Genomic DNA, 57,671 nt, shown 5'->3' with positions numbered 1-57,671 from the left:
CAGCTGGTTGCCGTTGTTCCATGACCTGGGCCTGATCATGGGCATCCTGTTGCCGCTGGCCTACGGTAATCGGGCGGTGTACATGTCGCCCATGGCTTTTATGGCCGACCCGTTGCGCTGGCTGGAAGTCGCCAGCGCCGAGCGCGCCACTGCACTGCCGTGCCCGAGCTTCGCCTTGCGCCTGTGTGCCGAACAAGCGGCGCTGGCCACCCCGCAACGCCTGGCGCAGCTCGACCTTTCCAGCCTGCGCTGCGTCATGCCTGCCGCTGAACCGGTGTTGCCCAGCCAAATCCAGGCGTTCCAGGCGGCGTTTGGCGCCTACGGCCTCGCCGCCCATGCCATCAAGCCGGCGTATGGCCTGGCCGAAGCCACCTTGCTGGTCAGCGCCAGCGTTGAAGACGGGCCTGTGACCCAGATCGACGTCGAGACAAGCGCGTTGGCACACGGTGACGCCATCGTCCAACCGGCCGCATCGAGGCCCGTAGCGCCAGGCTGGCGACGCTATGTCAGCAATGGCAGCGCCTACGACGGGCAGGACGTACGCATCGTCGACCCTGACAGCCATGCCACGCTGGCCGAGCGTCATGTGGGCGAAATCTGGATCAGCGGGCCGTGCATTGCTGGCGGCTATTGGGACAAGGCCGAGTTGAACCAGCAACTGTTCAAGGCCCACACCCCCGAGGCGCCGGGCCGTGAGTTTCTGCGCACCGGCGACCTGGGCTTCCTGCACGACGGCCACCTGTATGTGACCGGACGCCTCAAGGACATGCTGCTGTTTCGCGGCCAATGCCATTACCCCAACGATATTGAAGTCACCAGCGGCACGGCCCACGCTGCCAACGTCGCCGAAAGCGGCGCGGCGTTCAGCATTGCCCTGCAAGGCGATGATGAGTGCGAGGGCCTGGTCGTCGTCCAGGAAACCCTCAAGCAGGCCGGCGACGATGCGCAGGTCTACCAGGCAATCGCCGCCCAGGTGCGCGGCGCAATTGCCCAAGAACATCAACTGGCAACCCAGGTGGTGGTGCTGATTCGCAAAGGCACCCTGCCACGTACCACCAGTGGCAAAGTGCGTCGCCGTGCGGTGCGTGAAGCCTATTTGGCCGGTGAGCTGCAAACCCTGTGGGTCGATGCGCAAGGCAATGTGCCCCAGGCCAACCCACAGCTGGCGGCGTTGCAGGCGTTGACCCCGCAAGCCCAACACGCTCACCTGGTGGCCTGGCTGGCCGAGCAAACCGCCGCCACCCTCGGCACCATCGCCGCACGCGCCATAGCACCCGATGCCAGCCTGTTCAACTATGGCCTGGACTCCTTGTCTGCCGTGCGCCTCGGTGCACTGACGGCGCAGGCGTGGGGCCTCGCGGTGGCCGAAGAGGTGTTGTTCGAACAGCCGACCCTCAACCAACTTGCCGCCTGGCTGCTCAAGCAACTGAGCCCCGAGGTTCAAGCCGAACCCACGACACTGCGTGAGCAACCACCCGCCGCTCCCCAGGCGCCGATTGCGATCATCGGCATGGCTTTCCGTTTGCCCGGTGCCAATGGCCAAGACGCCAACACCGACGAGGCCTTCTGGAACCTGCTGCACACCGCTGGCTGCGCGATCCGCCCGATGCCCTCCGAACGCTTTCGCACGCCCACGGACATTCCCGGCTTCGGCGCCTATCTCAATGCAGTCGACCAGTTTGATGCGGCGTTCTTTGGCATGTCCCCGCGAGAGTCGATGAACACCGACCCGCAGCAGCGCCTGTTGCTGGAAACCGCCTGGCATGCGCTGGAAGACGCCGGTTTGCGCCCCACCCGCTTGCGCAGCAGCGACAGCGCGGTGTTTGTGGGCATCGGCACCGGCGACTACGGGCATATCCCGTTTATCAGCGGCGAGGACAGCCACTTCGACGCCTATTGGGGCACCGGCACCTCGTTTGCCGCGGCCTGCGGGCGGTTGTCGTACACCTTCGGTTGGGAAGGCCCGTCGATGGCGGTGGACACGGCGTGCTCGGCCTCCCACAGCGCCTTGCACCTGGCGGTGCAGAGCCTGCGTGCCGGCGAGTGCGGCATGGCCTTGTCGGCCGGGGTCAAGCTGCAACTGCTTCCGGAAGTCGACCACGTGCTGCACAAGGCTGGCATGCTCGCCCTGGACGGCCGCTGCAAGACCCTCGACGCCAGCGCCGACGGTTATGTGCGCGGCGAAGGCTGCGTGGTGCTGGTGCTCAAGCGCCTCAGCGACGCCCTGGCCGACGGCGATGAAGTGCGTGCGGTGATCCGTGGCACCACGGTGCGCCAGGACGGCGCCGGCAGCAGCCTGTCGGCACCCAATGGCGATGCCCAGCGACGCCTGCTGCAACGGGCGCTGAGCAGCGCCAACCTGGTGCCCGACGACATCGACTATGTAGAACTGCACGGCACCGGCACGCGCCTGGGTGACCCGATCGAGTACCAATCGGTGGCCGATGTGTTCAAGGGCCGTGCCGAGGATGACCCGCTGTGGCTCGGCTCGGTCAAGACCAATATCGGCCACTTGGAAGCCGCCGCCGGTGCTGCCGGGATCGTCAAGACCGTGCTGGCCCTGGAGCACGGCTTGATTCCCGCAGCCGTGGCGTTGCAGCAGATCAACCCGCTGGTCAACCTCGCGACGATCCCCGCGCATGTGCCTACCACCTTGTCGCCGTGGCCGCTGCGCCAGGCCATTCGCCGCGCCGGGGTGACCTCCTACGGTTTTGCCGGGACCATCTCGCACATCATCCTCGAACAGGCACCGGCCGCCGCTCCTGCGCCAACCGCCTCAGACAGCGAAGCCCCGGCCCTGTTTGTACTGTCGGCGCGCAGCGAAAAGTCCCTGCGCCAACTGGCCACGGCCTATCACAGCGCGTTGGCGCAACCGTGCAACCTTTCGGCGTTGGCCAATGCCATGGCTCACCGCCGCGATGCCCACGAATACCGCATCGCCCTGGTCGCCAGCCACGCCTCTGAGCTGCGCGAAGCCCTGCACCGCGTGGCCAGTGCGCCGCAACTGGACGAGCCGGTAGCGCGTGCGCCGCGAGTCGGCTTCCTGTTCACCGGCCAAGGTTCGCAATACGCCGGGATGACCGCTGGTTTGTATGCGCGCCAACCGTTGTTCCGCCAGGCGCTGGAGGCGGTGGACGCTGCGCTCCAGCCCCACCTGGGTGAATCGATCATCGCGCTGATGCATGACGTCGACGCAGAAGAACGCCTGCGCCAGACCGCCATGGCCCAGCCCGCGCTGTTTGCCACCGGCTATGCCCTGGCGACGATGTGGCAAGGTTTGGGGGTGACGCCGGCGTTGATGGTCGGCCACTCCATTGGCGAGTTCGCGGCGATGGTCATCGCCGGTTCATTGACACTCGCCGACGCCGCCCGCCTGATCGTCCAGCGCGGTGCGCTGATGCAAGCGCTGCAAGAATCCGGGAGCATGCTCGCCGCCATGCTGCCCCAGGCCGAGGCAGAGGCGTGCCTGGCCAACCTGCCGCCTGCATTGGCCGAACAGGTGTCGATTGCCGCCATCAACGGCCCGCAGGATGTGGTGTTTTCCGGCAGTCGCGCCGCCATCGAACAGCTGCGCAGCGCGTTGGAAAGCCAGGGCCGGCATAGCCGCGAACTGGCGGTGTCCCACGCGTTTCACTCGCCGTTGCTGGTGCCGATGCTCGACGCGTGGCGTGAGGCGTGCAGCACAGTGCAAGGGCTGGCGCCGCAGGTTGCGGTGATTTCCACCCTCAGCGGCGAGCCCTTGCTGCAAGCGCCGGACGCGGACTACTGGGTCGCCCATGCGCGCCAGCCGGTGCGTTTTGCCCAGGCCCTGGAACGGGCAGCGGCAGATTGCGACGTGCTGTTGGAAATCGGCGCCCACGCGGTGCTGGGCGCCATGGCCCAGCGCAATCAGCAAAGCCAGCAATGGCCGCACCCCGTCAGTTGTGTCGCCAGCCTGCGGCGTGGCGGTGAAGACCTGCGCAGCGTGTTGGAAGCCTGCGCGAGCCTGTACCACAGCGGCCAGGCATTCGACCTCGATGCCCTGTGGCCCGGCGCTCAGGCATCCGCGCGCCAACTGCCGCGCTACCCATTCGATCGCCAGAGCTACTGGCTGGAATACGACGAAGACGCCCCGCGTATACCCCTGCCCCTGCAACCGCAGCCGCAACGTGCGGCGGCCCATCCGGTGGACCTGTACCGCCTGCAATGGGAGACGTTTGCCCCCCAATGTGACACAGCCACACCGGTGTGCTGGTTGGTCGCCGACGACGCCAGCCTGGGCAATCGGCTGATGGCTCAGCTGGAACACGCCGGGCACAGCGTGCACAACCTCTCGCCACAACAATGGCACGCAGAAGCGGCGCACGTGCAGGACCAGGACCTGCTGATTTACCTGTGTGGGGTTCGCGCCCAGGCCACGGACGCCGATGCCGTACTGGCTTCGCGGCACGTCTGGCACCTGACCGAATGCGTGCGCAGCCTGCAACGTGCGGGCAAGAAGCCGCGCATCGTGCTGCCGACCCTGGCCGCGCAAAGCCTCGATGGCCAGCCGTGCGACCCGTTGCAGGCAGCGCTGTCCGGTGCCTCGCGGCCGCTGTCCCTGGAGTACGCCGGGCCGCAATGGCTACAACTGGACCTGGCGGCGGCGCTTGACGACAACGCCCTGGTGGCGCAAATCGCTGCGGCCCTGCCGGTGCTGCTGAGCGTGTTCGGCAAGGAAGAAACCCTGGCCCTGCGCGACGGCCACTGGTCGCGCCCGCGACTCACGCCACAACCGGCCAGCGACCTGACCGCCAGCGCCAGCGTGCGCAATGACTGTGTGTACCTGGTTGCCGGCGCCTATGGCGCGCTGGGCCGACACACCACTGACTGGCTGGTGGCCAACGGCGCCCGCCATCTGCTGTTGCTGGCGCGGCGGGCGGCTCCCGCCGGTTGGCAGGCTCGCCTGCAACTGCTGCGCGCCCAAGGCGTGCGTATCGAGCATTTGGATTGCGATGTCGGCGACGCCGCGCAAGTGGCCAGTGCCTTTGCCCACATCGACCAAAACGGCGACACCCTGGCCGGTATCTTCCATTGCGCCGGCACCAGCCGTTTCAATGACCTGGCCAGCCTGACCGAAGAGGATTGCAGCACCGTCACCCACGCCAAAATTGCGGGCGCCTGGCACTTGCATCAGCACAGCCAACAACGTGCGCTGGACTGGTTTGTGTGCTTCACGTCGATCTCCGGGGTGTGGGGCTCGCGCCTGCAAGTGCCGTATGGCGGCGCCAATGCCTTCCAGGATGCGCTGATTCGCAACCGTCGCGCCCAGGGTTTGCCCGGCCTGGCGGTGGCCTGGGGGCCGTGGGGCGGCGGCGCCGGCATGTCAGAAGTCGATGACTCGCTGCTGCAACTGCTGCGCGCCGCCGGTATCAAGCGCCTGGCGCCGACGCGCTACCTGGCGACCCTCGGTCCGTTGCTTGCCCGCCCGCACCTGAGCGCCGATGGCACCTGGGTCGCGGTGGAAGTCGACTGGCAGCAATTTGTGCCGCTGTTTGCCCTCTACAACCCCAGCAGCACCTTTGAACGCTGCTTTGCGCAGTCAGCTAAAACGCTGTCAACCAGCGACTTGAGCACCGCCAGCTCCCTGGCGCAAATGAACCCGGCTGAGCGCCGCGAGGCGGTGCATGGGTTTGTCATTGCCGAACTGGCGCGCACCCTTCGGGTCGCCCCGGCACAGCTTGAAGACCATATTGAACTGCTCAAGCTGGGCATGGACTCGATCCTGGTGATGGACTTCTCGCGCCGCTGCGAAAGCGGCCTGGGCGTGCGTTGCGAACTCAAGGCGATTTTTGAACGCAATACCCCTGGCGGGCTGACCGACTACCTGTTGGAACAGTTGCAATCGAACGACGCCCAGGCGGCGCCGGCCACCGATGAAGTGATCGTCGCTGACCCGCTCAACGCCGCGCAGCCCTTTCGCCTCACCGAGTTGCAACACGCCTACTGGATCGGCCGCCAAGGCCATTACGCCTTGGGCGGCGTGGCCTGCCACGCCTACCTGGAAGCGGACGCCCAAGGCGGCCTTGACCTGGACCTGCTGGAGCGCTGCTGGAATACCCTGGTCAAGCGCCACGGCGCGTTGCGCATCGTCATCGGTGAAGACGGCCGCCAGCGCATCCTCAGCCAAGTGCCCGATTATCGACTGCGCATCGCCGACCTGCGCACGGCCGATGCAACCACGGTGCAGGCCCATTGCGCCGACTGGCGCGAGCACATGTCCCATCAGGTCATGGACGCCGCGAGCTGGCCGTTGTTCGACGTGCGCGTGACCCGTCTGCCGGATGCCAGCGTGCGCCTGCATATCGGCATCGACATGCTGATCAACGATGCCACCAGCGGCCAGATCATCTGGGAAGAGTTGGCCGCGCTCTACCGCGCCGGTAACGACAGCGCTGTTGCAGGCCTTGCGCCGTTCGACATCTCGTTCCGCGACTATGTGCTGGCCAAGTATGAAACCAGTCAGTCGCGACGTGCCGCGCGGGACACCGCCAAGGGGTTCTGGCTGCAAGCCATCGAAGCGCTGCCACCGGCCCCGCAATTGCCGCTGCGCACTGAAGCCCTGCACCAGGCCAGCCCGACCTTCAGCCGTCGCCAGCATCGTTTGAGCGCGCCGGTGTGGCAGCGCCTGCGTGACTTTGCGGCGAACGCTGGCTGCACGCCGGCCTCGTTGTTGATCAGCGTGTTTGGCGAGGTGTTGGCGGCGTGGAGCAGTGAGTCGCGCTTTACCCTCAACCTGACGATTTTCGACCGCCTGCCGTGGCACGCCGATGTTCCACGCCTGCTCGGTGACTTCACCGCCGTGACCCTGCTGCCGCTGGACTACAGCGCCCCGCTGGGCATGGCGCAACGTGCCGCCGAGGTCAACGGCACGGTACTCGACCACCTGCAACACCGCGCCTTTAGCGCCGTGGATGTGCTGCGCGAATGGAACCGAGGCCGCGAGCGCCAGGACAGCATCGCCATGCCGGTGGTGTTCACCAGCCAACTGGGCATGAGCGACCCCACCAAGGGCGCCGCCGAGGCCAGCGTATTGGGTACGGTCACCTATGGCATCAGCCAGACCCCGCAAGTGTGGCTCGATCACCAGGCGTGCGAGCTGGAAGGTGCATTGATCTACAACTGGGACGCCGTGGAAGCGCTGTTCCAGCCGGGGGTGCTGGATGCGATGTTCGAGGCCTACAACCACCTGCTGGAACGCCTGGCCGACGATGAACAGCTGTGGCAACAGCCCGTGGCCGCCTTGTTACCCGCAGCGCAAGTCGCCGTGCGCCAGCAGATCAACGCGACCGACGCCGAGGTCTCGCCACTGTGCCTGGACCAACTGTTCTTCACCCAGGCCGAGCGCAGCCCGCAGGCTATCGCGCTGATCACCCACAGCCAGCAATGGACCTACGCCGCGCTCGCCAGTTGGTCGCGCCGCCTGGCCCAAGGACTGTTGCAACATGGCGTGCAACGCGGTGACCGGGTGGCGGTGGTGATGCGCAAAGGCGCCGAACAGGTGGCGGCTTGCCTGGCGATTCAGGCAGCTGGCGGCGCCTATGTGCCGGTGGATGCCGACACGCCGGCAGCGCGCCTGGCGGCGATTGTGCAAGGCAGCCGCATCGCGCTGATCCTGACCCAGAGCGACTGCCTGCCGATTGTGCAAGAGATGACCGAACAACTCTCTGTGACGGTACTCGACGCCAGCCCCGAAGCCGCCCTGGCTTGGGATGACCAAACGCCGTATGTGTTCCGCGACCCGCTGGACCACGCCTATGTGATCTACACCTCGGGCTCCACCGGCACGCCCAAAGGCGTGCTGATCGATCATCGCGGCGCGGTCAACACCGTGCTCGACATCAATCGCCGCTTCGGCATCGACGCCAACGACCGCGTGCTGGGCCTCTCGGCGTTGTACTTCGACCTGTCGGTGTACGACATGTTTGGCCTGTTCGCCGTCGGCGGCGCACTGGTACTGCCACAACCGAGCGGCGTGCGCGACCCGGCGCACTGGCTCGACATGGCCCAGCGTCACGGCGTCAGTGTGTGGAACTCGGTGCCAGCCTTGCTGGAACTGTTCCTTGACGAAGCCGCCGCCAGCGGTGCTGCATTGAACAACCTCAAACAAGTAATGCTCAGCGGCGATTGGATTGCGCTGCACCTGCCGCCGCGCCTGCACGCCGCTGCCCCGCAAGCCCGCCTGGTTGCCATGGGCGGCGCCACCGAGGCCTCGATCTGGTCCAATTGGTTCAACGTCGAGGCGGTGGCTGAACACTGGTCTTCCATCCCGTACGGCTACCCGCTGACCAACCAACGTTATCGCGTGATCGACAGCCGCCTGCGCGACTGCCCGGACTACGTCACCGGCGACCTGTGCATCGCCGGTACCGGCTTGGCACTGGGCTATGAAAACGATCCGGCCAAGACCGCCGCCAGCTTTATCGAACACCCCGACGGCGAGCGCCTGTACCGCACCGGTGACCTGGCGCGTTATTGGGCCGACGGCACCCTGGAATTCCTCGGGCGCCGGGACTTCCAGGTGAAGATCGCTGGCAACCGTATCGAACTGGGGGAAATCGAAAGCGCGATGTTGCGCCACCCTGGCGTGCGCGATGCGGTGGTCGATGCAGTCGGCCCGGCGCGTGGCAACAAGCGCTTGGCCGCCTGGGTGGTGCCCCATGCCGGTGACAACCCACTGTTTGAAACCCTCGGCAGCGATGGTGAATACAACCGCCAGCGCTGGGCACACCTGACAGACGCCGCCCACAAGGTCATGGCTGGCGGCAATACCGACACGCTTGAAGCGTTCTGGGCCCTGATGGATCGCATGGGCCAACAGATGATGCGCGACACCTTGCAGGCAGCGGGCCCAAGCCTTGAGGCAGTACGGCCCAGCGCCGAGTTTGGCGCACTGGTGCAGTCCTGGGCGCAGACGCTGGCGCCGACCACGCCCGCCGACTGGGCCGAGTTGACCCCGGCCGGTGAGCGCTTCGGCCTGCCACGCAGCGTGTTGCTGCGTTTGCGCGGTGGTGCCGAGCAGCGCCTGGCGGTTTTGCGCGGTGAGTCGAGCGCGCTGGAACTGTTCTACGGCGCTGACCAGACCTTGGCGCCGGAGCAGATGACGCGCATGAACCCGTTGTCAGCCGCTACGCTGGCGGGCTTGGCCGAAGTCATCCGCACCTGTGGCGAACACTTGGGCCGTGCGGTACGCATCCTCGAAATCGGCGCCCGCAGTGGTGTCGCCGCCCGCGAGTTGCTTAACCAACTGCCCCTGACTGCGCTGGACTACACCCTGACTGACCCCGCCGCGCTGCTGGTGGATCAGGCCCGCAGCGAATTCGACAACGCCAGTTGGCAGGCCTGCCACAGCCTCAGCTGCCGGGTGTTCGATGCCGAACAGGCGGCCGCCAGCCAAGGCATGGCCGAACATGAGTTCGACCTGGTCATCGCCTTCAACGCCCTGCACCGCACCGACGATGTACCGGCGCTGCTGGCGCGCATCTCCAGCCTGTTGGCGCCTGGCGGTGTGCTCGTCGCACCGGAAATCACGCGTAACAGCGATTTCCAACTGGCCACCGTGGCCCTGCTGGAAGGCGGCTATACGCGCTTTGCCGACCAGCGCCGTGAAACCGGCTTGGCGTTGCTGGATGCCGAACAATGGTGCGCAGCCTTTGCTGCCGCCGGCTTTGCCCAAAGCGCAGCCCTGAGCGTGGACGCCGCCAACCCCGGCATGCACTTGCTGTTGGCGCGTCAGGTTGATCAGGTGTCGCGCTTTGCCCCGCGCCGCCTGATCGAGCACCTGGCGACCTTGCTGCCCGCCTATATGGTGCCGCAGAGCCTGATGCAACTGGACCGCCTGCCGCTGTCGGCCACCGGCAAAGTCATGCGCCAGCAACTGCCCCGCGCCGAAGCCGGCAGCCGCCGCCAAGGCAGCCGACGTCACACGCAACAGCGCTCAACCGGCCAAGTACCCGCTGCCCTTGTGGCGATCTGGGAAAAACTGTTGGGCATCGAAGGCCTGGACGCCAGCGATGAGTTCTTCGACCTGGGTGGCGACAGCCTGATCGCGGTGCGCCTGATCGAGCGGGTGCGCCATGAACTCAATGCCCACGTGTCACTGCCCGACCTGTTTGATCACCCGCAATTGGCGGCCTTCGCCGAGCGCGTGGCCCAGGCACCGGCCTATGAAGACGCCTTGCCGGCACTGGTGCCTGACCCGCAGAACCGGTATGCGCCGTTCCCGCTCACCGATGTACAGCAAGCCTATTGGATCGGGCGCGATGAGAGTTTCGAACTGGGCGGGGTCACCACCCACCTGTACGCCGAAATCGAGGTCGATGACGTGCCGTTCCAGTCCCTGGAAAGCGCTTGGCAACAGGTGGTGACGCGCCACGACATGCTGCGCGCGGTGATCGACGAGCACGGCATGCAACGGGTGCTCGAAGAAGTGCCGCCGTACGCCATCGCCTTCACAGACTTGCGCCAGGCTTCGTCGGGCAGCGTCAGTGACTGGCTGGGCGTGCTGCGCCTGGAGCTGTCTCATGAAGTTCCGGACACCACCACGTGGCCGCTGTTCACGGTGCGTGCGGCGCAGATGAGCGACACCCGCGTGCGCTTGTTTATCAGCCTCGACAACCTGGTCTGCGACGGGCGCTCCATGCGCACGTTGCTGGCCGAATGGTCGGCCCTCGCCCGTCGCCCCACTGAAACCCTGGCGCCGCTGAGCGCGAGCTTTCGTGACTACGTGCTGTTGGCCGAACAGCTTGAATTGCGCCCGTCCTACCAGCGCTCCCTGGAGTACTGGCAAGCCAAGCTGGCAAGCCTGCCCGCCGGCCCGGCCTTGCCGCAGGTCAGTGGCGCAGCGATCGCACCGCCGCATTTCACCCGCCGTGAAGCGCGTCTGGACGCCACCCAGTGGCAAGCCCTGCAGGCCCAGGCGAGTGCGCGTAACGTCACCGCCAACGCCTTGTTGCTGACGGCCTACGGTGAAGTGCTGAGCAACTGGTGCCGCGACCGGCGCTTTACCCTCAACCTGACGCTGTTCAATCGCCCCGCCGTGCACGCGGACATCGACAACCTGATCGGCGATTTCACCTCGCTGGTGCTGCTGGCGTTTGACGGCAATACCGAGCGGGCCTTTGAAGAGCAGGCGCTGACCCTGCAACGGCAGATCTGGGCCGACCTTGAGCACATGCAAGTCTCGGCAGTGCGCGTGCTGCGTGAAGCGGCACGCCGCAACCGACGCCTGGAAGCGGTGGCGATGCCGGTGGTGTTCACCAGCGGCCTGGGCGTGGCGAATCAGGGTGACGATGGCGAAAGTTGGCTCGGGCAATTCGTCTACGGCATCAGCCAGACCCCGCAGGTGTGGATCGACCAGCAAGTGGTCGAGCGCGATGGCGAGCTGGTGTTCAACTGGGACAGCGTGGATGCGCTGTTCCCCGACGGCTTGCTGGATGCGATGTTCGCCAGCTACCACGACCTGCTGCTGCGCCTGGCGAGCGATGAAAATGTTTGGCGCCAACCGGTACAAGGCAGCTTGCCGGCCAATCGCTGGGCGCACCAGGCGCGACCGCAACGGGCCAGCACGACAGCAACAGCAACGGTGGAACTGGCGGCGGACGATGCCTTGTTGCAACGCCTGAGCCAGATGCTCGGCGCACTGCTGGGCCGCGATGAATTACCGGTGCACACCAACTTCTTCGAACTGGGCGCTTCGTCCATGGACCTGATCCGCCTGCGTCGGCAGTTGATGGACCAGTTGCAGTTGGCGGTATCGGTCACTGACGTGTTCGACCACACCAGCCTCGCGGCCTTGGCGGCGCACTTGGGTTCACTGCAATCGGCCAACGGGCCGGCAACCGTCGAGTCACTGGACGTTGAACAGCGTCGCCGCACCCGCCTGGACAACGACCGCCGCCGCAAACGCGACCAGAAATCCGAACTTTGACCGATGGCCCGGCGCGGCGACCACGCCGCGCCCTGCCCCGCGCATTTTGACTCGACTTGACCACAGGCGATGCCATGACGCTTTCAACCCGCTTCAACCTGCAAGACCACTACGGCGACACCCTGCCCATCGCAGTGATCGCGGCCAGCTGCCGTATGCCCCGGGCCAACGACATCTTTGACTATTGGCGCCTGCTCGCCGACGGCGAAGAACAGATCGAGCGCTTCGACGCCGAGCGCCTTTCCAGCGTGGGTGTGGACCCGGCGCTGCTGCAACGCCCCGATTACGTCGCGGCCGCCGCCGTGGTGGCGGATGCCGACCGCTTTGACTGGTCGTTTTTCGGCTACTCCAAGCAAGAGGCGCAATTGATCGACCCGCAACAGCGGCTGTTCCTGATGTGCGCCTGGGAAGCATTGGAAATGGCCGGTTATCCGCCGGCAGTGCTGGAGCAACTGAGCGCACCGTTGAAAGTCGGGGTGATCGGCTCGTGCAAACTCAGCACCTACAGCGCTGCGCATTTTGACAAAGTGCAGGACATCGCTTCGCCGCTGACCTTTACGCGGCTGGTGGGCAATGACAAGGATTACCTGGCCACCCGCGTCTCCTACAAACTCGGCCTGACCGGTTCCAGTTTTACCGTGCAGACCGCGTGTTCCAGTTCGTTGGTGGGCATTCACCTGGCCTGCGAACAACTGGCCAGCGGCGAGTCCGATATGGTCCTGGCGGGCGGCGCGGGCATTGGCTTTGCCCAGGAATCGGGGTACTTCCACCGTGAGGGCATGATCTTTTCCGCCGATGGCCATTGCCGTCCGTTCGACGCCCAAGCCGGTGGCACCGCGATTGGCAATGGGGTTGGCGTGGTCTTGCTCAAGCGCCTGGACCAGGCCCTGGCCGATGGCGACTCGGTATTGGCGATTGTGCGCGGCTCGGCGGTGAACAACGACGGCAGCGGCAAGGCCGGCTACACCGCGCCGTCACCGGAAGGCCAGGCGCGGGTGATTGCCGAGGCGCTGTCGCTGGCCGAAGTCGACCCCGCCAGTATCCATCTGGTGGAAGCCCATGGCACCGCCACCGCCCTTGGCGACCCGATTGAAGTGCAGGCGCTGACCCGCGCCTGGCGTCGGCATACCCAGGCCAATCAGTACTGCGCGTTGGGGTCGGTGAAGAGCAACCTGGGTCACCTGGACACGGCGGCTGGGGTTGCGAGCTTCCTCAAGACTGCCCTCGCCCTGCACCACGGGCAGATTCCACCGAGCCTGCACTACACGCAGCCCAACCCGGCCATCGACTTCGACAGCAGCCCGTTCTACGTACCGCAGATGCTGCTGCCTTGGCCGGAAGTCAGCGGGCCGCGCCGTGCGGCGGTGAGCGCCTTTGCCATTGGCGGCACCAACTGCCACGCCGTGCTGGAACAAGCGCCCGAAACCGAGCCGCAGGCAGATGGCGACGAACCGTGCCTGCTGGTGCTCAGCGCCCGCAGTGAAAGTGCCTTGCGTGAATTGGCGCGCCGCCATGCCTGGTGCCTCGGGGAGTCGCAACAGAGCCTGGGGGATTACTGCGCCACCAGCGTGCATCACCGCAGCCTCTACCCGCACCGCCTGATCTGGGTCGGCAACCAACGCGGCGAGCTGATGGGCTTGCTGCACGGGTTTGCCGAAGGCCAGAACCAAGGCTTTATGCCGCAATCGGCCGAGACTGTGCGCCTGTGGGCCAGCCTGGATACCGATCAGCCCTTGCAACAGCTGGCGAGCGCCGTGCAACCGGACTGGCACGCGCACCCGCTGGGTCGCCGCGCACCGCAGCGCCGCGTGGTGCTGCCCACCTGCCCGTTTGAAGGCGAACGCTGCTGGTATGAACCACCACAGCGCACGCCGCTGCCGGCCACGCAGGATTCACCTTGGCAGGCCATGACCGCAGCAGCAGCCGATACCGCCGCGCGCCTGTCGGCACGCCTGGACCTGTCGGCATTGCCCCGCGAAGCCCAAGGCGTGGACGCGTTGCATGCCACCTACGTGGGCAATGCCTTCGATGCCCTGGGCCTGTTCCGAGATGAGCAGGATTGGCTGGATGTAGACGCCTGCTTGCAGCGGGCCAATGCACCGCGCGCCTTGCGCGGCTTGTTTGCGCGGTTGCTGCGTGACCTGGTGTCCAGCGGCGTGCTGTCGGTGCGCGACCAACGCTATGGCAGCCTGCAACGCCAGGCCTTCGCCGACCCGGCGCCGTGGCTGGTGACCATGCGTGACATGGGCTACGGGCAATTGGCCGATCTGGTGGAGCGCGCCGGGCCACGCCTGGGCGACATGCTGTGCGGGCGCGCCGATCCGGTCAGCGTGGTGTTCCCAGGCGCGGCCACCGATGACGTCGAGCATATGTACCAGGACCAGCCGTACTCGGTGTACCTCAACCAAGTCGCGGCGGCCGCCGTCGCGGGCCTGGCGCGCCAGCAGCAACCGCTGCGCATCCTGGAAGTCGGCGGCGGCACCGGCGGCACCACCCGCGATGTGCTTGCGCAGTTGCCGCCGCAGGCCTGCGCACGCTACACCTTTACCGATATCGGGCCGTTGTTCCTCAAGCGCGCAAAAGCCAAGTTCAGTGCTTACCCGTTTATGGAGTACCGCCCGTTCGACATGAACGCGCCGGTCGCTGACCAAGGCCTGGAAGCGGCTGGCTATGACCTGATCATCGCGGCCAACGTGCTGCATAACGCGCCGGACCTGACCCAGGTTTTGGGCAGCCTGGCCACCCTGCTCGCACCGGGCGGCGTGCTGCTGATGCGCGAAATCACCGAGCCGAAAAAGCTGTTCGATTTCGTCTTCGGCCCCATGGTCCCGCCGCTGCTGGACAGCGATGGACGCCACGGCGAATTGTTCGCAAGCCTGGGCGTCTGGCAAGCGGCGGCACGGGCTGCCGGGTTTGTGCGCTGCGAAGGCTTCCCCGGCGCGCAATTGCCGACCCATGCGCTGGGTGAGCAAATTATCCTGGCGCAACGGCCAGAGGTGGCCATTGCAGCCTCGGTGGACAGCCTGATCGAACAGCTCTTCAATGCCGTCGGCAATGGCCGCGACACCCTGACCTTGCACCGTAACCCACAGGGCTTTCGCATCGAGAATGCGGATGTACACGCGCAGGATACCGGCCTCTACCAATGGCGCTGGCAGCCGCTGGCCACGTCAACCCGTGCGGCGAACCTGCGCCGCGTGGTCTGGATCAGCGACAGCCAGGCTGATGACCTGCACGCGCTGTCGGATGGGTTTGATCGCCACGATATCCGCTGCGTATTCCGCAGTATCGAGGCACTCAGTGCAGGCCCTGAAGCGTTCCAAGCCTGGCTGGCAGAACGGGGCAACGTCGATGCTGTGTGCTTGCAGCTGACGGCCACTGCTGACGTCCCCGTCCCCGCGTTGCTCAACCTGCTACAGGCCGTGGCCGGCACCACCAATGCGCCGCGCCTGACGGTGCTGACCGAGCAGGGCTTCAATGTGAGCGGCAACGAGGCGACCCCGCACTGGCAAGCGCCGGGCGTCGCTGCGCTGCTGGGCGTTGCCCGCCAGGAATACCCGGCGCTGTCGCTGTTGCTATTGGACCGTGGCGAGGTATCGCCGCCGCACCTCACCGAAAGGCTGTTGCAGCTCTGGTCGGGTGAGCAAGACGGCTTGCGGGTGTGCGCCGTACGCGCGAGCGGCCTGTTCGAACAGATCCTGGTGCCGACCGCCATTCCCGCCGCCAAGCCGTTGCCGACGGGCCGCCATGTGCTGATTGGCGGCCTGTGTGATCTGGGCTTGAACGTCGCACGCTGGCTGGTGCAGCAAGGCGCACGGGATTTGGTCCTATTGACCCGCCGTCCGGCTTCGCAGGCCGGGGCGCAAGTACTGGATGCATTGCGTGCGCAAGGCGTGAACATCAGCGTGGATGCCGACGCCGATGCCGCTGACCCGAAGGCGTTCGACGCCGCCCTGGAGCGCCTGGCCGCAGGCCCGGCATTGGGTGTGGTCATGCACTTGGCCGGGGTCGTTGACGATGCACCGTTGGCGCGTTATTCGGCGCTCAGCTGGACCCGTACGCTGGCGACCAAGCTTACTCCAGCCCTGGCCTTGCAGCGTTTTGAAAGCCGCCTGAACCCGGCGCTGACCGTGTATTTCTCGTCTGCCGCCAGTGTGTTCGCCCCGGCAGGCCAAGGCGCCCATGCGTTCGCCAACGGCCAGCTGGAAGGGTTGGCGCAGCATCGCAGCCAGCAAGGGCATAAAACCGTGGCGCTGGCTTGGGGCTTCTGGGGTGAGATCGACCGTGAACGACGCCAGGGTCTCAAGGCCCAACTCGCCCAGCGCGGCATGCTTGGGCTGAGCACCGAACAAGGGCTGGCATTGCTGGGCGCGACCTTGGGCGGCAACGGCGCGATGTACATGCCGTGCCAGGTCGATTGGACGCGCGTGGTGCCCTCCGGCACCGGGCGGTTTGCCGCGTGCTTGCCTGCCGACTATCAGCCACCTGTAGCCGTGAGCATCGAAGCCACGCCGCCGCTGGCGCTGAGCGTGCGCGAACACATCGCCCAAGTACTCGGTTGTGCGCTGACGCAAATCCAGGGCGACACACGCCTGGTGCACCTGGGGCTAGATTCGCTGTTGATGCTGGATTTGGTCGAGCGCCTGAACAAAACCTTTGCGGTCAGCCTGTCGGCCCAGGACCTGTTCCAGGCCGACACCGCTGACGCGCTGTGTGCGGCGGTGCAGGCACACCTGGGTGGCGCACCAACGCCACCACCGTTGGACGTCACCGCCGCCCTGCTCGCCGCCAGCGCCAACCAAGCACGGCCCTTGGCCCAGGCGTACCTGCGTTCGCGCCTGGTGACCTTGCTGCACTGTGACGATGCCAGCCTCGACAACGAAGCCAACCTGGTACGCCTGGGCCTGGATTCGCTGTTGCTGCTGGACCTGTGCGAAACCCTCAAGCAGGAATTGCAGGTGCAGTTGTCTGCGCAAGCGGCGTTTGAGCTGAACACCTTCGGGCGTTTTGTCGACACCCTGGTGCAATCGCTGCACCCGGTTGAACAACCTGCGGTGAAATCCAACTGGTCCGGCTTGCGGGAGGCGTTGAATGAATTGCATCAACGCGACGGCCAGTGGCTCGCCGCCAATGGCGATGCGCTGCCCCGTGCTGGCGAAACCCAGGTCAGCGGCCTGCGCGCACGCCGTCGGCGCCTGGCCGTCAATGATCTGGGGCATCAGATGTATGTCGAATACGACAAACCGGCAGGCTTCGATGTGGCCGCGTTCGAACACGCCTGGAACCTCTTGATTGCCCGCCATCCGATGGCACGTGCCAGCCTCGACGAGCACGCCGAGCTGCAATGGCTGGCGCAGGGCACGCGCACCCACATCCCGGTGTACGACTGGCGCAATCAGCCGATCAGCGAACGCGACGCGGCCTTGGCCGAGTTGCGCGAACGTCTGTCCTACCCCGCTCAACCCGCTGCGCTGCCGTTCGAATGGCACGCAAGCCGCCTCGACGAACACACCCTGCGCCTGCACCTGCGCCTGGACACCACGCTGATCGACATCGAAAGCGTGCGCATCATCCTGCGTGAGATCAACCTGTGGATGAGCGACCCGCAACGGCGCTTCACCGCGCTGCAATTCAGCGCACAGGACTACTACAGCGTCGAGTCGGCCATTGCCGACACCCAGGCCCAAGCCGCGCAGTACCAAGCCTATGCCGCCGTGAGCGCGCAGTGGCCGACGGCGTTGGCGCTGCCGATCAAGGCCGCTACAGCACCAGCACGCTACCGGGTGTGGCGTGAAGCCTTGCCACGGGCGCAGTGGCTGGCGCTCAAGGAACACGGCCTGGGCGCCGGGCTGAGTGCCACGGCGGTATTGGCGGCGGTGTATGCGGTGGCGCTGATGCCGTGCACCGAGCGCGAGGCGTTCAGCCTGCGTCTGGACTACCCGGAGCGCAAACCCCTGCATGCCCAGGTCATGAATGTGGTGCTCGAGGCCAGCGACACGGCCTTGCTGCCCTTCCAGCGCCACAGCGCGAGTTTCATGGCCTTGGCCCGCGATGCAGGCGCCGCCCTGGAGCGGCGCCTGGAGGCCGAACTGCTGGACGGCGCAAGCTTGCTGTCAGCCCACGGTTACGACGACCTGCCGCGCATTGCCATGACCAGCCTGCTGGGGGTGCGCACCACCTATGCAATCCCGGAGACCTCTGACCCGCTGCTGGGCATGCCGTCCTATGAACTGGCCTCGCAACCCTCGACCGACCTGCACTTGCAGGTGCTGGAAGAAGAAAGCGCGTTGCTCTACAACCTCGATCTGCGCGTGGACCGGCTGGAGGAAGCCCAAGGCCTGCAAGTGATCCAGCGCTTCCAACGGTTGCTGGAGCGTTTGGCTGCCTCGCCCCAGGCGTGGGACTTAGGATTGGCCGAACTGCTCCAGGGAGACGGCCACCATGCATAAGCCGCTGAATGTCATCGTCTGCGGCACGCGCTTTGGCGAGCATTACCTCGCGGCACTCACGCAAGACGCGGGTAGCCGCTACCGCCTGGCCGGGATATTGGCCAGGGGCAGTGCGCGCTCCCGTGGCTTGGCCGAACGCCTGCACGTGCCGCTGTACCACAGCGTCGACCAATTGCCGGACAGCATCGATATCGCCTGCGTAGTGGTGCGCAGCGCGATTGTCGGTGGCGATGGTTCGAACCTGGCCAAGGCCTTGCTGGAACGTGGCATGCATGTGTTGCAGGAACACCCCGCGCACCCCACCGACATTGCGCGCCTGCAAGGCATCGCCGCGCTGCACGGCCGGCGTTATCACGTCAACAGCTTCTACCCGCACTTGCCGGCAGGACAGCGCTTTATTGATTACGCCCGACAAAGCGCGGCGCAACGTCGGCCGGCGTTTGTGGAGATCACCACCAGCCTGCAATTGCTGTATTCGAGCCTGGACATCGTGTTGCGCGCCCTCGGTGGGCCGGGCACTCAAGGGGCATTCAGTTGTTCTGCGCCCTTGCCGCTGCCTGAGCCTGAGGGGCAAGAGCCGTGGCCGTTTCGTTCGCTGCAAGGACGCATTGCCGGCGTGCCGTTTGTGCTGCACCTGCAAACCTACCTGGACCCGGCCGACCCGGACCATCACAGCCTGGTCATGCATCGCCTGTCGATGGGTGGCGCCGAAGGCCAGGTCACGCTGGTCAACAGCTATGGCCCGGTGGTGTGGAGCCATCCGATCTACGCGCCGGATTACGCCAAGGACGGCATTGAAGCCTCGTACCTGCTAAACCCCGAGGCCCATCAGGCCAGCCGCTTCAACCGCCAGCCCACCGCACTGACCTTTGGCCCGGCGCATGCGCCGAGCCTCGCCCAGGCCGTGACCCAGGACTTTACCCAGGCGATCCACGCCGCCCTCGACGAGTTGATGGACCCGCACGCCGCCGCCCACCAACCACAATGGTGGGAAGCCCATGGCCAGGCTTGGCTGGGCATCATGCGCGCGGTCGGCCAGCCATTGCTGGTCAGCCGCCCAGCACCGTCGGCGCCGTGTCCAGACCCCTTGACCTTTATGCAGGAGCAGATGCCATGAACGCGGTTTTTTCCCAAGCCGACGCGCCCCTACTCGAACGCAACCGCAGTGCCTATGCAGGCCTGGCCGATGTGCTGGAAGCGGCCGGGATGGCCGAACATGCGCTGTACCTCAATTGGGGCTATGTGCCGGTGGCGGGCGAAGCGGATTGGAGCGCCGACGGCCTCGGTAGCGCTGAAACTGGCGGCGCACACGCGCGGCTAATCCTGGAAACCCTCGCCGGGTTGCCCCTCGACGGCAAACAGGTGGTGGATATCGGCTGTGGTCGCGGCGGTGCGCTGGCGTTGATGGGGCGCTATTTCAGCCCTACGAGTTTGCTGGGTGTGGACCTGAGCGCGGCGAATATCGGCTACTGCCGCCAACGCCATGTGCACCCGCGCCTGCGTTTTCAAATCGCCGACGCCTGCCGTTTACCCCAGGCCAGCCAGAGTGCCGACCTGGTGTTCAACCTGGAATCCTCCGGCGCCTACTGGGACTTGCCGGCGTTCTTCGCCCATGTGTGGCGCCTGCTCAAGCCCGGTGGTTATTTCTGCTATGCCGATGTGTTCGATGGCCAGAGTGTCAGTTTGATCAAGCAGGCCCTGCTGCAATCGGGCTTTGTGCTGGAGCGCGAGCGTTCGATCAGCCGCCAGGTGCGGGCGGCACGGCGGGCGGCACCGGCCAGCGTGTGGCAACGGCTGGATGCGGCCTTGAAGACACTGGGCAAGCCTGAACTGCGCGAAGACTTGGAACGTTACCTGGCGACGCCGGACTCTTCGCTGTTCGATGCCTTGGAAAACGGTGCCGCTGACTACCGCATTTATCAGTGGCGCAAAGGCCCGATACAGGGCTTGGTCGAGCCGGCGGTGGCGCGCGGTTTGGTCGAGCGCTCCAAGCGTCTGGATGCGGCATTTACCAGCCAAGCGCCCGACCGCGAACGCTGGTTCCCGCTGGAGCAACCCGACGCCGCACGCGGCTATCAGGTATTCGCCCTGCCCTACGCCGGTGGCGGCGCTTCGGTGTATCGCCAATGGCAACTGCCTGGGCCGTGGCAGCTGTGCCCGGTGCAGTTGCCGGGGCGCGAAAGCCGCATCGCCGAACCGAGCATTCAGGACATGACGCAACTGGTGCACCAGCTCGTCGACGCGATCCGGCCCTACACTGACAAACCCTGGGCATTGCTGGGTTGCAGCCTGGGTTGCAAGGTCGCCTTCGAAGTAGCGCGGGCCTTGGCCCGCGAGGGCCGTCACGCGCAGTTGCTGTTCCTGATGGCATGCCCGGCGCCGAGTTTGCCGATCCAGCGCAAGGTGTCGGACTACAGCGAGGAGGATTTCGCCGCCGAAGTCCGGCACCTGGGCGGCACGCCGGAACAGATCCTCGCCGATGAACAGATGATGCGCACCCTCACCCCCATCCTGCGTAACGACAGTGCGTTGTCGGAAGGCTACTGCGTAGCCGCCGATACGACCCTGGCGGTGCCGATGGTGATGATTGCCGCCAGCGATGATCACCTGGTCACGGTGGAAGCCGCACGCCGCTGGAAACGGCATGCTGCGGCCGGTTTCGACTGGCGCCTGGTGGACGGCGGGCACTTTTTCCTGCGCCAGCAACGCACGCAGCTATTGGGCTGGCTGTCTGAAGCCCTGCAACACCCGCCGCGCTGAATAAGCCTTTAATTACCTGGATCGAGATTAGCCATGCCGTTGGATACTCACCGTTTTACCGTTCACGACATCAGCCACTTTCCGCTCTGCGTCATCCGCAACGACGTGGTCGTACCGGGCTACGGCGCACAGTGGCAAGCCGAAATCGAGGCCATCATGGCCCATGGCATACCCTTCGTGCTGATGTACCTGGAACCTGGGGACGACGAAGCCCACGCCGACCGCAAGCTGCGCAGCCTGTGGTTGAAGACGCACAAGGAGGCCTTTGGGCGTTTGTGTATCAGCTTGATCAGCGTGCTTGCCGATGAGGCGCGCCGTGGGCATTTCGATGCCATGGGCAAGATGGGCGAACAAGCCTTTGGCATTCGTTATGAAACCGCGGCGACGCAGGCTGAGGGTGAGGCGCTGGCACAGCGGCGCATTGCGCAGTACGGCGCGGGCCAGGCGGACAACTGACGAGCTATAGCGAGGCTGCGAAGCCGGTGGAATTGGCAAGTCGGGCCTGGGCCACCGCCATCGCATTCAGTTGCGGCGCAACCCCGCCACGTTCTGATCGATACGGGCTTGAATAGTGCGCAAGGTCTCTGGAGTAATAGCGTCTGGATAGAGGCTCACGGCGATGGTTGCAAACCGGCTCGCCACCTCACAACAGCCGTCAATCACTCGGCCAGCAACCTCCAAGGGCACCTCGGCCTCCTCGGCAAGCCGAAGCATTTGTGCGCGGGAAATCGCCAGGGCCTCACCCATCACATCCATCTGGTGATACCCGCCTGGTCCCTCACAGAAGGTCACGTCATAGGCGGGTGCCAGTTGCCACTGACCGTCCTGCGACATGATGTAGGCGAAATTTTTCGGATGATCGTCTCGGTTGTTGAACGCGACATTGAAGACGGCCCGTTCGAAAGCCAACGCCATTTCCCGTACGTCGTTGGTGCACATCTGCGTAGCCCGCAAGAAGTTGACGTAATCCAGTACCCCTGGCGATCGGTAGTTGGCTCCCGTAAAGGCTGCAAGACTTTGCATAGGTATGCGCAGCCCTCCCCGGCGGTCAAATCGCTTGCTGGCAAAAGCCGCCAGCCCATTGGGCAAACTGAAGTACTGCGTGTCAGGCGTGTGGATACCACACTTGCGCAGGCATTCGGCGTAGACCATTTCGATAGCACACACCTCAGGATGCTCTTCTCTCGCCGGGAACTTGACCAACCAAGGCTCAAAGCCTGGTGTGGCGACAGTGGTAAACGCGCTGGTTTCGGGATCGCGATAAACCAGCGCCTTAGGCCGCGCGCCTTGAGGCGAACCGCCCACCAGCAGCAACGTCTGCAGGAACTCGCCACCGTTCCCATGGAGCACTTCCTGCACTTCGAGGGCAAGCAGCTCCAGCGGGACATGGACTTCAGATGCCTGCCCTTCGGGTGCTACGGGTTCAAATGTCAGGGCTCCCATCGCATTGTTACCGATGTAGGCCAGCCGCTCCAATGCGCCGATGCGCGCGATGGAGAGACCGCGGCGCCTGAACAGACGGTCCATCAACAACATACCCCAGCCGTCCGGCAGCGCGTCATAGACCGGTCCCGGCAAGTACAGTTGGTGGTCTGGAAAATCTCGGCGCAGCTTTGCACCCTCCAGCGGCAACCTGTAGGAGGACAGTTCGAGACCTCTTTGCCTGGCCTCATTGCTGTACTCGAACACAATCAGCGGGCGACCCGTTAGGGCGGTGGTAGATACCAGCGTGCCCCACTGCCATCGCTCACCCCAGCCGTCGTAGAAGACGTTCACCTGCTCAAGCATTGTCGGGTTTCTTCTTTATGCGCAGGCGATTGGCACTGTGTTCGTAGCGACGAATATCCTCGATACTTTCCAGCTTCGGCAGAAAAAGCCCTTCGAGTTCCTTGGATCGGCCAAGGGCAATCGCCACCCGGACAACGCTCTCGAACCCGACATTGCGCCCGGCTTCAAGGTTGGACACGGTATTGGTGCCAATACCGGCACGTCCGGCCAAATCGGCCTGTGTCATGCCCAGCGCCAAACGCTCTGTGCGCAGGCGACCACAGAGGCGCTTGACGATCTCGCCCGGCTTGCTAAAGCTTAAATCCAACATAGCGTACGCCTAGCCCGTTTTTTACTAGTCAAGTCACAAAATTATAGAATTACGCGCCTATTTCATCAAGCAATGTAATTCTTTTATATTGTGGCTTATATCTGAAAAACGCACTGTAATTACTTTTTAGTGTGGCTTATCTTCCATAAACCCGTTTTCCACGGATTAATCAGGCCCGGCAAATGACCGGGCGCATCCAACCATCGCGGTTTCTGGTGCGCAACCACAGGTGCACCTGCGCGTGATCAGCGTGTTGTGGCTCGGCATCAACGGCAATCAGGCAGTTTCCGGCATCAATCGATTTGCCCATCAAAATATCGCGCTTGATCAGGACCGTGTCGCCATCGCCTGGTAGTTCGTAGCAACCGTCAAGGGTCGACACGAACCACTGGCGCTGGAACCGGGTGATGCCCAGAGGCTCAGCGGGTACTTGTGCGATGGTGCGGGTCACGTCACCCGCGACGCTGACCACCGAACCGCCCGCCGCAATGGCCCACAACTCCCCTCGCGGACCTTCGACACCGGCAATCATATTGATGAACGCTCCCGCCTCCCTCGGCCATGGTCCATCCATTCGCTGCCAGGTCCCGTCCACCGACCGACGCAGGATCAGGCCCGCATACCCTAGCGCGTATATCGCGTCTTGGGTCTGGACAATGTTGTTGATACCACCCAGCGTGCCGAGGATGTGATCATCGTGTTCAAGGCGAGCAACATCGCCCGATGTCCAACGATACAACCGGCGGCTGAACGTACCGATTAACAAGCCATCGCTCGCCCAACACAGGCATTCAGCAAGCTCGACTTTCTGGCCATCCGGGGCCAGATAACCGAGCGTGCGGGAGTACCACCCATCGCGCGCGTTGAGCTGTGGATGGGGCGCAACCTGCCGCCATCCAGCTACCTGCCCAAGGTCGGTGTTGGTGATCAGCTCATCTTCACTGGTGATCGCCCAGACTTGGCCGTCGCCATCACTGACGATGGCCTGGATGGCATCCGGTACCCAAACCTGTGGTTGCAGGCGTAAGTGCGCACCGTCCAGTTCCCCCCTGATAATCCAGGACGCTGTATGACCGCTTTCGTCCGACACGTGCACGGCAAACCAGGGAACTCCGGCGGCCATTGTCAGGTCGGCGAGCTGGTAGCGCCGGGCGCCATGGGCGAGCGTTAATTCGTTTAAGTTGTCGCTCATGTCACAGGCACCGGTTGTTGGGTCACTGTAGAAGGTACGTCGTAGAACAAAGGCAACTCCCTGTCCATGGTCCAGCCGGCCGCCGTGTAGAACTCACGCGCCTCAATCAGGAGCACCATGGCGACAGCGCGGCCGACGCTTTTGCGTTCATTCCACGTCATAAATCCTGCCTGCGCCAAGGCAAAGCCTTTAACGTTGAAACGTTTGAATTCATCCGAGTTGGCAAGGCCACTGTTCCTGACGGCCACGTCTACGCCCAGGTCGGCCGTGGTATAGACGTGGGTCATCCACTCAAGCACATGCTCCAGATACTCGCCGGTCGTTGGGTTTTTTGCAGGTAGGGTCGGGTCACCGCGTAGTAGTTTTCGTGTGTTTTTTTGAGCATCCGTCACAAACTTGTGCTGCGATCCTCGGTTCTGTGAATCCTGCATGAACGTCGCGTAGCTCTGGTCAAGGCTGAAAGACTGTCCCCTGTGCAGTGACCCTCGCAGTGCCTTGTCGGGGATCAAGTGATCGGCATCGTAGCCACGGTAGATATTCAATACGTGGGCGTTGGCCGCGGACTTGACCTGGGAAATGATTTTGTAGCCGCCCGCCAAGGTGGGCATGCGCAGCATTTCGCGCATCGCTTGCTTGGTGCTGGCATCGAGCGCGTCGGTGCGCCAGTCGAGCGCATTGATTTTATTGGCCAGCGCGACCGTGGCTTCGATTTCCGCACGCAGCACATCCGCCTGTAGTGGGTAAGCCGCTTCAATAACGCTGGGCCGCAGGTCCGATACGCTGTACGCCGGGTTGGACAGGATTCTGGAAATCACCTCGCGCGCTTCACGCTCACTCAATGTGTGCCCGTCAGTACGCGGGTAGGTAATGCCCGCGACGTCGAATGAGTCAACGAACGTGTGCTGTTGCGCTAGGTGCGCAGCGACGAACGCCGCCTGGGCAACCGCGTCGGTGGGGTCGCGCAATGCGGCCTCATAGGCGTTTCGCATCAAGGTCATGGCGGCAAAACTGCTATTCATCGGCACTGCCCTCCGCGCGCGGGGACGACGCATTGCCCCGTACCAGATCATCGATGTGCTTGCCGAATGTCGATGGCCGCCCGTGTCCACGCGCTTGCATCCACGCCAATAAATGATCGACGGTTGGCTCAAGCAGCGAGCGGGTGCGTATGCCGTGGTCTTGCACCAACACTTGCAAGCGAGGGCTTTGCGCATCGAGTACTGCCTCCATTTCTGCCGGTGCCCAATTGCGCGTGTGCGGGGCCAGGCCATCGGGGTCCAGCGCAAACCAACCGGGGTAGCTGCCCGGCTTTCCAGTTATCACCTCGACACCAATTTCAACCTGCCGGACAGCCGGTTTACCCGGCCACGTCAGGGGGTAAATCCGGCGCACAGTCTGAAACTGCCCATCGCGCAGGGAGGAGGCCAGCATCAGTTTGGACATCAGGTCGTAGAGTTGCTGCTGCCTCGGGGTGAGCGCGGCCATCTTGGGGCTGTCGGCCGCCAGGCCGATGTCCAGAGGCACCAGTGCGCCGTGGGCACCACTGCGGCCGCCGTCCGACACTGGATGGGCTTGCGCGCCAGGCGCAGGATCATCTTCGTGCTGCTCGACCTCAGCCGGTGAGGCTGAACCGGCAGGTGCCCCCCACGTATTCAGCTCGACGGCGGGCTGCTGGGAAAACAGCGCGACCTCAGCGCCTTGCGCATCGACCGTTGGTGCATGGGGGCCCGCAATCGGCTGCGCGCCGCACTGATCATCAAACTGCGCTGCCCAGGTGTGCACGAACGCAAGGTAGTCCGCCTCCCCGGCATCCGGCAATTGGGACAGGTAAGTCAGTGCATCGTCGAAGGCCATCAACAACGCATTGGCGCTGATTGTGTTCAGCCACGGGTTGTTCAGCACCTTATCTGCCTGGCGCCGTCCGATCTCGGTCAGGAACAGGCGCCCCTGAGCATCCAACGCAGCCCAACCCTTGTCGTTCGTTGCGGGCTCTGGCTCGTCCTGCCCCTCGCGCATCTCATACAATTTTTGCAACGTGCTCATGGTGCTCGACGGCATCCAGCCAAATCGCCTGAACGCCTCTTGCAGGACCAGGTTAGTGCCCAGATTCTGAGCAGGTGCCAGCAGCAAGTCCTCATGCTCAAGCAGGCAAGGTGTCGGCGAAACCTCCGCGTCGCTCAGTTGCTCGATCAAGGTGTGAACGCTCTCTTTGCGGTCACTGCCCCACGCGCGCCAGGCATCGCTGCCGCGCCGCACCATCAAGCGAGCCGGCACAAGGGTTTCGTTCACCTTCAGGTTTATCGCGACGCCCAGCCGTTTACCGGGTAATCCCGGGGAGTCACCATGGCCCGCCAGTACCCTGAGCAAGGGCCCCTTGACCCGTCCGCCCCCGACAATACCGTGACGCATGTAGACCGAGCCGATGAGGTTATCCAGCACCCGCTGGGCAATAGCCCCATACGCCAAGCCCATATTCAAGGCTTGGCAAGCGCTGGCGGCTCGTTCGTCGGCAGTGGCACCCACGACCTGCACACACCGGCCCTCCTCAAATGATCGGACCATTTCGGGTACGGTCAATGCATGAAACCTCACCCTACGCACCCGCTGGATATGCATGAACCACGGTGCGTCCTTGAGTACCTGGATCATGTGCCAGGCAATCGCCTCCCCTTGGGCATCATCGTCAGTCCCCAACACCAGCTCCGTGCATTGCAGTAAACGGCTGCCGGTATTGCGTAGGGACGCCGCCAGGTCACTGCCCTCGCGCTCGCTTAATTGCCAGTGCGGTTTGAGCCCATCACGCCAACTGATCGCACCAGGGCCTGGGAGGTCACGAATATGCCCGCCGCAGCCGAAGACCTGAGTACCATCGGGTACCAGTTCTTGAATGATTTTCGCCTTGTGCAAGGATTCGACAACCATCAGCGTGGCGGGACCGAGCTTGCACGCTGGCACACGCGGGGCGCAGGTAAGCCGCTCATGCTCTGGCTCACGCACACCGGCCAGGCATCGCCCCACCACCGCTGAAGGCAAATCGTTGTTCGGGTCCATCGCCTGCTGGGAAAAAAACAGGTCCGAATGGCCAAACAAAATGAAGCTTTTCTGCGCACGACTGATCGCCACGTTGAGCAGGCGCCCATCGTCACGGTCGATAAACACCCGCTCACGATGATTGGTGTCGGTTCGACGGCTGGCGCGGCTTTCCCGATTCACGGCACTGAACAGCACCACAGGTTTCTCCGCTCCTTGAAGGGTATGAACCGTACCGATGGTCAAGCGCTCACTCAGGTCAGCGTCACCAGGGTCGAGTTCTTCGCGCACCCGACGCTTTATCGCTTCGACCTGCCCTCGAAACGGTGTGACCACCGCGACAAGCTTTTCCAACCCTATCGGCTGCTCCGGATGGCCTTCGACCCTGGCGGCCCACTTCGCCAGGCGCGGTCCGTACTCTTTAAGCCAGTCCACGATGGCCTTGGCTTCTCCAGGGTTGGACCATGAGTCGCCTTTGCTGGGCTCATCGTTTGGGCCACCGGTCTGATAAAACCCAAGCGGCGGTAGCGGGAACGTTGCCTTCATGCGTTTGCGCACCTGCATTTCAGCGTCGCCCTCGAGCACGGGCAACTCGGCATCCGCGAACAGCCCTGCCTGCGGGTTGGGCACTTTGGGTTCCAACTCTTTGCTGAGCAACCCACCTTCGGCATCTCGGTCGTGATCGTGGTACAGCAAATCGATACACACGTTGATGATCGACTCTGCACAACGGTAGTGCTCCCGCAAGAGCAAGCCGTCCCGTAGCCGTCCATCCGGCATGGCCTCGGCAAAGGATGCCCCGGTTGAGGCCAGCCTCATGATTGAACCCGTGGCGGAGTCCGCGCCACGCACGCGCAAGGCGCCCAAAACCGACGGATCGGTCCAACGGTCCTGCACCTGGCGCGCATCGACCTCGGGTGTTACCGAAGACACGGGTGAGAGCTGCTTCATATCGCCGACCACCACGGCTTTTTTAGCCAGGCTAAGCACCGGCACACCCAGCTCCGGCGCAGCTTGCCCCGCCTCATCGATAATCAGCAAATCCAGGAACGCGAACAGCGGCCTGCGGCCCTCTCCCAGTAACCGCGGGGCGCTATGCAAGGTGGCGACAATGCACGGGAACAGCATGGCTGCGCGCCTGAGTGCGTTCTTGCGGCTGCCAGGCTCGGGGGTTGCGATCACACTGGCCAGCCAACGCGTCTCCCAGTAACGCGCGGCCAACTGGAAAATAATCGGCCGCCACACCACGTCCAGCAATTTCTGCTGCTGCGCCTGGCGCGCCTCGGGGGTGGAGGCAACACGCAACTGCGCAAGGATGTCGACGGCCCAGGAAGATGCCCATGCCTCACTGGGAAAGCGCGCAGCCAGTTCACCGGGCTCGATCAACGCGTCGATGTCAGCCTGGCGCTCGATTGCCGAGGCCAACCCACTGCGCAATACCTGGGTCAGCGTGTTCAAGTGCTCGCAGAGGGTCGACGCTGTAGGCATTGTCGTAGCACTCTTCTGCACGAGACGGATACAACGCGTGGTATCACTGACTTGGTGTTTTTGCTCAATGGTGAACAACGCATTGAACAGCTCTGGCAGCTGGCGGAAGGCATCTTCAAAGTGCCGCGCCAACGCAAGGGCTGCCGCAACACCATCTTCGTAGGATTGCTTGAGACTGGAGGACCCGACACCCAAGGTGCGCAACTGCTTTTGCCGGATCTCAAGCGTGGTGAACTTGCTGCGATGGGTTTTCCCCTTGGCCTTGGACGGTGCGCTGGCGGTGAAGCCCAATAACGGCTTGCCCGTAGGGTCCAACCAACGACGTGCCAGGGCATGCTTCCTGCCTACGGCACCGTTGAACGTGCCCATCACATTCTCGACACTCTGGTTGGTCGCCCCGCAGACAAACGTGACGGGGCAATCTTCGCGGTTATCGTAAGCCGCCAACACCCATTGGTTGGCGATCATCGCACGCAGCATGGCCGTCTTCCCGGTGCCCGGCGGTCCACTGACCGCTACCACCCCGGCCCGCTCACCCAACCGGCCGAGGGCGTGCAATGCGCGGCGTTGCGATTCGTTCAAGGGGTCTGCGCCACGATTGACGTCTGGGTTGTCGAGGTGTGTGGCCTTATCGACCATGGCTACGTGCCGGATCGTCACCTGCCGCGCTGCCATGCCACCTGCCTGGACAGCCGAACGGTGTCGTCCCGCGCCTACGAGCTGCTCCAATGCGCCGATGGACGGCGCATTGGGGATCGCTTCATACACGTTAGCGAGCGCACGTGTTGCATAGCCAGGCTGTCGCGGCACCGCAACCCATTGCCCCGTGATCGGCGCCATTCCCGTCTCGCCCCCATCCGCTTGAACGCGGGCGAACAAGGTAAAACAGGCCTCGACATAACTGCTCAGATTGGCGCTTTGGCTCAACGTCGCAAGAAATAGCTTGAGCTCGTCGCGATAGCAATCGAAGTGGCCAATGGCCGGCGGCAGGTCGTTGGCCGCCATCAGTGGCTGCGGTTCAAGCCATTGGCGGACCACACGCGGCCGGCAATCGTTGGGGTCGCGTGGCAGGCATATTTGGTTTTTGTCGTTCAGGTCGAAAGGAAACCAGAACGCGATATTCAGCCGCTCGGGCTTGAGGCGGTTTTTTTTCGCCCCCTGCGCAGGCTTTTTATCCGGGTCGGGCCACGTGACCTGGACCTCATCGCTTGATGATGTGGTTTGATGGAACACCAGCGCCATGGGAATGCGCGGATCGTCATCCGGTTCGTCCGCCTCCTGCGCACCCTCTACGTCGTCCTCTGACGCTTCAAGCGCCTGCGCGTGCTGTTTGCGCCGGGCCTCTGCGGCACGCTCGGTGAGAATGCCCAGCGCCAGCGCCGGGCGCGTGCCGAAACCAAGATTGAAGTCGGGCCAGGCCAGTCTCGCGTAATTTTTCAACGGAATGCGAACATCGGTGGCTTGCATGCCACCCAAGTCATCGGCAATCAGCGCTTTGTGCCAGTAGTCCAGCACATTCGCGGGCAAACTCGCGACGGGGCCTGTTTGAGGATCCACCGCCATCGGGCGCAGAACCTGTTCCTTGGAAACCGGTACAGCAGCAAAATCCTTGCGTAACCGCTTGCTCAAGTCCATGAGACGCCTAAACATTTCTTACACCCTATAAATCCGAACGGCATACGAAAAATGGCTCGTAGCGGCCAACGATGATGGCCTATTGCCTTGATCACTGCAATTCAAGCCGGATACGTATAGTTAACGAGTGACCAGTTCAATGCTATACAGCTCGTGTTTAGGTCAAACGCACCGTCAACCACCCGAGACTTTACCCGCCCATGCACGGACGCCCCCTCCTCATCGCCCTACTCCTCACCAGCACGGCCATGGCCGCAGAACCCTCCCGCTACACCTACGACGAAGCCCCCACCGATGGCTTCATGTACGCCGTGCGCTATCAACAAGCCAAATTGGCCTGTGGTTCGCTGCCCGAAGATCTCGAGGCGGACTATGCTAAAGCGATGCAGCTAACCGGCGAGGCCAGCCCCGCGTTTCAAGCCAGCTATGCACAGCGCTTGGCGACCCCACCAAAGTGGCACAAACCGGCGTCGCCAGAAGAGCAGGCACTTGAGTGCGAACAAAGCCAGCACACCTTGCGCGTAACGGTGCAGCTCGCCCGGCAATGGTTTCCCGGTGGCTGGTAGCTACGTGTTTTAACCCAGTGATAAAGCTCTGGCTCTGCTCTGCTCTGGCTTTTGATTTGGCTTTTGATCTTGATCTCAGGCGCCCCGTTAACCACGCTGGCCGAACGCAGGCTTGAATCCGTGGGTAACCCGGCAGGACGCCGGGTTAGCCGCGCTGGGCCAAGGATGGCCCATCGCGGCGGCCCACGGATTCAAGCCGGAGTGAGGGCACACCGAGCCTAGGCGAGGTGCCGAGTGGTGGGGCAAGAGCCCTTTGGTTACTTTGGGGCTCTTTTCCAAAGTGACCCGCCGTAAGGGCGGAACCCATATCAGCCGTTACCCAAATAACGGATATGTACACCGAAAGACCGCTATCGCAGGCAAGCCAGCTCCCACATTTTGGCGGTGTACACCCGATAAAACTCGGTCGTTTGATAGGCCCTCTTCGCGAGCAAGCCCGCTCCCACATGAGAGCGATGTACACCCAATAAAACTTAGTCGCACCGCCGCTCCCACAAGTCCGGCGCACCACTCAAAGTTGTCTAGACACCTACCCACAGACCGGAGGTCCAAGATGAACCCACACAGCACCGCCCTTGTCCTGATCGAGTTCCAAAACGACTTCACCACACCCGGTGGAGTGTTTCATGACGCGGTCAAAGACGTCATGCATACCGGCGACATCCTGGCCAACACCGCAACCACGGTGCAGCAGGCACGCAAGCTGGGCGTGAAGATCATCCATTTGCCGATCCAGTTCGCTGAGGGTTACCCGGAACTGACCACGCGCGACTATGGAATATTGAAGGGTGTGGCCGATGGCAGTGCTTTTCGCACCGGCAGTTGGGGGGCCGAGATCACCGAGGCTGTGGGCCGCGAGGCCGGCGATATCCTGGTAGAGGGCAAGCGTGGGCTGGATGGTTTTGCGACGACAGGCCTGGACCTGGTGCTGCGCAACAACGGCATCCAGAACCTGGTGGTGGCGGGTTTTCTGACCAATTGCTGCGTCGAAGGCACAGTGCGTTCAGGCTATGAGAAGGGCTACAACGTGGTGACCTTGTCCGACTGCACGGCAACCTTCACCAGCGAACAGCAGCAGGCCGCCGAGCAATTCACGCTGCCGATGTTTTCCCAGGTGCTGCAACACACACAGTTTCTGGAAAACCTCAGCCGTTAAGGGTGATTCCCGAATAGACCGGCGCAGGCACCTTGTGCCGGCGCGGTTGCTGTTGCCAGGCAAGCTGCGCTTGCACCCGGGCGACAGCTTCCAGGACTTTTTGCGCCCATTGCTCATCATCCGGACGCACGACAACCACGCGGAAACCGTGGTCGTAACCCTCGAGTTGCACGCCTTCGGAGTCGTCCACGTGCAGATCGATATCAAAGGCCGTCGGCAGCTTCGAAGGTGCGTTCGACAACCCGCGCGCCGCCAGTGCATGGCCATGGCGCACACTGTTGACCACGCCGTCGACGTGGATGCCGTACAGCAACAACCAACGGCGGATGTAGGCCGGTGTACGCCCGGAAGAGGTATACACCCAGATACTGCAATTTTGCCGACGCAGCTCGCGGATCAGGGCGCGGGTGCCATTGCGCAACGGCTCGCCCAGCCAGCGGTGCACGCATTCCGGCAGCTTGCTGTCTTCAGCGGCGCTGTGGTGCGGCTGGCAGGCCAGGGTGTCGTCGATATCAAACGAAATACGCACGCGCTGTGGGTTGAGCACGTTCTTTACGGTGTCGAGCACTGGATTGCTTCCCATCAGTGGCCACCCTGGTACACGGGCGCCGGTGTGTCCCTGAGGAAAAATTGCTCCGGGTCAGGCGCGTTATCTTCCAGGAACGCTGCGTATTTTTTCTTGATCTTGGGCAATTCGTACAAAGCCTTCACACCATGCTTGGCGGAGTTGCGAATAACCGAGGACGGGTTGAAGTAGCCCTCGGCGTTGTCCAGCGTCAGCACAAACGGTGGCAGCCCCGCACGCATCAACAAGTAGCTGACGATCAGCGACCCACTGCGGTGATTGCCTTCAATGAACAACTGCGGCTTGCTCAGGACGCGCACATAGACCCCGGCAGCGCGCTTCCACACCGACTCGGCGTGGTGCTTGCAGTACCAGTTGTGCAGATCCTTGATGCCGCCCTCGACATTGTTGAAAAAGTGCACTTCCGTCGCCGCCAGGTGCTGGGCGTATTCCAGGCGGCGCGCCGGGTCATTGCCGCACAGCACAGTGGCGTTGATCTCCAGCATCAGGTTCAGCTGCTGCAGGTCAAACAGGTCGACACCCCGCGCGACATACTCGTCAATCAGGGCATAGCCTTCAAGCACATTCTGCAACACCTCGTCGGTCAAGGGGTCGCGTGGCTCGTCAAAGTCTCGGCTCAGCGCGGCAAAACGGCTCTGCACCTCACGCAGTGCGCGCTCAATCGCGGTCAGGTCAAGGCGACGGGTTGCAGTCATTGGCAGTCCTGAAAAACGATGAATGGTTGCATCAGCTGAATTTGCCGCTGATGTAGTCCCCGGTCATTTGCTCACGTGGGTTTTCGAAGATCTGGGTGGTTGGGCCCATCTCCACCAGGTAACCGGTGCGGGTGCCCTGGGAAATATCCACCGAGAAAAACGCCGTGGTATCGGCCACACGGATCGCCTGCTGCATGTTGTGGGTCACCAGGGCGATGGTGTAGTCCTTTTTCAACTCCACCATCAGCTCTTCAACGCGGCGGGTGGCGATAGGGTCGAGTGCCGAGCAGGGTTCGTCGAGCAACAGCACTTCTGGCTCGGTGGCGATGGCGCGGGCGATGCACAGGCGTTGCTGCTGGCCACCGGACAGCGACAGGCCGCTGACCTTGAGCTTGTCTTTGACTTCATCCCACAGCGCAGCGCCTTGCAGGGCGTGCTTGACGCGGTCGCCCAGGTCGCCTTTGTAGCGGTTCAGGCGCAGGCCAAAGGCCACGTTATCGAAGATGCTCATCGAGAACGGGTTGGGCTGCTGGAACACCATGCCGATGTAGCGACGCACCACCACCGGGTCTACGCCCTTGCCGTACACGTCCTGGCCGAGGAAGTGCACATGGCCCTCGAAACGAAAGCCCTTCACCAGGTCATTCATGCGGTTGAGACTACGCAGCACGGTGGATTTGCCGCAACCGGACGGGCCGATGAAACCGGTGATCTTGTTCTTTTCAATCGGCACGTGGCTGTCACGCACGGCCATGAAGTTGCCGTAGAAAATCTTGTCCAGCTTGCAGTCCATGACCACAGGCGACTCGGTGATAAACGGAGCGGCTATTTGCGCAGTAGAGGCGTTCAAGATTCAGATGCTCCCTTCTTAGTACTTTGGCTTGCCGAAGATACGGCTCACGATATTCACGACCAGTACGATCATTACCAGCACCAACGAGGCCGCCCAGGCGAGCTCCAGCTGGTTGTCGAACGGCATGCCGGAAAAGTTGTAAATCAGCACGGCCAGTGACGCCGTCGGATTCATCACCGCCAGGCTGCCGTCGTGGTAGATCCAGTAGTTGCTGAACAACGCGGTGAACAACAACGGTGCGGTTTCGCCAGCGGCACGGGCCACGGCCAACATCACCCCGGTAAGGATTGCCGGCAGGCCGGTGGGCAGGATGATTTTCCAGATCACCTGGGAGCGTGTGCACCCCATGCCGTAGGCGGCGTCTTTCATGATCTTGGGCACCATGCGCATCGATTCTTCGGCAGTCAGCACCACGATTGGCAGCATCAGCACCGCCAGCGCCACACCACCGGCCGGGGCCGAGTAGGTGCCGGTGGTCATCACCACCAAGGCGTAAGCGAATACGCCCGCCAGGATCGACGGCAAGCCGGTGAGCATCTTGGCGGCAAAGCGCGCGGAATTGGCCAGCTTGCTGTCCGGGCCCAGTTCGGCGAGGAAGATCGCGGCCATGATGCCCACGGGTACGGCAATGGCAGCGGCGATGCCGACCATCACAAAGGTACCGGCCATGGCGTTACCGAAGCCGCCGCCGGTTTCGAAACCGGTCGGTGGCAGTTCGGTGAACACTTCCAGGCTCAGGCGTGCACCGCCTCGGGTGATCAGCATGTACAACACGGAAATCAGCGGCACGGCGGCCAGCAGCGCCCCGCCCCACACCAAGGTGGTCAGGACCAGACTGCGCAGGGCACGGCCTTCGAACTTGCGCTGCAAGCTCGGCATGGCTTTGATAGGGGACGTCAGGTTAGTCATGATTTTTGACCCCGTTGTGCATAGAGCATGATCATCGAGCCAAGGACGTTCACCAGCAGCGTGATAAACATCAGCACCAATGCGGCGTACATCAACACCTCGATCTCGGTCGGGCCGGCTTCGGGGAAGTTCAGCGCCAGCAAGGCCGCCAGGGTGTTGGCCGGTGCAAACAGCGACAGCGAGATGTTGTTCGCGTTGCCCACCAGCATGGCCAGGGCCATGGTTTCACCCAGTGCGCGCCCCAGGCCCAGGACCAGGGAGCCGAAGATGCCGGTGGCCGCAGACGGCACCATCACCTTGAGGATCGCTTCCCAGTGGGTGGTGCCCATGCCGTAGGCCGCTTGTTTGGTTTTCATCGGGACCGCCGTGAGGGCGTCCTGGGAAACGGCCGCAATGGTCGGCAGAATCATGATGGCCAGCACCAGCGCCGCCGGCAGTAAGCCCGGCCCGCTCAGGGATGTGCCAAAAAACGGAATCCAGCCCAGTTCAGTGTTCAGCCAAACGGTCAGCGGGCGGATGGCCGGGATGACAACATAAATGCCCCAGAGGCCGTAGACGACGCTGGGGATGGCTGCGAGCAATTCAACGATGGTGCGAAACACCGCCGCCAGTTTTGCCGGCAAAAAATCCTGGGTAAGAAAGATCGCCATGCTGACGCCGAAAAAACCTGCGATCAACAACGCGATAAAGGCACTGTAAAGGGTGCCCCAAATGGCCGGCAAAATGCCGTACTTGCCTTGGTTAACGTCCCAGACGCTACCGAAAATCACGTCCAGGCCGTGCTTCTCCATGCCTGGCAATGCCTTGCGCCCTACTTCGAAAACCAGCGCAAAGACCAGCGCCAACACCAGCACCACGCCAATGCGTGCAAGCCCACGGAAGGTGCGATCGACCAGGAAGTCTTTGGTAGACGGTGGCCGGCAAGCAGAGTCCGGGTTAACCGGTACGACAAAAGGTGTGTTCATGGGCTAATTCCGGAACAGGGGGGAAACTCATTCGGCGTGCCGTCAAGCACACGCCGAAGGAGGTCTCGCGAGCCTTACTGGATGTTGGCGGAAGCTTTGCGAACCTGGTCGACGACCGACTTAGGCAGCGGGATGTAGCCCATCGAGTCGGCGATTTTCTGACCTTCGGTCAGGCTGTACTCGACCATGTCACGCATGGCTTTGGCCTTAGCCGGGTTGCCGTTGTCCTTGCGGAAGATCATCCAGGTGTAGGTGGTGATCGGGTAGGACTTGGCACCGGCTGGGTCTGGCAGCCAGGCAATCAGGTTTTCCGGCATGGTCACGGCGGCCAGTGCTTCGGCACCGCTTTCGGCGTTAGGCACTACGTAGTGGCCAGCCTTGTTCTGCAGCTCGGCGAAGTCGACCTTGGCCAGTTTGGCGAAGCCGTACTCGATGTAACCGATGGCGCCTGGGGTCTGACGCACGGTGGCGGTTACGCCGTCGTTCTTAGGCGACTTGATGAATTTGTCAGTGGCAGGCCAGTTGACGGTATTGCCTTCACCCAGTGCAGTCTTGAACTCGGCGTTGATGGCTGCCAAGTGCTTGGTGAATACGGCGGTGGTGCCGCTGGAGTCAGCACGTACGACCACGGTGATCGGCGTGTCGGTCAGCTTGATGCCTGGGTTGGCGGCGACGATTTGTGGGTCGTTCCACTTGGTGATCTTGCCCAGGAAGATGTTGGAGTACACATCACGCGGCAGTTTCAGACCCTTCGGGTTACCCGGCAGGTTGTAGGCCAGCACGATTTCGCCAGCAGTCATTGGCAGCAGTTGAGCGCCTTCGGCCACTTTGGCGATGTCTTCGTCTTTCATGGCCGAGTCGCTGGCCGCGAAATCAACGGTCTTGTTCAGGAAGTCCTGCACGCCTGCGCCACTACCCTTGGACTGGTAGTCAACGGTGACACCTTCGGTTTTCTTGCTGAAATCCTTGAACCAGGTGAGGTAGATAGGTGCAGGGAAACTAGCACCTGAACCGGTCAGGCGGATGCTCTCGGCAGCAAACACAGAGGAGGCACTAAGAGAAACCGCAACGGCGAGTGCAGCAGACTTCATCAGACGTTTCATTCAGGAAAATCCTTGTGAATTTCGGGCTCGGGCACTCTGCAACATTCTTGTTACGCTTTTATGAACGTGGAATGGCAAATCGCCGTGTTGTCCCCCTCTCCCAGCGCAAACAGGCCTTTTGATGTCATTGGTTCGTAACAAATTGCGACTAAGACTTTGCCATCTCCCCCCACGTGAGCTACGCCCATGTCCTCCGTAGAAGACGCCTTGATGCAGCGCATACACCGCGAATTGCTGGATCACAGCGACGAAGAGTTGGAACTGGAACTGTCTGAAGACGGGCATGACCTCAACGCACTGTTTGATGAACACGTCGGTGAAAGCAGTGAAAAAGCGGCGCGCAGGATTTATTTCAGCGAGCTGTTCCGTTTGCAGGGCGAACTGGTGAAGTTGCAGAGCTGGGTGGTGAAAACCGGCCACAAAGTGGTGATCCTGTTCGAAGGCCGCGATGCGGCGGGCAAAGGCGGTGTGATCAAGCGCATAACCCAGCGCCTCAACCCCCGCGTATGCCGCGTGGCCGCCCTGCCCGCTCCCAATGACCGTGAACAGACCCAGTGGTACTTCCAGCGTTACGTCTCGCACCTGCCCGCTGCCGGTGAAATCGTGCTGTTCGACCGCAGCTGGTACAACCGCGCGGGCGTCGAGCAGGTCATGGGCTTTTGCAATGACGACCAGTACGAAGAGTTCTTCCGCACCGTGCCGGAGTTTGAGCGGATGCTGGCCCGCTCCGGTATCCAGTTGATCAAGTATTGGTTCTCCATTTCCGACCAGGAACAGCACTTGCGGTTTCTCAGCCGCATCCACGACCCACTCAAGCAGTGGAAACTCAGCCCCATGGACCTGGAGTCCCGCCGCCGCTGGGAGGCCTACACCAAGGCCAAGGAAATCATGCTCGACCGTACCCACATCGCCGAAGCGCCATGGTGGGTGGTGCAGGCCGATGATAAGAAGAAGGCTCGACTCAATTGCATCAGCCACTTGTTGGCGCAGATGCCCTATGAAGAAGTTGAATTGCCGGTGATTGAACTTCCACAACGCGTGCGGCACGAGGAATACTCCCGCAGCCCGACGCCGCCGGAATTGATCGTGCCGCAGCTTTACTGAGCCCCCATTTCAAAGGACGAACGCGGTCAACTGTGGGAGCTGTCGAGCTTTAGCGAGGCTGCGAAGGCGGTGGTACTGCTGGCAGATATCCTGCGCCTGTACCACCGCTTTCGCGGGCAAGCCCGCTCCCACAATAGATTGCATTTCAAGGGACTAACTCGGTTAGGCTTTCGAGCCAATCAGCACAACCACTCCACCCCATTGCCGCACCGTGATCGGTAAGCTTTGCTCCAAGGCTTCAAGGGTCTGCCTGGCATCATCCAACGGAAACCGCCCTGTCACCCGTAACCCCGCCACCTTGGCATCCAACCGCACGATACCGCTGCGATACGGCCGGATCGCGTCCACCACCGTGGCCAACGTCTGATTTCGCACCACCAGCCAGCCGTCCAGCCAAGCGGTTTCCGTTGCGGCCATGGGCACTTGGGTGAGGATGCGCTGGTGATCGAACAGCGTGCTCTGATGCATGGCGATCCGTTGCTGGGCGCCGCCGTCAAAATGCAGCATCGCATCAGCATCCAGGGTGACCAAGCGCATGGCACTGCCCTGCTCGCTCAGCATCAGCCGGCCGCTGCTGGCGCTGACCCGACCAGCACGGGTGTTGACCTGCAACGGGCGCAGCACGTCCACCAGCATTTCACCTGCACGCAATTCAAGGCTGCGCGGTTCACCGGTCAGCCTTGAGAGCACTTGGCTGCGAGCATTGAGCTTAAGGGTGCTGCCATCCGCCAATTGCCAGGTGCGCCGCTCGGCGGTGCCGGTTGCATAGGTCTGCCCTGCCTCTTCGAAGCGCGACACCCAGCCCACCCCTGCCGCCAACCCCACCGCACACAGGCTGGTACGCAGGAACGCACGGCGGCTGTTGGGCTGTTCCAGGCTGCGCAGCAACTGCGCGCTGGAGCGCCCGCGCCATGGCGAGGCCTTGAGTTGGTCCAAACCGGCGATGAGCTGCTGATACACCTGGCGGTGATGGGCCGAGGTGCTGCGCCAGTCATCCAGCGCTTGTTGCTGCGCAGGGGTGAACTCGCCGGACTGGATCTGCACCAGCCAACCGATGGCCTCCTCGGCCACCGGGTCGTTCAACGGGTGTTTGCTCACTCGCTCAACCCCAGGTAACAGGCGCGCAGGGCCTGGGTCATCAATTGGTGGATGCGCCCCAGGGACAACCCCAGCCGTTCGCTGATCTGGGTGTAGGTCATGCCGTCCAACTGGCTGTGCACGAACACCGCCTTGGCTTGCCCCGACAGGCCGTCGAGCAGGCGGTCGATGGCCAGCAGGCTCTCGATCAGGATCAACTGTTCCTGGGGTGACGGGTGCACGTGCTCGGGCACTTCGGCGAGGATCTGCAAATAGGCCTTTTCCAGATCACGTCGACGCCAACTCTCGTACATCAGGCGTTGGGCGATGGTGGTCAGCAGCGCGCGCGGTTCGCGAATAGCGGTCGGATCGGGCAGCATCCACACCTTGAGAAAGGTCTCGGCAGCAATGTCCTCGGCGCTATGACTGCAACCGGTGCGGTACGACAACCGTGCGCACAGCCAGCTGTAGTGCTGCTGGAAAATCTGCCCGATGAGTCGGGTCTTGAGCAAGGCATTCGGGTCCATAGGTCCATAGTCTTCATGGACTGCACACGCCAGCGGACAAGTGGTGGTGGGCCTGTCGGGTTGAGGTAGACCTGCATCCAGGCAGGTGGATCCAGTTTGCCCCAGTCGGCATCACCAGATAAAAGAATAAAAAAAGTTAACAAGCTGTGTTTTTTGCATAACCCTGCACGAACGTTCGGGCACGGCAAAGCACCGCCTGCGCTGCTGGCAGGCGGTGTTGCAACACCGTCAGTGGGCGGCCAATTGCGCCTCGGAACGCTCTTGCTGGCGCAGTGGTCGCACCAGCCAAGTCACCACCACGGTCAGCACCAGCAGGATCACCGCCAACGCCCACAGCACGCCGTGGAAGGCGCTGTCATAGCCGCCGATAAACAGGCTATGCACCGTGCCGGCCTGTTCAGTGCTGAGTGCTTGCAAGGAGCCGGTGAGATTGCCCGCCGCCACTTCGTCGATCCAGCGTTGCAGCGTGGAGGGATCCGGCGCCAGGCGGCTCAATGCATCGCGCAACTGGGTATCGAGCAACGTCGCCAACAGCGAGCCGTACAAGGCCACCGCAATCGCCTCGCTGCCCAGGCGGAAGGTATTGAGCAAACCGGCGGCCATGCCGGCTTTCTGCTCAGGCACCGTCTTCAACGCCAAGCCATCCACCAGCCCGGCCGACAAGCCCATGCCAATGCCCACCAGTAACAACGGCAGCGCCAATTGCCACAGCTGCACACCCACGTGGCTGACCAACGCCAGCGCTACCACGCCCACCAGCAACGCCACCAGGCTGGCCTTGAGAATGCCGATAGCCGACACCCCGCGTGCCGCCCATTTGCCCGCCAGAATCGGGCAAAACAACATCGGCACCGTCAGCAGCAACATCGCCAACCCCGCGTGGGTGGCGCTCAATTGCAGCACGCCAAACAGATAGCTCGGCAGGTAGGTCAGCAACGTCACAAAGCCAAACGACGCCGCCACCGTCACCAACGCCAGCCCCACAAACGGACCGCTCGACAGCAACGACAGGTCCAGCATCGGCTGCAAGTGACGACGTTCCTGCCAGGTAAACACCGCCAGCAACACCACTGCCACCGCCACCAGGCCCAACACGCCCTGGCTGGTCCAACCCCATTGCGAGCCCTGCACGATGGCCACCATCAGCGCCAGCAACGCCAACACAAACAGGGTTGCGCCCGGCACGTCGAAACGTGCGGTGCGCTGCGCCAGTTCGCCGTCACGGGTAATCAATGGGCTGCCCAGCAACACAATCACCAGGGTCACCGCATGGGCCCAGAAAATCGCACGCCAGCCCACGCTGTCCAGCAACAAGCCGGACAAGGTCGGGCCCAGGCTCACCCCCAGCCCGGCCACGGTGCCGAACAAGGCAAACGCCCGCAGCCGCGCCGGGCCGTCAAAGTGGGTGGACAAAATGGCGATGCCGCACGAGAAAATCGCCGCCGCCCCGATGCCCGCCAGCCCCCGCGCCGCATCCAGCAACCAAGCGCTCTCGGCCACCGCCGACAGCAGCGAAGCCACCACATACAGCGATGCGCCCGCCACGAAGCAACGCTTGCGCCCCAACCGGTCCGCCAGCGCGCCCCAGGCCAGGGTGAAACAGGCAAACGCCAGGTTGAAGGCGTTGACCACCCATTGCAGGCTGGTCAACGGCGCCTGGATATCCGCGCCAATCGCCGGCAATGCCAAGGCCGTGCCGGAGATGGAGCTGGGCACGACGAAAATCGCCAGCAGGATAATGGTGAGTAGAGCCGTATCGGCAAACGAGTTTTTCATGGGTCCTTCCAGGGTCAGGTTGAAGTGAAGCCGTGCACCGGCAAGCGGGCAGGACGGCGCAGGATGATGCCGTCGACCCAGGGCACCTGGTCCGCCGGCACCGCCAGGCGCAAGTTGGGAAAGCGCTGCACCAGAATCTGCAGCACCGTGGTGATCTCCAGCCGGGCCAGGGCCGCACCCATGCAGTTGTGCATGCCGTAGCCGAACTGCAAATGCCGCGCATCGTTGCGGTCCAGGCGAATCGCCAAGGGCTCGGGGAACACCGCCGGATCACGGTTGGCGGCGAACGCATCGGCATAGATAATGCTGCCTTCGGGAATCAACCCCCACGGCCCTTCCAGATCGACACTGGCCAGGCGCGGAAAGGTCGAGATGGTGCCCAGGGGGATCACCCGCAGCAGTTCTTCCACCGCATTGGGGATCAGCGCCGGGTCGTCCACCAATTGCTGCCACAACTGCGGAGCGGCCAGCAGGGTGTACACCGACTTGGTCAGCACGGTGAGGATGTTCTGGTCGCCGCCGATCAACACGCCGAGCAAGATGCCCACCAGCTCCTTGTCATTGAGCGGTGGCTCGCTGTCGGCGCGCGTGGCGACGAAGCGTTGGATCAAACCGTCGGGGTACGTAGGGCGTGCGCCGGTCACCAGGTCGGTGAGGTAGTTGTACACGCCCCAGAACTGGTCGAGCAGGTCCGGCACATCGGCGTCCGAGGCTACTTGCACGGTGTGGCTCAGGGGCCGGTAGTACTCGCGGTCACTCAACGGAATGCCCAGCAACTGGCAGTCTACGGTCGCGGGAATATGGTCGAGCACTTGGGCAAACAGATCGGCACCGGGAGCCTGGCGTTGCAGCACATCGAGGCGGTCGTGGGTGGCTTGCTCGGTTTTTTCCCGCAGCACGGTTACGCCACTGGGGCTGAAATCCCGGGCGACCACTTTGCGCAGGCGGCCGTGGTCGGGGATGTCGTTGTTCAGCAGCAACTCCGGTGGCGTGATGGTGGGCAGGAAGCTCGCGCCGTCCTCTTCGTTGCACGGGGCGCGGATCGCGCGGTTGTCCAGCAACAACGCCTGCACGTGTTCGTAACGGGTCAGGTGGAACGCCAGATGGCCGCTGGGCAGCAGGATCCTGGGCAGGCCATTGGCCGGGCTGGCGGGTTGATAAGCGGGCGGCGCATCCAGGTTGGGGATGCGGGCAACGGTCACCTGGGGTTCGGCAATCACGGCGCTATTCATCAGGCAGGCTCCACGGCAGGTTGCAACAGGCTGACGCCCGTCAGGCGCTGTAGCTGGGTGAGGGCCTGGTGGTTGTCGATAAAATGCAGCACTTGCCAGCCCAATGCGGCGGCGGCTTCGATGTTTTCGGCCACGTCATCAATCAACAGGCTGTGCTCAGGCGCTACACCTGCGCGCTCGGTGGCCACCTGGAAAAACGCCGCCTCGGGCTTGCGGGTGCGTTCCGCGCTGGAGTCCACGATCAGGTCGACCACTTCGTCCAAGCCCAGCATGGCGCGCCAATGCGGCGACCACTCCACCACGTTATTGGTGAGGATGCCCACGCGAAAACCGGCGCGTTTCAGCGCCCGTACAGCGCCCACCAACGGCGCATTGGCGGGCACGCCGGCAAACCAATGCTCGCCAAAGGTTTGCAGGCGCGCACGGCTCAAATCGATCTGCGGATCACGGCGGCGCAACGCGTGCTCCAAACGCAGCCCCCACTCCTGCTCGGTGAGCAAAGCGTTTTCCACTGGCGCCAGCATCGGTACGCCCAAGTCATCGGCCACATCAGTCATGGCCTGCTGTAAAACCCGTGGCGCCAGGCCGGTCTTGACCTGGTACTGCTCGAACAGCGCCGGGATCGGCGGCGACAGCACGCCACCAAAATCGAACCAGATAAACTGTAAATCGCTCATCGCACACCCCCGGCCACCAGTGTCAACGGCTGGCTGACGGCCACGGGCAGCAATTCAAGCTCGGCGGTGGCGATCACCGTTGCGCCCTGCTCCACTTCAAGTGCCAGGGTGATGCGGCCGTGTTCGTCGCGGGCCAGTGAATTGAGATCGGCCCGTACGCGCGTCGGCAGGCCAAACTCACCAAAGCGGGTGAACACCACATGGCAACTGGAAAGCAACAGTTGCTCGGGCCCGGCCTGCAGCTGCCGATCCGCCACCACCAACGCCACTTGGCGGAACCCTTCCAGCAACAACATGCCGGGGATATGGTCCAGCGGGTGATCGAAGATCGCCGGGTTATTCAAGTCGACGATCAGCGGCGCCACCAGGCTGTGTGCGTTCTGCTCCAGGTCGCGGCCCAGCACCACGTTATTCAACCAATGGCGGCCCACGGCGGAGGGGCTCAGGGGCGGTGGCAACTGCGCCAATGGGTCGGCATCAGCAGGGATCGCCGCCAAGCCACGGGCGCGCATCTTGTTCCACGCCGCGCCACTCATCCAACGGATGCTCATGCGCTCATGGCGGGCAGCCACTTCACCATTGATGCTCAACGACATATTCAAAGTGACGCCACTGCGTTCGCCATGGCGCAGGTATTCATCCACCACATACACATCGATCTCTGCCGACGCCGGGCGATCGCCAACTACCAGTAAACTTCGCTCCGTCACGCGGGTGACACTGTCCAAGTAGATAAACTTGTCTTGGGCACTCACATCGAGAAACGCATGGGAAATATAGATCGAGGCCTGGCGGAACACTTCGAGCAATAACAACATGTCGTAGTGCGCGGCACGGTGAGTATGTTCGCTGAAGTAACTGTGGGTGCGCGGGAGTTGGGCGCTGCAACGAAAGTGTCCGTCTTTCACAAACTCGGCACCGGTCAGGAATACTTCGCTGACGGCCGCGCGATGCACCATGCTGCGCGGCACGGTGTTCTCACAACGAATAGCCAGGGCTTCAGACATAGCAATCTCCTCCTTTGATTACGGCAGGCAGGCTACGCTGAAACGTTTTTTTGCCGCTACTGACCGAACGGCTAGGTAACTGTAGAACTGGCATTCCAGACATGGGCATCTGTCTCCTGATGAGCTTTTCCGTAAGCGTGCAGACCGCTCTGCGAGTTCGTCACTGCGAACTAAGCAGGCTTTGCGCGGACAACCGATGCTGGCTGTCAGTACCCTTGTGCAGATAGTCCCTTATATTTTCACTGCGCACTTAGATCAGTTTGTTCGAAGCTTATGCGAACAACAAAATCATCTAGACACCCAACTAATAGTTCTAACTCAACACTGAAAATCTGCCTGCGAAGTTGCTCAAGGTCGTAAAGAACATCACGACCCGGAGCAGATTGGCATGTTGAAAACACGATTCACCCTGGCGCCGCTGGCCTGCGCGTTGGCCTTGGGCGGCCTGGCGCTGCCGACACTGGCGCTGGCCCAGAATGACGCGGCGTCGGTACACAGCGTCATCGACTTCAACATTCCTGCCGGCCCTTTGGATGAGGTGCTGCTGAGCATCTCTCAACAGAGCGGCCACCCGATTGCCTTTGACCCGCCCCTGGTAGAGGGCCGGGCGAGCCGTTCGATCCAGGGGCGCTTGAGCCAGGAACAGGCATTGGGGATTGCCTTGAGCGGCTCACAGTTGGGGTTCAGCCAGACGGCCAGCGGCGCCGTGTTGATTCACCGGCTTGCCAACCCCCCTGCACCGGCGGCGGTGCTTAACAGCGAACCGCAGGCGCCACGGCTTAAATCCGTCGAAGTGATCGGCACCCGGCGCAGCGACGTCACCGCCCTGCAAAGTGCGGCGCCGGTGGACGTGATCAGCAGCCAACAGTTGGAACGCGCCGGCACCGACAACCTGGCCAAGGCCCTGGAAACCCTGGTGCCTTCGGTGAACTACCCGCAGGTCAACGGCACCGATGGCGTGTCATCGCAACGGCCGGTGTCGTTGCGCGGGCTGGCGGCCGACCAGGTGCTGGTGCTGGTCAACGGCAAGCGCCGGCATGCCTCGGCCTTCGTCAACACCAAGGCCACCATCGGGCGTGGTTCGCAAGCGGTGGATTTGTCGACCATCCCCATCAGCGCCGTGGACCATATCGAAGTACTGCGCGACGGCGCGTCGGCCCAATACGGCTCGGATGCGATTGCCGGGGTGATCAACATCGTGCTCAAGGAGCAGGACCACGGCGGCGCCGTGCAAAGCACCTTCGGCAAGTACACCAAGGGTGACGGGTTTCGCCGGTCGGTCGGCGGCTGGACCGGCTTTACCTTGCCCGGCGATGGCTTTCTCACCCTCAGCGGCGAAGGCCTGCGCAGCGAACGTACCTCCACCGGCGGCACCGATGGGCGCCAGTTCTACCCCACGGGCGATGCCCGCGAAGCGGATGCCGACCGGCACTGGCGCTACGGTTCACCGGGGCTTGAGGACTGGAACCTGGCGCTCAATACCGGCTTGTCGTTGAACGACAACGTGGACCTGTACGGCTTCGCCACGTACCAGGATCGCACCGGCGAGTCCCAGGCCACCTTCCGCCGCCCCATCGACGCCAACAACCTCACCGACGTCTACCCCAACGGCTTTCTGCCGCTACTGGACGTGCGCTCGCGGGACGCCTCGGTCACCGGCGGCGTGAAGATCCGCGATGACAGCCTCGGCAGCTTCGACCTGAGCGCCAACTTCGGGCGCAACCGCATCGACTACCACCTCAGTGATTCACTCAATGCCAGCCTCGGCCCCAGCAGCCCCACCAGCTTCAATGCCGGCGCGCTGGTCAATGAACAGACCAACGTCGGCCTGGACCATGTCAAGGAATTCAAGGTCGGCTGGGGCACCGGTCCCCTGGTGTTTTCCAGCGGGCTGGCGTGGCGCAACGAGTCCTATGAAGTGATCGCCGGCGACCTGGCCTCCTGGGTCCACGGCACCGCCCTGCCCACCCGCGCCGGCGGCGCCCAAGGTTTCCCTGGCACCCAGGACAGTGACGAAGGCCGTTACTCGCGGCACGTATTCGGCGGTTACCTGGGCCTGGAGCAACAAGTCACCGAGCAACTGCAACTGGGCCTGGCCGGGCGCAGCGAGCACTACGATGACTTCGGCACCACCACCACCGGCAAGTTTTCTGCGCGCTATGACTTCACCCCGCAGTGGGGCCTGCGCTCGACCCTAAGCAGCGGCTACCGCGCCCCCACATTGGGCCAGATCGGCACCTCGGCGACCCAGACCGAGTTCAAGGCCGGCGACCCCACTGCGTATCAGGTCGGCACCGTCAGCGTGAACACCCCGGTGGCGCGCGCCCTGGGCGCTAGTGACTTGAAACCGGAGAAATCCACCAGCCTGTCCCTGGGCCTGGTATGGCAACCGACTGAACGCGGCAGCGTCAGCGTGGACGCGTACCACATCCGCATCAAGGACCGCATTGCGCTGTCCGAAACCTTGAGCGGCACCCAGGTCAGCCAGATCCTCGCCAATCAAGGCTATGGCAACTATTCCGGCGTGAGCTTTTTCACCAACGCCCTGAACACCAAGACCAGCGGCGTCGACGTGGCCGCCCACTATCGCCTGGACCTGGCCGACGCCAGCCAACTGACCCTCAACGGCGCCTTCAACTACAGCAAGACCCAAGTCACCGACATCAAGGACAACCCCGGCCCACTGGCCGGCACCGGCATCACCTTGATCAACCGCGAAGCCCTGAGCTACGTGGAAAGCGCCTCGCCCAACAGCAAGCTGATCCTCGGTGCCGACTGGCGCAAAGGTGCGTGGCAGGCCAGCTGGAACACCATTCGCTACGGCACCTACACCCTCGATTCCAACCTCGGTGAAGCCCGCGACCAGACCTTTTCGGCGCAATGGGTGAGCAATGCCAGCGTGTCCTACGACTTCACCCAGGCGCTGACCCTGACCTTGGGCGGCAACAATATTTTCGACAGCTACCCAGACAAGATCGACGTGGCCAACCGCTTTGTCGGCGGGCGCGTGGCCTACCAGAGCATCTCGCCAGCCGGTGCCGAAGGCGCCTTCTGCTACGTGAAAGCCGACTACCGCTTCTGAGGATTTCCCATGAGTTTTGATCCCGTGCGTTTTACCCAAGTGTTCGAACACGACTTTGCCCACGCCAAGCAGTTGCTGATCAAGCATCAGGTGTTGTCGGCCAATGAGGCGGGCAATATCAGCCTGCGTATTCCCGGTGAACAACGGTTGGTGATTGCTTCGCTGAGCGGTGCCGACAGTGGTGTGGCGGCGATTGTGGATTTCGATTTGCAGCACAGCCAGGGCAGCCTGACCGACAACCTCAAGGAAGTGGCGGCGCTGCATGTGGCGATCTACCGCGAGCGGCCACAGGTGAATGCGGTGATTCACACCCACTCGCCGTATCTGACCGCCTTCGCCATTGCCGGGCGCCCATTGCGCGCCCACGCCTCGCAGTTGCTGGGGGTGTTGGACGAGGACCAGGAAATCCCATTGACCGCTTGGGGCCCACGCTACGCGCCGCAGCCGGTGGTGGAAGCCTTGCGTGAACACCCACGGGCGCCGGCGGCGTTGTTGGCCAATCACGGGCCGTTTGCCTGGTCGGAGCGCGATGTGTTGGCGGCGACGCGGTTGCTGATCAATCTGGAAGAAGCGGCGTACCTGACGTTCCTGGCCGCCCAACTGGGCACACCCCAGCCGTTCCCCCAAGGCGCGGCGCAGCGTTCACGCCTGGGTTGGAGCGCGACATGAAAGCCACACCACAAATCAAATGTGGGAGGGGGCTTGCCCCCGATGGCGATCTAGCGGCCAACCCAATGCCATCAACTGCAACTCGGTCTAAATGTGGGAGCGGGCTTGCTCGCGAAGGCGCCCTCACAGGCGACCTTTGTATTGGATCATTTCGAGTACATATCCATTTCCTCGGTCACGACCGCCATGGGTTCCGCCCTTACGGCGGGTCACTTTGGAAAAGCCCCAAAGTAACCAAAGGGCTCTTGCCCCACCACTCGGCACCTCGCCTAGGCTCGGTGTGCCCTCACTCCGGCTTGAATCCGTGGGCCGCCGCAATGGGCCATCCATGGCCCAGTGCGGCTAACCCGGCGTCCTGCCGGGTTACCCACGGATTCAAGCCTGCGTTCGGCCAGCGTGGTTTAACGGGGCGCCTAGATCAAAAGCCAAGCGCGGCGGCCTTAGAGCCGACCGGTAGTTTGGCGCCGACGCGTTCGCAACACACAGGGTTAGAGCCCAATCTGACTCACACGCAATCCAACTGTGGGAGGGGGCTTGCCCCCGATGGCGGCCTTCAAACCGCCGAGTCCCTTGGATCAGCCCGAGGGCATCTCTTCTTCTCCTTGACCTTGGCAGCATTGTTAGCAGTGAGCGCACTTCCCGCTTTCGCCGAACCCCTCCTGGAACGCGCCCAATCCCGCGGCACCTTGAACGTCTGCACCAGCGACGAATTCCCGCCGTTCAAAACCCTGGACGCAAACGGCAAACCCTCGGGCCTGATCATGGATTTAATCGTCGACCTGCAACACCAACTCTCCACCCATGTCGGCCAGCCGCTGAAGCTTTCGCTGGTGCAGGTCAATCCCCTCAACCGCCTGCTATTCCTCGACCAAGGCCGCTGCGAAGTGCTGGTCACCTCCCTGCTCGACACCCCGGCCCGGCGCCGTGAGGTGGATTTCGCCAGCCCCGGTTTCTACAGTTCTGCGGCAACGGTGTTCGCCCCCAAATCCACCGCCGTGCCGACCTGGGAAAGCCTGCGCGGCAAGACCCTGTGCGCGCCCGCAACCAGTGTGTGGGTGCGCCCGTTTGAGAGCCGCTACGGCGTACAGTTCGCCTCGTTCAATGGCACGGCGGAGGTGCGTAAAGCCGTGGCGGACAGCCGTTGCTTGGGCGCCATGGGCGATGATGCGTTGTACAGCGCCCTAGCCCGCCAACCGGAATGGGCCGATTACGAGGTGAAGTTGCCGGGCCAGGAACCGGCGCCGTGGGGCATCGCGCTGCGCAAGGGCCAACCGGCGCTGCTGGCGGCGGTGTCGAGCATTGTCGAGGGTTGGCATGCCAATGGGTTGATCATCCAATTGGAACAGCGTTACGGCCTGGCGCCCAATGCCTGGGTGGCGCAGCAGCATGTGCAGGCACGGCATGAGTGAAGTCAGCCTGCGTCTGTGGCTGGAACAGCATGGCTTGCTGTTGAGCATCCTGTGGGACCCGATGGACCGTGAGCGGTTCCTGCTGGGGCTGGGCCTGACCCTGGGGTTGTCCGTGGCGAGCATCCTGCTATCACTGATCCTGGGGGTATTCGGCGCGGCGGGCTTGGGTTCAAACCACACGCTGTGGCGCGCCATCAGCAGCGCTTACGTGGCGCTCTTTCGCAATACGCCGTTGCTGGTGCAACTGTTCTTTTTTTACTTCGGCGTCGGCGCGCTGCTGCCGCTGGTGGACGGCGTGCGCGTGCTCAACGGCACCCAGTGGGCGATCATCGTGATCGGCCTGCACAACGGTGCATTCCAAGCGCAAAACCTGCGCGCTGGCATCGATGCCGTGCCCCGCTCAACCCTCCAGGCCGCAGCCGCCTTGGGGATGCACGGGCGCACGGTGCTGCTGCATATCGTGCTGCCGCTGGCGCTGCGCAATAGCCTGCCGGCCATGGGCAACACGGTGGTGCAGACCATCAAGTCCACCTCGATTGCCTACGCGATTGCCGTGCCGGAATTGCTCTATGCGAGTAACCGCATCTGGTCTGACAATTTCAATGTGGCCGAGATGATGCAGGTGCTGTTGCTGGTGTGGCTACTGCTGATCGGTGCCTGCAGTTGGTTGCTGCGTCGCCTGGAGGCGCGCCTGCGCCTGCCCGGCCAGGAGCTGCCCAATGCTGCCTGAACCCGTGCAGTTGCTGTGGCAGTGGGCACCCGCGCTGCTGCAAGGCTTTGGCCTGAACATTCTGATGGGCGTCACCGCGATGCTGGTGGCGACCGTCGCCGGTGTATTACTCGGCAGCGTGCAGGTTAGCGCCCACGCCACTCTGCGCCGGGCTGCCGGGCTTTTAAGCCGCTTGCTGCGCAATCTGCCGTGGCTGGTGGTGATGTTCTACGTGGCCTACCTGCTGCCCTACGAGGTGCACTGGGCCGGGCGTTGGTGGCAATTGCCAGACTGGCTCAAGGTGGCGTTGGGCCTGGCGTTGCCGGCCATCGGCTACGTCTCGGAGATCGTGCGCGGCGCGGTGCGTGCGGTGCCGATCGGCCAGTGGGAAGCGGCCCAAGCCCTGGGTTTGCGCCACGGCCAGGCGCTGCGCTACGTGATCATCCCGCAGACCCTGCCGAGCCTGGTGGCGCCGTGGGTGAACCTGTATTGCGCGGTGACCATGTCCACCTCCCTGGCCAACCTGCTGGGGGTGGAAGAATTGATGACCACTGTTCAATCCCACCTCTCCACGCAGTTGCGCAGCGACCTGCTGCTGCCGGCCTACGGCTTGGTCTTCATCGCCTTCTTTCTCTACATCTACCCCCTTTCACGTTGGGCCAAGCGGCTGGAGCGGCAATAAGCATGCGCGACGATACCTTACTGACCCATCTGGGCCGCGACCCTGCCAACCACGCAGGCACTGTGAATACGCCGGTGTATCGTAGCTCGACCTTTATCTGGCCCGACACCAGCACCCTGGGCAACCACCTGGCCAATGCCGACGACCCGCACTATCGCGGGCATATCTACGGGCGCAACGGCAACCCCACCACCGCTGCGTTCGAAGATGCAGTGGCGCAGTTGGAGGGCGGCTTTCGCGGGCTGATCATGCCCAGCGGGCTCGCGGCGATCGTCGGCGCGGTGCTGGCGGTGGCGCGGGCCGGCGACCACATCCTGGTGACCGACAACTGCTATTGGCACGCACGCCAGGTGTTCGACCAGATCCTGCCGCGCTACGGCATCCAGGCTTCGTATTTTGCACCGATGCTGGGGACAGACATCGCCGGGTTGATCCAGCCCAACACCCGCCTGGTGTACGCCGAAGCCCCCGGTTCCAGCACGTTTGAAGTGCAAGATATTCCCGCCCTCGCCCGCGTAGCCCACGCCCATGGCGCGCTGTTGATGCTGGATAACACCTGGGCCACGCCGCTGTTTTTCAAGGCGTTCGAACACGGCGTAGACATTTCGATCCATGCCGCCACCAAGTACCTGGTGGGCCATAGCGATGCCATGCTCGGCGTGATCGTCACCACTGAGCCCCTATATGCCGGTGTGCGCGAAAGCGTGCGCCAACTGGGCTATATCGCCAGTGCCGATGACGCCTACCTCGGCCTGCGTGGCCTGCGCACCCTCGGCGTGCGCCTGCGCCAGCACGAGCGTTCGGCCCTGATCGTGGCGCAGTGGTTGCAACAACGCCCGGAAGTTGCCGAGGTGCTGCACCCCGCGCTACCGGTGGCAACGGGGCATGACGTCTTCAAGCGTGATTTTCTCGGTTCCACCGGGCTGTTCGGCGTCGTGCTCAAGCCTGTGCCCGAGGCTCTGATCAAGACCTTTCTCGACAGCCTGCACCTGTTCGCCATGGGCGCCAGTTGGGGCGGTTTCGAAAGCCTGATCCGCACCCAGCAACGCCACCCTTCGGCGCAGATCGCCCCCGGCGTATTGCTGCGCCTGCATGTGGGCCTGGAAGCGGTCGAGGACCTGATCGCCGACCTGCAACAAGGCTTTGAACACCTGAGTTTCTCCCAACCCTCACTAAGGAATCTGCCATGAGCCAAGCCCTGCCCACCCACTACAGCATCTGCCCGCTGCTGGTCGCCTCCAATATCGCCGTTGAGCTCGGCTGGTTGGATGAGGAATACCAGCGCGTCGGCGCCGATCCGATCTACCTGCGCTCACTGGCCGACAACCAGGGCTGGCTGCCGCACTTCACCCATGGCGAGTCACGCCTGATCCGCGACGGCGGCGCAGTACCGGCGCTGTGGGCGCGTGCCGATCAGGCCGATACGTTGCTGGTGGCGACCACCGCGACCCAGCGTGCCGGGCAGGTGCTGGTGCGCGCCGACGGGCGCATCCGCCAGGTCGCCGACTTGTTCGGCAAGCGCATCGGCGTGCCGGTGAGCCGCAACAAGGCGCGGGTGGATGTGCTCAAGGCGCTGGCCGAGCATGGCCTGTTTAACGCCCTGCAACTGGCGGGGCTGGAGCCGTCGCAAGTGCGGCTGATCGAGCTTGAGGACGAAGGCGATCCCCATACCTTGCAGCCCGCCGCAAGGCCTTCGGCGTTCTGGTCCCAACTGCATGGCCTGCACGGCAAACCGGGGCATGAAGTGCGCGCGTTGGCCGAGGGCCGGGTGGATGCGGTGCATATCGGTGCCGGCCATGTGCCGACGTTGCTCGCCAGCGGTGAATTCACCGTGATCGAGGACCTGGAACGCTACCCGGACTGGACCCTCAAGAACCACAACGGCCCCTACGCCACCACGGTCAATCGCGCCTTTGCCGAGGAACACCCGCAGGTGGTGGTGGCGTTCCTGCGCGCCGCGATACGTGCCGGGCGCTGGATCAACAGGCACCGCGATGCCGCTGCCGAGCTGTTCACGCGGGTCACGTTTCTGCCAAACGCGGCGTTTATCCGCAGCGCCATCGCCGAACTGGATTTTGTCCCCCAACTGGGTCCGCAAAACCTCGCGGCGCTGGAGCTGAAAAAGGACTTCCTGGTGCAGCGCGGCTTCTTGCAGAACGACTTCAGCGTGCACGAATGGGCCCAGCCCGACTTTCTCGCCCAGGCCCACGCCGGGCTCTGAACCTCTTCATCTGTAGGAGCGAGCTTGCTCGCGAAAAACCTGAGGACGCCGCGTTGCATCTGGTTTACCGCGTCATCGTTGGCGTTTTTCGCGAGCCAGCTCGCTCCTACAAGAGCGCATACCAAGGACCGACAATGATTGCTCAGTACCGCAAGACCCTGCTCGCCAGCCTGCTGCTGGCCGATACCACCTGGGCGGCACAGGCCGCCAGTTCCACCGAACCGCAACTGAGCAAAGTCGAGGTGGTAGGCGCACGGGTGACCGAAGCCAGCGCCGCCATCGGCGAAGACAAGATCAGCAATACCCTGGCCATCTCCCACCAGGCGCTGCAATCGGCACCGGCCGGCACCTCGGGGCTGAAAATGCTCGAAGCGCTGCCCGGCTTCAACGTGCAGGTCAACGATGCGTTGGGTTTGTATGAGTTCGGCAACTCGGTGTTTGTGCGCGCGTTCAACCTGCAACAGATCGGGTTTTCCATCGACGGCGTGCCCTTGGGTCGTACTGACCAATTTGGTGGCAGCCCGATCTACCGCTACGTCGACAATGAAAATACCGAGCGCGTGACCGCCTCCACCGGCGCCGGTGATGTGTCGCAATCGGGCTACGCGTCGTTGGGGCCGTATGTGGATTACCAGACCAGCAACCCTACGCTGGAGCCTGGCGCGAGCCTTTCTTACACCTTGGGCAGCGACAGCCTGCGGCGCAGTTTTGTGAAATTGCAGACTGGCGAACACCAAGGCCTGTCGGCGTATTTCAGCCGCTCGAAAATCGACGGCGACCTGTGGCGCGGCCCCGGCACCATCGACCGCGAGCACCTGGAAGCCAAGGTGCGCTATCGCTTTGGTGATCGCGACGAAGTGTGGCTGCGTGCGGTGCACAACTCGTTCTATGACTATGACTCACCCTACGTGAGCATCGCCCAGTACGAAGGCACCGCCAACGACCCGTTCGGGCGCTCCGGCCGAGACTTTGCTTACCTGGGCAGCCTGCCGAACCTGCCCGAGACCGTACCGGGGGTGCGCTACAGCAACACCAACTACAACCAGTACTACAAACAGGCTGTGAACCAGCGGCGCGATACGTTGTACAGCCTGGGCGGCCAGTTCCAGATCCGCCCCGACCTGCTCAACTACAGCACGGTGTACTACGAGGCCAAGAAGGGTTTTGGCGTGTCCCCCGAGGCCTACGCCACCTCGCTGGCGCTGCACAATGCCGAAAGCAATGTGGACGGCCTGGTGGCGCCACGCGGCGTGCAATACGGTTTGTCATCCCTCAGCGGCCATCGTTTTGGCGGGCGCACCGGGCTGCAATGGGAAGTCGGCCAGCACCAGATCGACACCGGGCTGTGGGCCGAGACCGATGTGTTCAACCGCCAGCAGGCGCGCTACAACCTCACCGATGGCAGCCCGGATGGCACGCCGCTGTTCAATGAACCGGTACACCGACAAGGGGATTTCAGCTCCACGCGCAACTCGCTGCAATACCACCTCAAAGACACCTGGACCCTGCTGGATGACCGCCTGCGTTTGCAGTTCGGCTTCAAGAGCCTGAACCTCAAATACCGCATCGAGGGCTACCGCAACGCGGGTGACTACATCAACAACCGCCAGCCGCGCATCAGCACCCAGTGGAACGACGCGTTCCTGCCGCAAGCCGGGCTGGTCTACAACCTCACCGACGACACCCAGGTGTTCGCCTCCTACTCAGAGAACATGGCCCTGCCCCGTGGCGCCGACGATATCTTCCGCGCCGCCAGCCCCAGCGCACCACCGCCAGAGGCCGAACGGGCGAAGAACTACGAGGTGGGCTATCGCATCAATCGCCCGACCTTCAACGCTTCCTGGGCCCTGTACCGCACCGACTTTGACAACCGCCTGCAAGCCTTCGCCTCGCCGGTACCGGGCAGCAGCCAGGTGGAAACCTACTACCAGAACGTCGGCAAGGTGCAGGCCTACGGCACTGAGTTGAGCGGGCAATGGAAGCCACCGGTGCTGGCCGACAAGATCGTGCTCAACGGCAACCTGACCTACAACAAGTCCACGTTCCAGAACGATGCTGCCGGCTTGTCGATCCGCGACAACGACGTACCCGACAGCCCGCGCTGGCTGGCCCAAGCCGGGGCCACCTATGAACTGGCGCCATGGGCGTTGCTGAACTTCTCGGCACGCTACATCGGCGAGCGCTACAGCAACTTCACCAACAGCGAATCGGTGCCCGGCTACACCCTGTACAACGCCTACCTGGACCTGGGTGGCGAGCAACTGCATTACGGCCCGCTGAAAAACGTCAAGCTGCGCTTCAACATCGACAACCTTTTTGACAAGGACTACCTGGGCTACATCCTCACCAGCACCAGCGGCCCCGCCGTGTTCCGCCCAGGTTCGCCGCGCACCTTCCAAAGCACCTTGAGCATGGAGTTCTGAGCATGACCAAGCGCCTGCTATTACTTGCCCTGCTGCCGCTGCTGGGCCATGCCCAAACCAATGCCCAAACCAACGTCAGCCCCAGCACCCTGGCCCTGCACCAACGCCTGTTGGTGCTCGATAGCCACCTCGACACCCCGCTGAGCCTGACCCGCCCCGGCTGGAACATCACCGAGCGCCACGCCTACCGCCAGGACGGCAGCCAAGTGGACCTGCCGCGTATGCGCGAAGGCGGCCTGGATGGCGGGTTCTTTGCGGTCTACACGCCGCAAGGCCCGCGCACCGAGGAAGGCCGCGCCTACGCCAGCGCCTATGGGTTGGCCACCCTCACCCGCATCCGCGATGTGATTGACCGTAACCCCGACAGCTTCGCCCTGGCCCTCACCGCTGACGATGCCCGGCGCATTGCCGCCCAAGGCAAGCGCGTGGTGTTTATCAGCATGGAAAACGCGGACCCGCTGAGTTCCGACCCCGAGCTGCTGAACACCTACTACCGCCAAGGCTTGCGCATGCTCGGCCTGGTGCACTTCATGAACAACGACCTCGCCGACTCGGCCACTGCGCTGCCGGAATGGAAAGGCCTGAGCCCCAAGGGCCGCGACCTGGTGCAGCGGGCCAACCGCCTGGGCATTTTGCTGGACGTGTCCCACGCCAGCGATGCGGTGTTCGACCAGATGCTGGCGCTGTCCACAGCACCGATCATCGCGTCCCACTCCAGCAGCCGCTCGGTCAACCCGCACCCACGCAATTTGGACGACAACCGCGTACGCCAATTGGCGGCCAAGGGTGGGGTGATTCAGGTCAACGCCTACAGCGACTACCTGATCCCGCTCAAGCAGAATCCGGAGCGCAACAAGGCGATGGCGGCACTGGGTGCGCGCTTTCATAACCTGGCGGCGCTGAGCCCGGAGCAGCTCAAGGCTTTGTATGCGGAGCGCGACACGATCAATGAGCGCTTTGCCCAGCCCAAGGCCGACCTGGATGTGTTTATGAAGCACCTGCTGCATTTGCTGGAGGTGGCCGGGCCGGAGCATGTGGGGATTGGGGCGGATTGGGATGGTGGTGGGGGCCTGGCTGACCTTGAGGATGTGAGCCAGTTGCCGGTGATTACCCAGCGGTTGTTGGATGCGGGGTATACCGAGCAGCAGGTGGGGGATATCTGGGGCGGGAATTTGCTCAGGGTGCTACAGGCGGCGCAGTCGGCAGCCTTGTAAACCCAGACCAAAATGTGGGAGATTCTATGGTTGAGGGGAAGTCCCCAAAACCGCTTTTGACTTGTACTCACTCTGATTTTTCAGGAGTGAAAACGCGATCCGTGCCAGCTTGCGGGCGATCACAACCAAGGCCTGGGTCGTTTTCAGGCCTCGNTGTGGGAGATTCTATGGTTGAGGGGAAGTCCCCAAAACCGCTTTTGACTTGTACTCACTCTGATTTTTCAGGAGTGAAAACGCGATCCGTGCCAGCTTGCGGGCGATCACAACCAAGGCCTGGGTCGTTTTCAGGCCTCGGGCCAGGTAGCCCTCGTAAAGAGGCTTCCAAGCAGGGCACCTGATACCCGCTGACGCAGCGTTATGAAGTAGGCGACGGATCTCGCCGTCGCCTTTCTTACTCAACGACCGACGTCCGTTCATTTGCCCTGAGTCG

Annotated in this window: 35 protein-coding genes and 1 pseudogene (1 of these 36 running past the window's edge); 17 read left to right on the top strand and 19 right to left on the bottom strand. The window is 63.1% G+C overall.

The window, feature by feature from the left end; all coding sequences use genetic code 11:
• The 5 genes from ACLD1Y_RS03320 to ACLD1Y_RS03300 all read left to right on the top strand — a co-directional run.
• Window positions 1-11,947: the 3' portion of an amino acid adenylation domain-containing protein gene (locus ACLD1Y_RS03320; protein ID WP_429475440.1), read on the top strand. Its footprint begins 659 nt before the window's first position; the window shows 11,947 of its 12,606 coding nt (coding positions 660-12,606); its start codon lies beyond the left edge, outside the window; the stop codon is at window positions 11,945-11,947.
• Window positions 11,948-12,021: 74 nt separating this feature from the next.
• Window positions 12,022-18,396 carry a beta-ketoacyl synthase N-terminal-like domain-containing protein gene (locus ACLD1Y_RS03315; protein WP_429475438.1) on the top strand — a complete coding sequence of 2,125 codons (6,375 nt, stop codon included), beginning with the start codon at window positions 12,022-12,024 and terminating at the stop codon, window positions 18,394-18,396.
• Window positions 18,389-19,513 (top strand): Gfo/Idh/MocA family oxidoreductase, encoded by a 1,125-nt coding sequence (locus ACLD1Y_RS03310; RefSeq protein WP_429475437.1) that lies wholly within the window; start codon window positions 18,389-18,391, stop codon window positions 19,511-19,513. The genes ACLD1Y_RS03315 and ACLD1Y_RS03310 overlap by 8 nt, the downstream gene beginning before the upstream one ends.
• Window positions 19,510-21,156: a thioesterase domain-containing protein gene (locus ACLD1Y_RS03305; protein ID WP_429475435.1), complete on the top strand. Its 1,647-nt coding sequence runs from the start codon at window positions 19,510-19,512 to the stop codon at window positions 21,154-21,156. Before ACLD1Y_RS03310 ends, ACLD1Y_RS03305 begins: the two co-directional genes overlap by 4 nt.
• A gap of 33 nt (window positions 21,157-21,189) precedes the next feature.
• Window positions 21,190-21,612, top strand: coding sequence for a hypothetical protein (locus tag ACLD1Y_RS03300; protein ID WP_429475433.1), 423 nt, complete (start codon window positions 21,190-21,192; stop codon window positions 21,610-21,612).
• Window positions 21,613-21,678: 66 nt separating this feature from the next.
• Here ACLD1Y_RS03300 and ACLD1Y_RS03295 read toward each other — a convergent pair whose 3' ends face one another.
• From ACLD1Y_RS03295 to ACLD1Y_RS03275, 5 genes are all read right to left on the bottom strand, one after another.
• The gene (locus ACLD1Y_RS03295; RefSeq protein ID WP_429475431.1) at window positions 21,679-22,944 is read right to left on the bottom strand and encodes a type II toxin-antitoxin system HipA family toxin; all 1,266 of its coding nucleotides are present in this window, start codon (window positions 22,942-22,944) and stop codon (window positions 21,679-21,681) included.
• The gene (locus ACLD1Y_RS03290; RefSeq protein ID WP_429475429.1) at window positions 22,937-23,254 is read right to left on the bottom strand and encodes a helix-turn-helix domain-containing protein; all 318 of its coding nucleotides are present in this window, start codon (window positions 23,252-23,254) and stop codon (window positions 22,937-22,939) included. Before ACLD1Y_RS03290 ends, ACLD1Y_RS03295 begins: the two co-directional genes overlap by 8 nt.
• A gap of 169 nt (window positions 23,255-23,423) precedes the next feature.
• Window positions 23,424-24,446 (bottom strand): hypothetical protein, encoded by a 1,023-nt coding sequence (locus ACLD1Y_RS03285; protein WP_429475427.1) that lies wholly within the window; start codon window positions 24,444-24,446, stop codon window positions 23,424-23,426.
• Window positions 24,443-25,465, bottom strand: coding sequence for a hypothetical protein (locus ACLD1Y_RS03280; protein WP_429475425.1), 1,023 nt, complete (start codon window positions 25,463-25,465; stop codon window positions 24,443-24,445). The genes ACLD1Y_RS03285 and ACLD1Y_RS03280 overlap by 4 nt, the downstream gene beginning before the upstream one ends.
• Window positions 25,458-30,614 (bottom strand): AAA domain-containing protein, encoded by a 5,157-nt coding sequence (locus ACLD1Y_RS03275; RefSeq protein ID WP_429475423.1) that lies wholly within the window; start codon window positions 30,612-30,614, stop codon window positions 25,458-25,460. The genes ACLD1Y_RS03280 and ACLD1Y_RS03275 overlap by 8 nt, the downstream gene beginning before the upstream one ends.
• A 233-nt stretch (window positions 30,615-30,847) precedes the next feature.
• Here ACLD1Y_RS03275 and ACLD1Y_RS03270 point away from each other — a divergent pair, with 233 nt between their 5' ends.
• Together ACLD1Y_RS03270 and ACLD1Y_RS03265 are read left to right on the top strand one after the other, a co-directional pair.
• On the top strand, window positions 30,848-31,165 hold the full coding sequence (locus ACLD1Y_RS03270) for a hypothetical protein (RefSeq protein ID WP_429475422.1): 318 nt from the start codon (window positions 30,848-30,850) through the stop codon (window positions 31,163-31,165).
• A 553-nt stretch (window positions 31,166-31,718) separates the two neighbouring features.
• Window positions 31,719-32,321 (top strand): cysteine hydrolase, encoded by a 603-nt coding sequence (locus ACLD1Y_RS03265; RefSeq protein ID WP_429475420.1) that lies wholly within the window; start codon window positions 31,719-31,721, stop codon window positions 32,319-32,321.
• Here ACLD1Y_RS03265 and ACLD1Y_RS03260 read toward each other — a convergent pair.
• The 6 genes from ACLD1Y_RS03260 to pstS all read right to left on the bottom strand — a co-directional run bounded on the left by ACLD1Y_RS03260 (window position 32,311) and on the right by pstS (window position 37,432).
• Window positions 32,311-32,904 (bottom strand): hypothetical protein, encoded by a 594-nt coding sequence (locus ACLD1Y_RS03260; RefSeq protein ID WP_429475418.1) that lies wholly within the window; start codon window positions 32,902-32,904, stop codon window positions 32,311-32,313. The two genes, ACLD1Y_RS03265 and ACLD1Y_RS03260, sit on opposite strands and share 11 nt — an antisense overlap.
• Window positions 32,904-33,602: a hypothetical protein gene (locus ACLD1Y_RS03255; RefSeq protein ID WP_429475416.1), complete on the bottom strand. Its 699-nt coding sequence runs from the start codon at window positions 33,600-33,602 to the stop codon at window positions 32,904-32,906. Before ACLD1Y_RS03255 ends, ACLD1Y_RS03260 begins: the two co-directional genes overlap by 1 nt.
• Window positions 33,603-33,633: 31 nt before the next feature.
• Complete coding sequence (gene pstB / locus ACLD1Y_RS03250) at window positions 33,634-34,395, bottom strand: phosphate ABC transporter ATP-binding protein PstB (RefSeq protein WP_218187290.1); 762 nt, start codon at window positions 34,393-34,395, stop codon at window positions 33,634-33,636.
• Window positions 34,396-34,470: 75 nt separating this feature from the next.
• The gene (gene pstA, locus ACLD1Y_RS03245; protein ID WP_429475415.1) at window positions 34,471-35,364 is read right to left on the bottom strand and encodes a phosphate ABC transporter permease PstA; all 894 of its coding nucleotides are present in this window, start codon (window positions 35,362-35,364) and stop codon (window positions 34,471-34,473) included.
• Window positions 35,361-36,329, bottom strand: coding sequence for a phosphate ABC transporter permease subunit PstC (pstC, locus tag ACLD1Y_RS03240; protein WP_429475413.1), 969 nt, complete (start codon window positions 36,327-36,329; stop codon window positions 35,361-35,363). Before pstC ends, pstA begins: the two co-directional genes overlap by 4 nt.
• A gap of 74 nt (window positions 36,330-36,403) precedes the next feature.
• Window positions 36,404-37,432, bottom strand: coding sequence for a phosphate ABC transporter substrate-binding protein PstS (gene pstS, locus ACLD1Y_RS03235; RefSeq protein ID WP_429475411.1), 1,029 nt, complete (start codon window positions 37,430-37,432; stop codon window positions 36,404-36,406).
• Window positions 37,433-37,618: 186 nt separating this feature from the next.
• Here pstS and ppk2 point away from each other — a divergent pair, with 186 nt between their 5' ends.
• Window positions 37,619-38,536, top strand: coding sequence for a polyphosphate kinase 2 (ppk2, locus tag ACLD1Y_RS03230; protein WP_429475409.1), 918 nt, complete (start codon window positions 37,619-37,621; stop codon window positions 38,534-38,536).
• A gap of 162 nt (window positions 38,537-38,698) precedes the next feature.
• On the opposite strand, the gene ACLD1Y_RS03225 is transcribed toward ppk2, so the two are convergent.
• The 6 genes from ACLD1Y_RS03225 to ACLD1Y_RS03200 form a co-directional block, all read right to left on the bottom strand.
• Complete coding sequence (locus tag ACLD1Y_RS03225) at window positions 38,699-39,634, bottom strand: FecR family protein (RefSeq protein WP_429475408.1); 936 nt, start codon at window positions 39,632-39,634, stop codon at window positions 38,699-38,701.
• On the bottom strand, window positions 39,631-40,140 hold the full coding sequence (locus ACLD1Y_RS03220; RefSeq protein ID WP_122513820.1) for a sigma-70 family RNA polymerase sigma factor: 510 nt from the start codon (window positions 40,138-40,140) through the stop codon (window positions 39,631-39,633). Before ACLD1Y_RS03220 ends, ACLD1Y_RS03225 begins: the two co-directional genes overlap by 4 nt.
• A gap of 228 nt (window positions 40,141-40,368) precedes the next feature.
• Window positions 40,369-41,916: an MFS transporter gene (locus ACLD1Y_RS03215; RefSeq protein WP_429475406.1), complete on the bottom strand. Its 1,548-nt coding sequence runs from the start codon at window positions 41,914-41,916 to the stop codon at window positions 40,369-40,371.
• 14 nt (window positions 41,917-41,930) lie between these two features.
• A complete protein-coding gene (locus tag ACLD1Y_RS03210) occupies window positions 41,931-43,148 on the bottom strand; it encodes a cytochrome P450 (protein ID WP_429475404.1) in 1,218 nt (405 codons plus the stop codon).
• Entirely contained in the window at window positions 43,148-43,825 is a 678-nt protein-coding gene (locus tag ACLD1Y_RS03205) for an HAD family hydrolase (protein ID WP_429475402.1), read from the bottom strand. Before ACLD1Y_RS03205 ends, ACLD1Y_RS03210 begins: the two co-directional genes overlap by 1 nt.
• Window positions 43,822-44,832 carry a ScbA/BarX family gamma-butyrolactone biosynthesis protein gene (locus tag ACLD1Y_RS03200; protein WP_429475400.1) on the bottom strand — a complete coding sequence of 337 codons (1,011 nt, stop codon included), beginning with the start codon at window positions 44,830-44,832 and terminating at the stop codon, window positions 43,822-43,824. The genes ACLD1Y_RS03205 and ACLD1Y_RS03200 overlap by 4 nt, the downstream gene beginning before the upstream one ends.
• 388 nt (window positions 44,833-45,220) lie before the next feature.
• On the opposite strand from ACLD1Y_RS03200, the gene ACLD1Y_RS03195 reads away from it, so the two are divergent.
• The 9 genes from ACLD1Y_RS03195 to ACLD1Y_RS03155 all read left to right on the top strand — a co-directional run bounded on the left by ACLD1Y_RS03195 (window position 45,221) and on the right by ACLD1Y_RS03155 (window position 57,241).
• Window positions 45,221-47,914, top strand: a complete 2,694-nt coding sequence (locus ACLD1Y_RS03195) for a TonB-dependent receptor domain-containing protein (protein WP_429475398.1) — start codon at window positions 45,221-45,223, stop codon at window positions 47,912-47,914.
• A gap of 9 nt (window positions 47,915-47,923) precedes the next feature.
• Window positions 47,924-48,583: a class II aldolase/adducin family protein gene (locus tag ACLD1Y_RS03190; RefSeq protein WP_429475396.1), complete on the top strand. Its 660-nt coding sequence runs from the start codon at window positions 47,924-47,926 to the stop codon at window positions 48,581-48,583.
• 626 nt (window positions 48,584-49,209) lie between these two features.
• On the top strand, window positions 49,210-49,992 hold the full coding sequence (locus tag ACLD1Y_RS03185) for a transporter substrate-binding domain-containing protein (RefSeq protein WP_429475394.1): 783 nt from the start codon (window positions 49,210-49,212) through the stop codon (window positions 49,990-49,992).
• Window positions 49,985-50,722 carry an amino acid ABC transporter permease gene (locus ACLD1Y_RS03180; protein WP_429475393.1) on the top strand — a complete coding sequence of 246 codons (738 nt, stop codon included), beginning with the start codon at window positions 49,985-49,987 and terminating at the stop codon, window positions 50,720-50,722. Before ACLD1Y_RS03185 ends, ACLD1Y_RS03180 begins: the two co-directional genes overlap by 8 nt.
• Window positions 50,712-51,383 (top strand): amino acid ABC transporter permease, encoded by a 672-nt coding sequence (locus ACLD1Y_RS03175; protein WP_429475391.1) that lies wholly within the window; start codon window positions 50,712-50,714, stop codon window positions 51,381-51,383. Before ACLD1Y_RS03180 ends, ACLD1Y_RS03175 begins: the two co-directional genes overlap by 11 nt.
• Before the next feature lie 2 nt (window positions 51,384-51,385).
• A complete protein-coding gene (gene metC / locus ACLD1Y_RS03170) occupies window positions 51,386-52,573 on the top strand; it encodes a cystathionine beta-lyase (protein WP_429475389.1) in 1,188 nt (395 codons plus the stop codon).
• Window positions 52,570-53,604, top strand: coding sequence for an ABC transporter substrate-binding protein (locus ACLD1Y_RS03165; protein WP_429475388.1), 1,035 nt, complete (start codon window positions 52,570-52,572; stop codon window positions 53,602-53,604). The genes metC and ACLD1Y_RS03165 overlap by 4 nt, the downstream gene beginning before the upstream one ends.
• A gap of 134 nt (window positions 53,605-53,738) precedes the next feature.
• Entirely contained in the window at window positions 53,739-56,027 is a 2,289-nt protein-coding gene (locus tag ACLD1Y_RS03160; RefSeq protein WP_429475386.1) for a TonB-dependent receptor, read from the top strand.
• A gap of 2 nt (window positions 56,028-56,029) precedes the next feature.
• Window positions 56,030-57,241 carry a dipeptidase gene (locus ACLD1Y_RS03155; protein ID WP_429475384.1) on the top strand — a complete coding sequence of 404 codons (1,212 nt, stop codon included), beginning with the start codon at window positions 56,030-56,032 and terminating at the stop codon, window positions 57,239-57,241.
• A 24-nt stretch (window positions 57,242-57,265) separates the two neighbouring features.
• On the opposite strand, the pseudogene ACLD1Y_RS03150 reads toward ACLD1Y_RS03155, so the two are convergent.
• Window positions 57,266-57,394: pseudogene (locus ACLD1Y_RS03150) on the bottom strand (IS110 family transposase); the annotation flags it as partial.
• 12 nt (window positions 57,395-57,406) lie between these two features.
• Window positions 57,407-57,671: transposase (locus tag ACLD1Y_RS03145; protein ID WP_429475382.1), on the bottom strand; the 265-nt coding region annotated here is incomplete at its 5' end.

Source organism: Pseudomonas sp. 18175, assembly GCF_050432925.1.
Classification (GTDB): Bacteria; Pseudomonadota; Gammaproteobacteria; order Pseudomonadales; family Pseudomonadaceae; genus Aquipseudomonas.
This window is presented reverse-complemented; position numbering and strand designations above follow the sequence as displayed.

What these genes read in the sequence shown, in the direction of transcription:
- ACLD1Y_RS03175 (WP_429475391.1), top strand. Translation starts at nt 50,712, where the DNA reads ATGCTGCCTGAACCCGTGCAGTTGCTGTGGCAGTGGGCACCCGCGCTG.
- ACLD1Y_RS03255 (WP_429475416.1), bottom strand. Translation starts at nt 33,602, where the DNA reads ATGACTGCAACCCGTCGCCTTGACCTGACCGCGATTGAGCGCGCACTG.
- ACLD1Y_RS03315 (WP_429475438.1), top strand. Translation starts at nt 12,022, where the DNA reads ATGACGCTTTCAACCCGCTTCAACCTGCAAGACCACTACGGCGACACC.
- ACLD1Y_RS03295 (WP_429475431.1), bottom strand. Translation starts at nt 22,944, where the DNA reads ATGCTTGAGCAGGTGAACGTCTTCTACGACGGCTGGGGTGAGCGATGG.
- pstA (WP_429475415.1), bottom strand. Translation starts at nt 35,364, where the DNA reads ATGACTAACCTGACGTCCCCTATCAAAGCCATGCCGAGCTTGCAGCGC.
- ACLD1Y_RS03195 (WP_429475398.1), top strand. Translation starts at nt 45,221, where the DNA reads ATGTTGAAAACACGATTCACCCTGGCGCCGCTGGCCTGCGCGTTGGCC.
- ACLD1Y_RS03155 (WP_429475384.1), top strand. Translation starts at nt 56,030, where the DNA reads ATGACCAAGCGCCTGCTATTACTTGCCCTGCTGCCGCTGCTGGGCCAT.
- ACLD1Y_RS03190 (WP_429475396.1), top strand. Translation starts at nt 47,924, where the DNA reads ATGAGTTTTGATCCCGTGCGTTTTACCCAAGTGTTCGAACACGACTTT.
- metC (WP_429475389.1), top strand. Translation starts at nt 51,386, where the DNA reads ATGCGCGACGATACCTTACTGACCCATCTGGGCCGCGACCCTGCCAAC.
- ACLD1Y_RS03200 (WP_429475400.1), bottom strand. Translation starts at nt 44,832, where the DNA reads ATGTCTGAAGCCCTGGCTATTCGTTGTGAGAACACCGTGCCGCGCAGC.
- pstB (WP_218187290.1), bottom strand. Translation starts at nt 34,395, where the DNA reads ATGGACTGCAAGCTGGACAAGATTTTCTACGGCAACTTCATGGCCGTG.
- ACLD1Y_RS03280 (WP_429475425.1), bottom strand. Translation starts at nt 25,465, where the DNA reads ATGAATAGCAGTTTTGCCGCCATGACCTTGATGCGAAACGCCTATGAG.
- ACLD1Y_RS03270 (WP_429475422.1), top strand. Translation starts at nt 30,848, where the DNA reads ATGGCCGCAGAACCCTCCCGCTACACCTACGACGAAGCCCCCACCGAT.
- ACLD1Y_RS03310 (WP_429475437.1), top strand. Translation starts at nt 18,389, where the DNA reads ATGCATAAGCCGCTGAATGTCATCGTCTGCGGCACGCGCTTTGGCGAG.
- ACLD1Y_RS03285 (WP_429475427.1), bottom strand. Translation starts at nt 24,446, where the DNA reads ATGAGCGACAACTTAAACGAATTAACGCTCGCCCATGGCGCCCGGCGC.
- ACLD1Y_RS03165 (WP_429475388.1), top strand. Translation starts at nt 52,570, where the DNA reads ATGAGCCAAGCCCTGCCCACCCACTACAGCATCTGCCCGCTGCTGGTC.
- ACLD1Y_RS03160 (WP_429475386.1), top strand. Translation starts at nt 53,739, where the DNA reads ATGATTGCTCAGTACCGCAAGACCCTGCTCGCCAGCCTGCTGCTGGCC.
- ACLD1Y_RS03180 (WP_429475393.1), top strand. Translation starts at nt 49,985, where the DNA reads ATGAGTGAAGTCAGCCTGCGTCTGTGGCTGGAACAGCATGGCTTGCTG.
- ACLD1Y_RS03300 (WP_429475433.1), top strand. Translation starts at nt 21,190, where the DNA reads ATGCCGTTGGATACTCACCGTTTTACCGTTCACGACATCAGCCACTTT.
- pstC (WP_429475413.1), bottom strand. Translation starts at nt 36,329, where the DNA reads ATGAACACACCTTTTGTCGTACCGGTTAACCCGGACTCTGCTTGCCGG.
- ACLD1Y_RS03290 (WP_429475429.1), bottom strand. Translation starts at nt 23,254, where the DNA reads ATGTTGGATTTAAGCTTTAGCAAGCCGGGCGAGATCGTCAAGCGCCTC.
- ACLD1Y_RS03220 (WP_122513820.1), bottom strand. Translation starts at nt 40,140, where the DNA reads ATGGACCCGAATGCCTTGCTCAAGACCCGACTCATCGGGCAGATTTTC.
- ACLD1Y_RS03305 (WP_429475435.1), top strand. Translation starts at nt 19,510, where the DNA reads ATGAACGCGGTTTTTTCCCAAGCCGACGCGCCCCTACTCGAACGCAAC.
- ACLD1Y_RS03260 (WP_429475418.1), bottom strand. Translation starts at nt 32,904, where the DNA reads ATGGGAAGCAATCCAGTGCTCGACACCGTAAAGAACGTGCTCAACCCA.
- pstS (WP_429475411.1), bottom strand. Translation starts at nt 37,432, where the DNA reads ATGAAACGTCTGATGAAGTCTGCTGCACTCGCCGTTGCGGTTTCTCTT.
- ACLD1Y_RS03265 (WP_429475420.1), top strand. Translation starts at nt 31,719, where the DNA reads ATGAACCCACACAGCACCGCCCTTGTCCTGATCGAGTTCCAAAACGAC.
- ppk2 (WP_429475409.1), top strand. Translation starts at nt 37,619, where the DNA reads ATGTCCTCCGTAGAAGACGCCTTGATGCAGCGCATACACCGCGAATTG.
- ACLD1Y_RS03205 (WP_429475402.1), bottom strand. Translation starts at nt 43,825, where the DNA reads ATGAGCGATTTACAGTTTATCTGGTTCGATTTTGGTGGCGTGCTGTCG.
- ACLD1Y_RS03215 (WP_429475406.1), bottom strand. Translation starts at nt 41,916, where the DNA reads ATGAAAAACTCGTTTGCCGATACGGCTCTACTCACCATTATCCTGCTG.
- ACLD1Y_RS03210 (WP_429475404.1), bottom strand. Translation starts at nt 43,148, where the DNA reads ATGAATAGCGCCGTGATTGCCGAACCCCAGGTGACCGTTGCCCGCATC.
- ACLD1Y_RS03275 (WP_429475423.1), bottom strand. Translation starts at nt 30,614, where the DNA reads ATGTTTAGGCGTCTCATGGACTTGAGCAAGCGGTTACGCAAGGATTTT.